The organism is Pectobacterium polonicum, assembly GCF_005497185.1.
Taxonomy (GTDB): Bacteria; Pseudomonadota; Gammaproteobacteria; order Enterobacterales; family Enterobacteriaceae; genus Pectobacterium; species Pectobacterium polonicum.
Map to the genome: position 1 here is coordinate 1 of NZ_RJTN01000019.1, position 57,671 is coordinate 57,671.

Annotated in this window: 56 protein-coding genes (1 of these 56 running past the window's edge); 22 read left to right on the forward strand and 34 right to left on the reverse strand. The window is 51.2% G+C overall.

Annotated features, from left to right (window positions below; all coding sequences use genetic code 11):
• The 5 genes from EDI29_RS16910 to EDI29_RS16935 form a co-directional block, all read left to right on the forward strand.
• Positions 1-564, forward strand: a 564-nt coding sequence (locus tag EDI29_RS16910) for an RHS repeat-associated core domain-containing protein (RefSeq protein ID WP_277751455.1), incomplete at its 5' end; no start/stop codon positions are given.
• Positions 480-857, forward strand: coding sequence for a polymorphic toxin type 30 domain-containing protein (locus EDI29_RS23250; RefSeq protein WP_167494528.1), 378 nt, complete (start codon positions 480-482; stop codon positions 855-857). The genes EDI29_RS16910 and EDI29_RS23250, both read left to right, overlap by 85 nt.
• Position 858: 1 nt before the next feature.
• Positions 859-1,233 carry a hypothetical protein gene (locus EDI29_RS16920; protein ID WP_137741820.1) on the forward strand — a complete coding sequence of 125 codons (375 nt, stop codon included), beginning with the start codon at positions 859-861 and terminating at the stop codon, positions 1,231-1,233.
• Between the two features lie 418 nt (positions 1,234-1,651).
• A complete protein-coding gene (locus EDI29_RS16930) occupies positions 1,652-2,137 on the forward strand; it encodes a hypothetical protein (protein WP_137741821.1) in 486 nt (161 codons plus the stop codon).
• A 201-nt stretch (positions 2,138-2,338) separates the two neighbouring features.
• Complete coding sequence (locus EDI29_RS16935; RefSeq protein WP_137741822.1) at positions 2,339-2,695, forward strand: hypothetical protein; 357 nt, start codon at positions 2,339-2,341, stop codon at positions 2,693-2,695.
• A 91-nt stretch (positions 2,696-2,786) separates the two neighbouring features.
• On the opposite strand, the gene dppF is transcribed toward EDI29_RS16935, so the two are convergent.
• The 5 genes from dppF to dppA all read right to left on the reverse strand — a co-directional run bounded on the left by dppF (position 2,787) and on the right by dppA (position 8,541).
• Complete coding sequence (gene dppF, locus EDI29_RS16940; RefSeq protein ID WP_137741823.1) at positions 2,787-3,797, reverse strand: dipeptide ABC transporter ATP-binding subunit DppF; 1,011 nt, start codon at positions 3,795-3,797, stop codon at positions 2,787-2,789.
• Complete coding sequence (gene dppD / locus EDI29_RS16945; protein ID WP_012821905.1) at positions 3,794-4,774, reverse strand: dipeptide ABC transporter ATP-binding protein; 981 nt, start codon at positions 4,772-4,774, stop codon at positions 3,794-3,796. Before dppD ends, dppF begins: the two co-directional genes overlap by 4 nt.
• Before the next feature lie 13 nt (positions 4,775-4,787).
• Positions 4,788-5,690 (reverse strand): dipeptide ABC transporter permease DppC, encoded by a 903-nt coding sequence (gene dppC, locus EDI29_RS16950; protein ID WP_137741824.1) that lies wholly within the window; start codon positions 5,688-5,690, stop codon positions 4,788-4,790.
• A 12-nt stretch (positions 5,691-5,702) separates the two neighbouring features.
• Entirely contained in the window at positions 5,703-6,722 is a 1,020-nt protein-coding gene (gene dppB, locus EDI29_RS16955; RefSeq protein ID WP_012772789.1) for a dipeptide ABC transporter permease DppB, read from the reverse strand.
• A gap of 211 nt (positions 6,723-6,933) precedes the next feature.
• Positions 6,934-8,541 carry a dipeptide ABC transporter periplasmic-binding protein DppA gene (dppA, locus tag EDI29_RS16960; RefSeq protein ID WP_137741825.1) on the reverse strand — a complete coding sequence of 536 codons (1,608 nt, stop codon included), beginning with the start codon at positions 8,539-8,541 and terminating at the stop codon, positions 6,934-6,936.
• 1,000 nt (positions 8,542-9,541) lie between these two features.
• Here dppA and EDI29_RS16965 point away from each other — a divergent pair.
• Together EDI29_RS16965 and EDI29_RS16970 are read left to right on the forward strand one after the other, a co-directional pair.
• Positions 9,542-10,225 (forward strand): SH3 domain-containing protein, encoded by a 684-nt coding sequence (locus EDI29_RS16965; RefSeq protein ID WP_137741826.1) that lies wholly within the window; start codon positions 9,542-9,544, stop codon positions 10,223-10,225.
• A 607-nt stretch (positions 10,226-10,832) separates the two neighbouring features.
• Positions 10,833-12,176: a 2-hydroxycarboxylate transporter family protein gene (locus tag EDI29_RS16970; RefSeq protein WP_137741827.1), complete on the forward strand. Its 1,344-nt coding sequence runs from the start codon at positions 10,833-10,835 to the stop codon at positions 12,174-12,176.
• A gap of 103 nt (positions 12,177-12,279) precedes the next feature.
• Here the strand turns inward: EDI29_RS16970 and dcuR are convergent, their stop codons facing one another.
• From dcuR to ibpA, 6 genes are all read right to left on the reverse strand, one after another.
• Complete coding sequence (dcuR, locus tag EDI29_RS16975; RefSeq protein ID WP_107168604.1) at positions 12,280-13,002, reverse strand: two-component system response regulator DcuR; 723 nt, start codon at positions 13,000-13,002, stop codon at positions 12,280-12,282.
• Complete coding sequence (locus EDI29_RS16980; RefSeq protein ID WP_137741828.1) at positions 12,995-14,623, reverse strand: sensor histidine kinase; 1,629 nt, start codon at positions 14,621-14,623, stop codon at positions 12,995-12,997. The genes dcuR and EDI29_RS16980 overlap by 8 nt, the downstream gene beginning before the upstream one ends.
• A 177-nt stretch (positions 14,624-14,800) precedes the next feature.
• Entirely contained in the window at positions 14,801-16,213 is a 1,413-nt protein-coding gene (locus EDI29_RS16985) for an anion permease (RefSeq protein WP_137741829.1), read from the reverse strand.
• 527 nt (positions 16,214-16,740) lie between these two features.
• On the reverse strand, positions 16,741-18,399 hold the full coding sequence (locus EDI29_RS16990) for a putative transporter (RefSeq protein WP_137741830.1): 1,659 nt from the start codon (positions 18,397-18,399) through the stop codon (positions 16,741-16,743).
• Between the two features lie 353 nt (positions 18,400-18,752).
• The gene (ibpB, locus tag EDI29_RS16995) at positions 18,753-19,205 is read right to left on the reverse strand and encodes a small heat shock chaperone IbpB (protein WP_137741831.1); all 453 of its coding nucleotides are present in this window, start codon (positions 19,203-19,205) and stop codon (positions 18,753-18,755) included.
• A 157-nt stretch (positions 19,206-19,362) separates the two neighbouring features.
• Entirely contained in the window at positions 19,363-19,776 is a 414-nt protein-coding gene (gene ibpA, locus EDI29_RS17000) for a small heat shock chaperone IbpA (RefSeq protein ID WP_005976748.1), read from the reverse strand.
• A 384-nt stretch (positions 19,777-20,160) separates the two neighbouring features.
• On the opposite strand from ibpA, the gene EDI29_RS17005 reads away from it, so the two are divergent.
• Positions 20,161-20,517, forward strand: coding sequence for a YceK/YidQ family lipoprotein (locus EDI29_RS17005; RefSeq protein WP_137741832.1), 357 nt, complete (start codon positions 20,161-20,163; stop codon positions 20,515-20,517).
• Positions 20,518-20,543: 26 nt separating this feature from the next.
• Here EDI29_RS17005 and EDI29_RS17010 read toward each other — a convergent pair whose 3' ends face one another.
• Entirely contained in the window at positions 20,544-21,824 is a 1,281-nt protein-coding gene (locus tag EDI29_RS17010) for a YidR family protein (protein ID WP_193555673.1), read from the reverse strand.
• Between the two features lie 236 nt (positions 21,825-22,060).
• Between EDI29_RS17010 and bhsA (EDI29_RS17015) the strand changes: the two genes are divergently transcribed.
• The gene (gene bhsA / locus EDI29_RS17015) at positions 22,061-22,318 is read left to right on the forward strand and encodes a multiple stress resistance protein BhsA (protein WP_025919939.1); all 258 of its coding nucleotides are present in this window, start codon (positions 22,061-22,063) and stop codon (positions 22,316-22,318) included.
• Positions 22,319-22,534: 216 nt separating this feature from the next.
• On the opposite strand, the gene EDI29_RS17020 is transcribed toward bhsA (EDI29_RS17015), so the two are convergent.
• From EDI29_RS17020 to EDI29_RS17030, 3 genes are read right to left on the reverse strand one after another with little or no spacing between them, the layout of a single operon-like run.
• A complete protein-coding gene (locus EDI29_RS17020; RefSeq protein WP_137741833.1) occupies positions 22,535-23,947 on the reverse strand; it encodes a glycoside hydrolase family 1 protein in 1,413 nt (470 codons plus the stop codon).
• 25 nt (positions 23,948-23,972) lie between these two features.
• A complete protein-coding gene (locus EDI29_RS17025) occupies positions 23,973-25,295 on the reverse strand; it encodes a PTS sugar transporter subunit IIC (protein WP_137741834.1) in 1,323 nt (440 codons plus the stop codon).
• A complete protein-coding gene (locus EDI29_RS17030) occupies positions 25,292-25,615 on the reverse strand; it encodes a PTS sugar transporter subunit IIB (protein ID WP_029367717.1) in 324 nt (107 codons plus the stop codon). Before EDI29_RS17030 ends, EDI29_RS17025 begins: the two co-directional genes overlap by 4 nt.
• Positions 25,616-26,032: 417 nt before the next feature.
• Here EDI29_RS17030 and EDI29_RS17040 point away from each other — a divergent pair, with 417 nt between their 5' ends.
• The 5 genes from EDI29_RS17040 to bhsA (EDI29_RS17060) all read left to right on the forward strand — a co-directional run bounded on the left by EDI29_RS17040 (position 26,033) and on the right by bhsA (EDI29_RS17060) (position 30,268).
• Positions 26,033-27,055, forward strand: a complete 1,023-nt coding sequence (locus tag EDI29_RS17040; RefSeq protein ID WP_137741835.1) for a sulfonate ABC transporter substrate-binding protein — start codon at positions 26,033-26,035, stop codon at positions 27,053-27,055.
• Positions 27,056-27,093: 38 nt separating this feature from the next.
• Entirely contained in the window at positions 27,094-28,236 is a 1,143-nt protein-coding gene (gene ssuD, locus EDI29_RS17045; protein ID WP_137741836.1) for an FMNH2-dependent alkanesulfonate monooxygenase, read from the forward strand.
• 10 nt (positions 28,237-28,246) lie between these two features.
• Entirely contained in the window at positions 28,247-29,041 is a 795-nt protein-coding gene (gene ssuC / locus EDI29_RS17050) for an aliphatic sulfonate ABC transporter permease SsuC (RefSeq protein WP_137741837.1), read from the forward strand.
• Complete coding sequence (ssuB, locus tag EDI29_RS17055; RefSeq protein ID WP_137741838.1) at positions 29,038-29,838, forward strand: aliphatic sulfonates ABC transporter ATP-binding protein; 801 nt, start codon at positions 29,038-29,040, stop codon at positions 29,836-29,838. Before ssuC ends, ssuB begins: the two co-directional genes overlap by 4 nt.
• A gap of 172 nt (positions 29,839-30,010) precedes the next feature.
• Positions 30,011-30,268: a multiple stress resistance protein BhsA gene (gene bhsA, locus EDI29_RS17060; RefSeq protein ID WP_137741839.1), complete on the forward strand. Its 258-nt coding sequence runs from the start codon at positions 30,011-30,013 to the stop codon at positions 30,266-30,268.
• Between the two features lie 200 nt (positions 30,269-30,468).
• Here bhsA (EDI29_RS17060) and EDI29_RS17065 read toward each other — a convergent pair whose 3' ends face one another.
• Positions 30,469-30,966 carry a GNAT family N-acetyltransferase gene (locus EDI29_RS17065; RefSeq protein ID WP_137741840.1) on the reverse strand — a complete coding sequence of 166 codons (498 nt, stop codon included), beginning with the start codon at positions 30,964-30,966 and terminating at the stop codon, positions 30,469-30,471.
• Positions 30,967-31,196: 230 nt separating this feature from the next.
• Here EDI29_RS17065 and EDI29_RS17070 point away from each other — a divergent pair, with 230 nt between their 5' ends.
• Together EDI29_RS17070 and EDI29_RS17075 are read left to right on the forward strand one after the other, a co-directional pair.
• Positions 31,197-31,568, forward strand: coding sequence for a type II toxin-antitoxin system RelE/ParE family toxin (locus EDI29_RS17070; protein ID WP_137741841.1), 372 nt, complete (start codon positions 31,197-31,199; stop codon positions 31,566-31,568).
• Positions 31,555-31,854 (forward strand): helix-turn-helix domain-containing protein, encoded by a 300-nt coding sequence (locus EDI29_RS17075; protein ID WP_103862387.1) that lies wholly within the window; start codon positions 31,555-31,557, stop codon positions 31,852-31,854. Before EDI29_RS17070 ends, EDI29_RS17075 begins: the two co-directional genes overlap by 14 nt.
• A gap of 37 nt (positions 31,855-31,891) precedes the next feature.
• On the opposite strand, the gene EDI29_RS17080 is transcribed toward EDI29_RS17075, so the two are convergent.
• The 7 genes from EDI29_RS17080 to EDI29_RS17110 all read right to left on the reverse strand — a co-directional run bounded on the left by EDI29_RS17080 (position 31,892) and on the right by EDI29_RS17110 (position 40,231).
• Positions 31,892-33,691: an ABC transporter ATP-binding protein gene (locus tag EDI29_RS17080; protein ID WP_137741842.1), complete on the reverse strand. Its 1,800-nt coding sequence runs from the start codon at positions 33,689-33,691 to the stop codon at positions 31,892-31,894.
• 39 nt (positions 33,692-33,730) lie between these two features.
• Positions 33,731-34,639, reverse strand: coding sequence for an ABC transporter permease (locus tag EDI29_RS17085; protein ID WP_137741843.1), 909 nt, complete (start codon positions 34,637-34,639; stop codon positions 33,731-33,733).
• On the reverse strand, positions 34,636-35,613 hold the full coding sequence (locus EDI29_RS17090) for an ABC transporter permease (protein WP_005976707.1): 978 nt from the start codon (positions 35,611-35,613) through the stop codon (positions 34,636-34,638). Before EDI29_RS17090 ends, EDI29_RS17085 begins: the two co-directional genes overlap by 4 nt.
• Positions 35,613-36,638: a nucleoside hydrolase gene (locus tag EDI29_RS17095; RefSeq protein ID WP_137741844.1), complete on the reverse strand. Its 1,026-nt coding sequence runs from the start codon at positions 36,636-36,638 to the stop codon at positions 35,613-35,615. The genes EDI29_RS17090 and EDI29_RS17095 overlap by 1 nt, the downstream gene beginning before the upstream one ends.
• A gap of 1 nt (position 36,639) precedes the next feature.
• Positions 36,640-37,593 (reverse strand): nucleoside hydrolase, encoded by a 954-nt coding sequence (locus EDI29_RS17100; RefSeq protein ID WP_137741845.1) that lies wholly within the window; start codon positions 37,591-37,593, stop codon positions 36,640-36,642.
• Between the two features lie 131 nt (positions 37,594-37,724).
• Positions 37,725-38,609, reverse strand: a complete 885-nt coding sequence (locus EDI29_RS17105; protein ID WP_137741846.1) for a dihydrodipicolinate synthase family protein — start codon at positions 38,607-38,609, stop codon at positions 37,725-37,727.
• A 71-nt stretch (positions 38,610-38,680) separates the two neighbouring features.
• Positions 38,681-40,231, reverse strand: coding sequence for an ABC transporter substrate-binding protein (locus EDI29_RS17110; RefSeq protein WP_137741847.1), 1,551 nt, complete (start codon positions 40,229-40,231; stop codon positions 38,681-38,683).
• Positions 40,232-40,373: 142 nt separating this feature from the next.
• Here EDI29_RS17110 and EDI29_RS17115 point away from each other — a divergent pair, with 142 nt between their 5' ends.
• Positions 40,374-41,270, forward strand: a complete 897-nt coding sequence (locus EDI29_RS17115) for a LysR family transcriptional regulator (protein ID WP_137741848.1) — start codon at positions 40,374-40,376, stop codon at positions 41,268-41,270.
• Between the two features lie 45 nt (positions 41,271-41,315).
• Here EDI29_RS17115 and EDI29_RS17120 read toward each other — a convergent pair whose 3' ends face one another.
• From EDI29_RS17120 to EDI29_RS17155, 8 genes are all read right to left on the reverse strand, one after another.
• The gene (locus EDI29_RS17120; RefSeq protein ID WP_137741849.1) at positions 41,316-41,738 is read right to left on the reverse strand and encodes a lysozyme inhibitor LprI family protein; all 423 of its coding nucleotides are present in this window, start codon (positions 41,736-41,738) and stop codon (positions 41,316-41,318) included.
• Entirely contained in the window at positions 41,735-42,355 is a 621-nt protein-coding gene (locus EDI29_RS17125; RefSeq protein ID WP_137741850.1) for a pesticin C-terminus-like muramidase, read from the reverse strand. Before EDI29_RS17125 ends, EDI29_RS17120 begins: the two co-directional genes overlap by 4 nt.
• Before the next feature lie 10 nt (positions 42,356-42,365).
• On the reverse strand, positions 42,366-42,833 hold the full coding sequence (locus EDI29_RS17130; RefSeq protein WP_137741851.1) for an Hcp family type VI secretion system effector: 468 nt from the start codon (positions 42,831-42,833) through the stop codon (positions 42,366-42,368).
• 253 nt (positions 42,834-43,086) lie between these two features.
• On the reverse strand, positions 43,087-43,902 hold the full coding sequence (yidA, locus tag EDI29_RS17135; RefSeq protein WP_137741852.1) for a sugar-phosphatase: 816 nt from the start codon (positions 43,900-43,902) through the stop codon (positions 43,087-43,089).
• Positions 43,903-44,057: 155 nt separating this feature from the next.
• Positions 44,058-45,500, reverse strand: coding sequence for a 6-phospho-beta-glucosidase (locus EDI29_RS17140; protein ID WP_137741853.1), 1,443 nt, complete (start codon positions 45,498-45,500; stop codon positions 44,058-44,060).
• Positions 45,501-45,534: 34 nt separating this feature from the next.
• Positions 45,535-45,876, reverse strand: coding sequence for a PTS lactose/cellobiose transporter subunit IIA (locus tag EDI29_RS17145; RefSeq protein WP_137741890.1), 342 nt, complete (start codon positions 45,874-45,876; stop codon positions 45,535-45,537).
• Positions 45,866-47,179 carry a PTS sugar transporter subunit IIC gene (locus EDI29_RS17150; protein WP_137741854.1) on the reverse strand — a complete coding sequence of 438 codons (1,314 nt, stop codon included), beginning with the start codon at positions 47,177-47,179 and terminating at the stop codon, positions 45,866-45,868. Before EDI29_RS17150 ends, EDI29_RS17145 begins: the two co-directional genes overlap by 11 nt.
• A gap of 16 nt (positions 47,180-47,195) precedes the next feature.
• Entirely contained in the window at positions 47,196-47,501 is a 306-nt protein-coding gene (locus EDI29_RS17155; RefSeq protein ID WP_107168577.1) for a PTS sugar transporter subunit IIB, read from the reverse strand.
• Between the two features lie 210 nt (positions 47,502-47,711).
• On the opposite strand from EDI29_RS17155, the gene EDI29_RS17160 reads away from it, so the two are divergent.
• A complete protein-coding gene (locus tag EDI29_RS17160) occupies positions 47,712-48,725 on the forward strand; it encodes a LacI family DNA-binding transcriptional regulator (protein WP_137741855.1) in 1,014 nt (337 codons plus the stop codon).
• A gap of 308 nt (positions 48,726-49,033) precedes the next feature.
• Positions 49,034-51,037 (forward strand): methyl-accepting chemotaxis protein, encoded by a 2,004-nt coding sequence (locus EDI29_RS17165; protein ID WP_137741856.1) that lies wholly within the window; start codon positions 49,034-49,036, stop codon positions 51,035-51,037.
• A 52-nt stretch (positions 51,038-51,089) separates the two neighbouring features.
• On the opposite strand, the gene EDI29_RS17170 is transcribed toward EDI29_RS17165, so the two are convergent.
• Positions 51,090-51,779 carry a FadR/GntR family transcriptional regulator gene (locus EDI29_RS17170; RefSeq protein WP_137741857.1) on the reverse strand — a complete coding sequence of 230 codons (690 nt, stop codon included), beginning with the start codon at positions 51,777-51,779 and terminating at the stop codon, positions 51,090-51,092.
• A 275-nt stretch (positions 51,780-52,054) separates the two neighbouring features.
• Between EDI29_RS17170 and EDI29_RS17175 the strand changes: the two genes are divergently transcribed.
• A complete protein-coding gene (locus tag EDI29_RS17175; RefSeq protein ID WP_137741858.1) occupies positions 52,055-53,362 on the forward strand; it encodes an MFS transporter in 1,308 nt (435 codons plus the stop codon).
• A 43-nt stretch (positions 53,363-53,405) separates the two neighbouring features.
• Complete coding sequence (gene uxuA, locus EDI29_RS17180; RefSeq protein ID WP_137741859.1) at positions 53,406-54,593, forward strand: mannonate dehydratase; 1,188 nt, start codon at positions 53,406-53,408, stop codon at positions 54,591-54,593.
• A gap of 136 nt (positions 54,594-54,729) precedes the next feature.
• Here the strand turns inward: uxuA and EDI29_RS17185 are convergent, their stop codons facing one another.
• Entirely contained in the window at positions 54,730-55,098 is a 369-nt protein-coding gene (locus EDI29_RS17185) for a GFA family protein (RefSeq protein WP_137741860.1), read from the reverse strand.
• A 155-nt stretch (positions 55,099-55,253) separates the two neighbouring features.
• Here EDI29_RS17185 and EDI29_RS17190 point away from each other — a divergent pair, with 155 nt between their 5' ends.
• Complete coding sequence (locus tag EDI29_RS17190) at positions 55,254-56,444, forward strand: MFS transporter (RefSeq protein ID WP_137741861.1); 1,191 nt, start codon at positions 55,254-55,256, stop codon at positions 56,442-56,444.
• A gap of 130 nt (positions 56,445-56,574) precedes the next feature.
• On the opposite strand, the gene gyrB is transcribed toward EDI29_RS17190, so the two are convergent.
• Positions 56,575-57,671: the end of a DNA topoisomerase (ATP-hydrolyzing) subunit B gene (gene gyrB / locus EDI29_RS17195; protein ID WP_137741862.1), read on the reverse strand. The gene runs 1,321 nt beyond the window's last position; 1,097 of the gene's 2,418 nt are visible here — the last part of the coding sequence; its start codon lies off the right edge, out of view — the gene reads right to left on this strand; the stop codon is at positions 56,575-56,577.

Below are 57,671 nucleotides of genomic sequence, written 5' to 3' on the forward strand. Positions count from 1 at the left end.
CATTTCCTGTGGGAAGGCTTTCGGCTGTTGCAGGCCAGACACGCTGACCGGACAGAAAGTTATGTTTATGACCCAAACGTCTGGTGGTCGCCGTTAGCGCGTATCACCCGGCAAGCGGGAGCACACGACGGCGATATCCGCTGGTTCAACACCGACCTGAACGGCGCTCCGCTGGAGATGACCGATGCAGACGGCGCCGTCCGCTGGAGCGGTGATTACGGCACCTTCGGTGCCATCAACGGACAGACGCAGGACAGCGAAGGACTGCGCCACGGCAAACCGGTGGAATCCCAGCCGCTACGCTACGCCGGGCAATATGCGGATGACGAAACGGGGTTGCACTACAACCTATTCCGCTACTATGATCCCACCGTAGGCCGGTTTACGACGCAGGACCCGATAGGGCTGGCGGGGGGAGATAACCTGTATGCGTATGCGCCGAATCTTATTAGTTGGATCGATCCGCTGGGATTGTCTACTTGTTCATTATCTGGCAATATGATAAAAAATCAGATGGTACAGACCTTATTACAATTCCTGAAACAGCGACAGTTCGTAAATTAACTCCACCTGAAGGTTATGTTGGTAACTATGGATATGAATATAAATGGATTAATTCATCGGGAAGTAAAACTACTGTTCGTATTCATGGTATAGATGCAACTGCCCCAGCCGGTTCAAATGCTAGTCAGGGATGGGTTGTTCGAATAATGTATGAAAAGAAAAGCATGGACATGCATGGTAATTATCATCCTCCTGATATTTTTAAGGGGTCTAGTCCTAGTTACAGCCCTAGCATTATAAATGATGTTCATATTCCTATCGAGCAACCTACAGTTTTTCCTTGGGTAAAATAGAATGAATGATAAAAATATTTTCATTAAAAACAAAATGAAAGAAATTTCTAGTGCTTTGATTAGTAATCAGCCTTTTTTAGATGACTTAATCGGAGAAATTAGTGATTTATTCTCATCGGCTTATAAACGGGAGTTTATTGCTGATAACGATACAATTCAAGATTTATGGTTTTTTTTATTCGATATATTTATTCGCAGCGATAGCAATAATGTCAAGTTTGATATAATTAGCACGATGTGTGACATGTATATATATCAATCAAATGTCGGTCTTGAATTAAGTCTGCATAACATAGAACAGTGGAGAAAAAAATTTCAGGCAGGAGAGTCATCTCCAGAGATAATTGACTGCATCGACGATATGTTATCGATGTAAAAGCGTCTTTGAAAAAATTAATAGCCGGAAGCGATCCCGACGATCCTTCCGGCTATTTTTATCTGCTGTTTACTCCGTGTGATGTCAGAGAGTAATCTCCGTCTCAATCACTATCTTACCTGTGACTGGTTGCACCGGGAAATCACCCGCGCTCAGGGACGACCGGCGTGAACAACGGCGGACATATGATCGTTTAGGCCGCCTGCCCAAAGCGCGGGGCCGCAGGGGGAATTTGTCGCCCGCTATGGTTATGACGCGCTGGGTAGACGCACCCGTAAAACGGTTGTCTGGGGCGAAAACGGAAAGCTGGAGGAGTACCGGTTAATGGCTGAAACTTCTGACGCTTCAAAAAGGGTGTGGAGCTAAAATGGGTGTGCTTACAGTTACAGCTTATCCATACATGTTGGGAGATTGAATTATGGATATAAAACTAAAAATAAATGAAAAACCTATTGAATTAGATGAGTTTTTAGATGAAGAAGAAATGGATTTGTCTCCATTTGGTTTTTGTCTTGTTGAACTGTCCCAATATATTAATGGTTCAATATATATATTCGTTGACGAAGAGTTAAATATCGAGCTAGATTTATTTTCTGATTTCATGGTGTGTTTTGAAGAAATTTTAGATTCTATAACATCAGCAAAACTATCAATCTATAAAAAAGGGGATATGTGGTTTTGCGAGCAAGGATCTGATTTTCACATATATTATGAGGTGAATAGAAATGCCATTACATTGTCTTATGTGAAGGGAAGAGAGATAGGGATTATCAACAGGAGTATACCTGACTTTTCAATTCAAATTGATTCATTAGAATACGTCAGGATCTGGGAGAATATTTTTAAAAAATTAATTTTTATTTTTGAAAAAAAACTTAATAAAAAAATAAACCTTCCTTTTTGATTATCAAGAATAAAATTATGAAGGATTCCATATGATAATTCACTATTTTTATCATCCGCTAAAGATTAGTCTCGTTATCAATCAAAAATCTTCCGCTTTCGAGGGTAACAGTAATCGGTATCCCAGCCATAGTCAACTCTTGGTAGTTCAGTTTATCGGGGTGCTTGCATAGGTCTATAAAAATAAGAGGTGGTGGTTAATATGAATATGAAAGAAATAGAGACTAAATATGGTATCATTTATGGGAGAAATGCTCTTATTTTATTAAGTACAGAGTTGAAATTTCATCCATTCGAATTAATTGTTAAATCATCTCTATCTTTAGCGGCGTGTAAGCCTGTAATAAGTAATGAAAAGGATGTTCCTATAATTTTTTTATTTTCTAACATAGAGAGCTTATCTATATATAAGGTCGATGATTATCTCTATGAAAAATATACTTCATCAAGTTTTGATGAAGTTGACGGGGAATATAAAAATGGTAATAGAAGGTTCGTATTAAGCACCTACGATCATGTTTTTGATGTTATTGGCAAGTGTGAAATAATATATGAATAACTATACCCGTCATACTTCGAACTGCATGTGCGTTAGTTGCGTTGACTCACCCACGCCCCGGAAAAGCAAGCGTGGGTGAGTCAAAGGCAAACTAGGCGATTGCAGTGCCCTGTTCGTCCTGATCGACGGCAAAGCAGGCAACCTGCTGTTCGCCGTAGGTTTTCAGCTGCGGTTGGAACTGGGTGCAGGTGCTGAAACAGCGCTGACAGCGGGCGTTGAACGCGCAGCCCGGCGGTGGATTCAGCGGGCTAGGCAGCTCACCGGTCAGCTTGATGCGCTCGCGGCGTAAATCCGGGTTCAGACGCGGCGTCGCGGAAAGTAACGCCTGCGTATACGGGTGACGCGGATTGTTGAAAATGGCATCTTTACTGCCCTTCTCAACACAGCGCCCCAGATACATCACCATCACTTCATCAGCAATATGCTCAACCACGGACAGATCGTGCGAGATGAAGACGTAAGACAGCCCCATATCCTGCTGCAAGTCCATCATCAGGTTCAGTACCTGCGCGCGTACCGATACGTCCAACGCCGAAACCGGCTCATCGGCAATCACTACGTCTGGGTCCAGCATCAACCCACGGGCGATTGCGATACGCTGACGCTGGCCGCCGGAGAACATATGCGGATAGCGGTCATAATGCTCCGTTTTCAGCCCGACTTTCGCCATCATCGCCAGCGCTTTTTCACGACGTTCTGCTTTCGACAGTTCGGTGTTGATCTGGAGAGGTTCTTCCAGGATCTGGCCGACTTTCTTACGCGGGTTTAGCGATCCGTAAGGATTCTGGAAAACGATCTGGATCTTCTGCCGACGCAGCTTCTGCGCTTGCGGATCGGGTTTCAGCAGATCCTGCCCCTGATAGTACAGTTCGCCATCCGATGGGATTTCGATCATCGTCAGCAGACGACCCAGCGTGGATTTTCCACAGCCGGATTCCCCCACCACCGCCAGCGTCTTACCGCGCTCCAGCGTAAAGGACACGCCGTCCAGCGCTTTCACCATCCGCTCTGGCGCAAAAAAGCCCTTTTTCACCGGATAGTGCTTTTTCAAATCGATCGCATGCAGCAAGTACGGCTGCGATGTGGCATTCAGTTCACTCATAGGGTCGGCCTCCCCGCATCATCCAGCGGTGTATGACATTTCACCTGACGACCAGGAATATCGCGCAGCCCAGGTTCTTCCTGACGGCAGCGGTCCTGTGCATAGGGGCAGCGTGGGTTTAACAGACAGCCGTTCGGGCGATCGTATTTACCCGGCACCACGCCCGGCAGCGATGCCAGACGGGCTTTATCCACCGCAAACTCTGGCAGCGCACGCAGCAACGCCTGAGTGTACGGATGACGGGGAGCACGGAAAATATCCGCCGCTTTACCCGATTCCACCACCTGCCCGGCATACATCACGATGATGTGGTGCGCCGCTTCGGCCACCAGCGCCAAATCGTGCGTAATCAGGATCAGCGCCATATTCTCGCGCTGCTGCAATTCGAGCAGCAGTTCGATAATCTGCGCCTGAATGGTCACGTCCAGTGCCGTGGTGGGTTCGTCCGCAATCAACAGCTTTGGTCGGCAGGCAATCGCCATCGCGATCATCACGCGCTGGCTCATCCCACCGGAAAGCTGGTGTGGATACACGTCAAGACGCGAAGCCGGATCGGGAATCCCAACCAGCGTCAGCAGGTCAATTGCACGCTGACGACGCGTTTTGCGGTTACCCCCCTGATGCACCTTAATGGCTTCCATGATCTGGTAACCGACGGTGTAACACGGGTTCAAGCTGGTCATCGGGTCCTGGAAAATCATCGCGACTTCCGAGCCCACCAGATTACGCCGTTCTTTCTCAGAAATTTTCGTTAAATCACGCTGGTTAAATTCCAGCTTGTCGGCCATCACTTTTCCGGGGTAATCAATCAATCCCATAATCGCCAGCGAACTGACGGATTTACCGGAACCAGACTCCCCGACGATACCGACGACCTGACCTTGTTCAACCTGGTAGCTGATACGATCGACCGCACGAAACGGCAGATCCTCATCACCAAAGTGAACCGACAGTTTATCTACATTGAGCAACGCCATCTCTCTACCTCTATTACTGCTTGAGTTTGGGGTCGAGAGCGTCACGCAAGCCGTCCCCCATCAGGTTAAACGCCAATACCGTCAGTAAGATTGCCAGACCGGGGAACGTCACCACCCACCAGGCGCTTTGCGCAAACTGCAAAACGTCCGACAGCATGGTGCCCCACTCTGGCGTTGGCGGCTGTGCGCCCATACCGAGGAAACCCAAAGCAGCCATATCGAGAATGGCGTTAGAAAAACCGAGAGAAGCCTGCACAATCAACGGTGCCAGACAGTTAGGAAGAATGTTGACGAACATCTGGCGTGCCGAGCTAGCGCCCGCCACGCGTGAAGCGGTGACGTAATCGCGGTTAACTTCCACCAGCACCGCCGCACGAGTCAAACGGACATAGTGCGGCAACGCCACGAAGGTCAACGCCAGCGAGGCATTCACAATCGAAGGCCCAAAGACAGCGACCAGAACCAGCGCCAGTAACAGGCTTGGCAGTGCCAGCATAATATCGACGATACGCATGATGAGCGCATCAACCACCCCGCCGAAATATCCCGCCAGCAGGCCGAAAATCACCCCCAACACCAGCGACAGCACAACCACCAGACAGCCGACCAATAGCGACAGGCGCGCGCCATACATCAGACGGGACAGGACATCACGTCCGACGTCATCCGTTCCCAGAATAAACTGCCAGCTTCCGCCCTCTTGCCAGACCGGCGGACGAAGCAGCGCATCGCGGAACTGCTCGGCGGGTAAGTGCGGAGCCAACACGTTGGCACCAATGGCGATCATCAGCATCAGTGCGACATACACCATGCCAACAACCGCCCCTTTGTTACGTTTAAAATAGTGCCAGAATTCCTGTAACGGGGTCATCGGCTTCGGCGCGCTGTTTACAACCGGTTCAGTGACGTGTGTCATCTTAGCCTCCCCTTATTTCTTGTGACGGATGCGTGGGTTAACCACACCGTAGAGCACATCGACCAGCAGGTTCACCAGAATGATCATGGTTGCTACTAGCAGTACGCCGCCCTGAACCACCGGATAGTCACGACGCTGTAAGGCATCGATCAACCACCGCCCCAAGCCCGGCCACGAGAAGATGGTTTCCGTCAGGATCGCCCCGGCCAGCATGGTGCCGACCTGCAAACCAATCACTGTCACCACCGGCAGCATCGCATTACGCAACGCGTGCACGACAATCACACGCAGGCGACTCAGCCCTTTGGCGCGGGCAGTACGAATGTAGTCCTCGCCCAGCACTTCCAGCATCGCGGAACGCGTCATACGCACAATCACCGCCAGCGGAATGGTGCCCAGCACGATAGCAGGCAGGATCATGTGTTCAACCGCGTCGATAAAGTCGCCTTTTTCGCCCCAGAACAGGGTATCGATCAGCATAAAGCCAGTCAGCGGCATACTGTCATCGAGGAAAATCGTATCGCTGATACGCCCCGAGACGGGCGTCAGGTTGAGTTGAACGGAGACCAGCATAATCAACATCATGCCCCACCAGAAGATAGGCATGGAGTAGCCCGTCAGCGCCAGGCCAACAGAAGTATGATCGAAAATAGAACCGCGTTTAACCGCAGCCAGCACACCAACCGGAATCCCAACCGCGATAGCAAACAGCATCGCGCAGATACCCAGTTCCAGCGTCGCTTTGAAGCGAGGAACAAATTCTTCCCACACGGGGATGCGGCTCTTGAGGGAGATCCCCAGATCGCCCTGCAACACACCGCCGATATAGTGGATGTATTGCTGCCAAAGCGGCTTATCCAGCCCCATTTCAGCCAGCAATTGCGCATGGCGCTCGGCGGAAATACCACGTTCCCCCGCCATGATCATGACCGGGTCGCCCGGAATCATGTGCACGAAGGCAAACGTCAACAGGGTGATACCAATAAACGTTGGGATAACGAGTCCCAAACGCCGGAGTATGAACTGCAACATATCCCGAACTCTCTATTCATGCCCGTTGGCTCATTGGCCATCAGGCTTATCATTGCTCACAGCCAAAAAATCGTCAGGAACGATTTTAAAACGTCGTATGCGACGGCCCGCCATAAATCGTTAACGGGCAAGAAACCCCGCCTCCACGGCTCCTCTAACGAGAAACCGCAAGGTCGGGGTTTTCAATGTCCGTGAAAAACGAGTGGCTGACTTAATCCAACGTCACGTTGTTGAAGCTATGCACGCCACGCGGCTGAACCACATAGCCTTTCACGTTTTTACGCACGGGCTCGTACACGGTGGAGTGCGCAACAATCAGCGCCGGAGCCTGATCGTGCATCACAACCTGCGCCTGCTTGTACAGCTCAATACGTTTTTCGTGATCGGAAACAGCACGCGCCGGTTGGATCAGGTCTTCAAACGGCTTGTAGCACCACTTAGAGTAGTTGGAGCCATTTTTAGCGGCGTCGCAGCTGAACAGGGTCGCGAAGAAGTTATCTGGGTCCCCATTGTCGCCAGTCCAGCCCATCAGCACGGTCTGGTGCTCGCCGTCTTTCGCACGCTTCAGATACTCACCCCACTCGTAGGTGACGATCTTGGCTTTCACACCCACTTTCGCCCAGTCGGACTGAATCATTTCCGCCATACGACGCGCGTTCGGGTTGTACGGACGCTGTACCGGCATTGCCCACAAGTCGATAGAGAAGCCGTCAGCCATACCCGCTTCTTTCAGCAGGGCTTTCGCTTTCTCAGGATCGTAGCTGTAGTCTTTAACGTCTTTGTTGTAGCCCCACATGGTCGGCGGGATCAGGTTGGTTGCTGCTTGACCAGCGCCCTGATAGACCGCATCGATGATGGCAGACTTGTTGACCGCATAGTTCAGCGCCTGGCGAATCTTGACGTTATCCAGCGGTTTTTTCTCAACGTTGTAGGCCAGATAGCCAACGTTCAGGCCTGGCTGTTCCAGCAACGTGATGTTTTTGTCTTCTTTCATACGGGCAAGATCGGCCGGGTTTGGATACGGCATGATCTGGCATTCGTCTTTTTGCAGCTTGGCGTAACGCACGGAAGCATCTGGTGTAATAGAGAAGACCAGACGATCGACGCCCGGCTTACTGCCCCAGAAGCCTTCAAAGGCTTTGTACAGAATACGGGAATCTTTCTGGTACTGCTGTAGCTGGAACGGGCCTGTACCGATTGGGTTCAGGTCAATCTTCTCCGGCGTACCGGCTTTCAGCATGTTGTCCGCATATTCCGCTGATAAGATGGAAGCGAAGTCCATCGCCAGGTTTGCCAGGAACGGCGCTTCAGGGCGACTCAACACAAAGCGGACTGTATAGTCGTCGACTTTTTCGACTTTGCTCACCAGCTCTGGCATACCCATACCTTGATAGTATTCATAGCTGCCGCCAGAAACTTTATGGTACGGGTGGTTGGCATCCTGCTGACGCATGAAGGAGAAAATGACGTCATCCGCATTGAATTCACGGGAAGGTTTGAAATCCTTACTGTCTTGCCATTTCACGCCTTTGCGCAAATGGAAGGTATAGGTTTTACCGTCTTCGCTAATATCCCATTTTTCAGCCAAACCCGGACCCGTGTCCGTGGTGCCGTCTTTAAATTCCACCAGACGGTTATAAATAGGAATAGAGCTGGCATCAAACGTCGTACCGGAGGTGAACAGCTGTGGGTTAAAACCTTCCGGGGAACCTTCTGAGCAGTAAACCAGCGTTTTTGCCTGAACACCTGCCGCGACGGACAGGGCGAGCAAACCAAGGCCGAACTTCAACACCCTTGATTTAACCAGGGATTTTTCCATTACTTATGCTCCATTGTGGATGATGTTGTGTGCTATACCCGTCCGACGCCAAGCTGCATACGCGTTAACCCTGTTGTTAGAACACAATGGTTAAAAACACGATCGTTAAAAGCGCGATCGCGAAAAACGCAGATGTTAACAACGCGGATATCCTATCCTGCATCTCGAAATCAATTGGGTATGATTGGCCAGACCTGTATTTTTATGTGCTGCGGTCTGTACCCTGTCGCCCGAAGGCAAAATTAAAATACTGGGGGAGGAATCGTGGTCACCAGAGCAAACGGCCGTCACGCTATGGGATATAGTCATAATAACTACCACCTATACCTTGAAACGTCACAACCCGCTCACGGATGCTGGATGAAGACGTAGAATCATTCAGGCAAACCGCTGCTTTCCTCCTTATATCCCTATGACGACTTCAATTTCTCAACAGATGGCGGTGACGTCAATATAAGCTGTAAGGATTTACAAAAATTCCTTACATTTTATTAATATAGAAAATACAGCTCTATCACATAATTTAAGTCGTATATTTTGTATTTTTTTTCAAAAACAGCGATAAAAACCGATACATTGTCTACTAAAAGAAATTATCACCATTAAAAAAACTATAGTCATCTGGTCTTACATGTCCAAGATCTGAGCACTATTTTTTGTTAAAAACGTTAACAGCAGGTGAAAACTCTGACAGATGATAAGAAATTCTGATATTTACCATGGTGTGATAAGCGGGTGAATGACTATCTACGCTACATAAAAAAACTTTGCTTTCCCCTCTTCGACAAACCAAAAACACACATTATTCCGCGCAACACCGATCTCTGCTTTTACCCGATCTGCCATAAACAATAGGTGTCGCCCCTTTCTCGCCGATGTCAAACACGATGCTATCTTTCATCCCTCGATGCTGTATACCAGATAAGTTTTTGATAGGATTAATTAAAACAACAATAGCTATTGTTGCATTGGTCGTATTTTTGACAAGGAAAACTGAGCGATGAAAGGAATGGTGGCCGTTTTGTCTTTATGCACCTCATTCTCCTGTTTTGCGGGGGAAGATTATGAGAGGGAGACGTGCCGTGATGGCGTATTTTCTACTTATCCAGGCCAATACTCTGTTGCTAAAATTACTGCGCCGCATGGCGATAAAGTACACTTTTACGATGATTACCTACGGGAAGGATGCCCGGACAATAAGGCAGTTTGCCAGAGTAAAACCAGCCTGAAATCAGGCGACGGCGTGCTGGTGGCACAGGAAAAAAACGGCTGGTCCTGTGTAGGGTATTTTGGCAAAAAATCCGAATACGTCGGTTGGGTGGAATCGGCGTATCTTAAAAAACAGCCCATCAAAACGGCAGACATCAATGCCTGGCTCGGCACGTGGCGTTATTATGACGCTACCATAAAGATTACCCGCGGGAAAAATAATACGCTGCATCTTAAAGGCAATACCACCTGGTATGGCGGAAGATCAAGCTATGGCGGCGAGATTATTCATTTGGGCAATACTTCAGCCACTGCCATACCAAACGGCAATCGGCTTCAATGGAATGATTCACGTGACGTGATTGAATGTAGCGGCGTGATGCAACTGATTAACGGCTATTTGATCGTGGAAGATAACGGTCAATGCGGTGGAATGAACGTCCGTTTTAATGATGTTTATCGTTTGAAAAAGTAATGTAGCAGCCCATCCGGTAGGGACGTGCTTGTCCCTTCCTGCTTCACCGGCGATCCCTTCATATACTCGCAAGAAAATGACATGGCTCAATAATAAAGCGGCTATTTTAGTTAAATAAATATTTTCACTAAAATGAAATCACGCTATTTACTTATTCTCATAAAGTGGTATTTTTCACTCAGTACGTTACCTCTCCTTCTGTTTTAATCCCCCAGACTCCCTCAATAAATAATTTTAATTACAAAAAAATGACGTAAGTTATTTAAAATGGAGTTGCTGATAACTTCACAAATACGTAATTAACGTATTATTTTTAACATTTCATCATGCTAGATTACCCTCAGAAGTCATTCATTGTTAAATAATATCCATCATTCTTTATTTTTTGTTAATGATTGATAAAAAACAAAAAAGAGTATTTTTCTGCTTTCTGATAATAAACATTCCGCCGCCAATGGTATTAGCTACGCCCGATAATTACACCGATACTGGTGATAAAAAAGGCAATAATCTACGTCGATAATGATGCACTATCAATCGTGTAACGATATGACACGGCAGGGATGTAATTTCTTTCTGTACCAACTGTCCTAGCAGGGTGAATATAATGAAAAAAACTGAAACTGATATTTTATGTGAGAACGATCTCGCTCTGGAAACACCGTCATCGTTTATCGGCGACTTCTTTAAAAAGAAAATTGGCTCCGTTCCCGTTGCACTGTTTATGGCGATTGCCGCTATTGTTGCTATTGCTGCCTATGAAGGATATTTACCTAAAAATATGATTGGCGGTTTCGCCGTCATCATGACAATGGGTTTTTTACTGGCGCACATTGGCAGCAACATTCCTGTGTTCAAAGATATCGGCGGCCCGGCAATTCTGTGCCTGATGGTGCCTTCCATTATGGTGTATTTTAATTTATTTAATGACAACACCATGAAAACCGTACACCTGTTGATGAAAGAGGCGAATTTCCTGTATTTCGTCATCGCCTGTCTGGTGGTCGGCAGTATCTTGGGTATGAACCGCAAAATCCTGATTCAGGGGATGGTGCGTATGTTCGTCCCGCTGGTCATCGGCACCGCAACAGCGTTGGCAACCGGTTTGCTGGTCGGTAAGCTGTGCGGTTACAGTTTCTATCACACCTTCTTCTTCATTATCGTGCCTATCATCGGCGGCGGTATTGGTGAAGGCATCCTGCCGTTGTCCCTCGCCTATTCAGCTATTCTGGGACAAAGCCCAGACGTTTATGTCGCTCAGTTAGCGCCCGCAGCCGTTGTCGGTAATATTTTCGCCATTCTGTGTGCTGGCGTACTGTCGCGTCTCGGTATGCGCCGCAAGGATCTGAACGGTGAAGGTCGTCTGGTTCGCAGCGATGAAGACAACGCGATGTTTGCCGTCAACGACGCGCCAAAGCCGGTCGATTTTCACCTAATGGGCGGCGGATTGCTGATGATTTGCGCTTTCTTCATCGTCGGTGGGCTGTTTGAAAAACTGGTACACATCCCAGGTCCAGTGCTGATGATTCTGATCGCCGTATTCTGCAAATACGGACGCGTGATTCCTGCCATCATGGAAACGGGTGCGCACAGCGTTTACAAGTTCGTCTCCAGCTCTCTGGTGTGGCCGCTGATGATCGGGCTGGGTATGCTGTATATCCCGCTGGAGAGCGTCGTCGCGGTATTCTCCGTGGGTTACGTCATCGTCTGTGGTTCTGTGGTGCTGTCCATGGCGCTGGTGAGCTTCCTGATTGCGCCTTATCTGAACATGTACCCGATTGAGGCTTCCATCGTGACCACCTGCCACAGCGGGCTGGGTGGTACAGGTGACGTAGCAATTCTGTCTGCCTCTAACCGTATGTCTCTGATGCCGTTCGCACAGATCGCTACCCGTATCGGCGGTGCGTCTACCGTCATCGCGGCAACGCTGCTGCTGGGCTGGGTTGCCTAACCCGACCCCAATTCCCCAATAAACGAAAACGCCACGGTCGCTATTGCCGTGGCGTTTTTATTTATTCACCGCTACTCACTTATAGCGAGCGATTCACCGCTATTTATTCACAGTATTGACGTAGCGAATCCTGCTTTTCTGGCAGCAGGCGATATAGGTACACCGGTCGCCCTGTCGAACCGTACAGAATATTGGTGGTCAGAATTCCGGTATCGGACAGGTAGATCAGGTATTTACGGCAGGATACGCGGGAGATACCAATCGCATTCGCCAGCATTTCGGTAGAAAATTCAATGCCCTGATTGCCTTCAATCCACTCGCATACGGTACGCAACGTCAGGCTGGTCAGCCCTTTCGGCAATTTCTTGCGCTCGCTGGCCGTGCTACCACTGGTGCGGCGAATCAGGCTATCAATGTCCGACTGAGCAACAAAATCACGGTGCTTGAACAAGTTTGCCTCTTCGCGATAGGCGGTCAACGCCTGCTCGAAACGCGAGAACTGGAAAGGCTTAATCAGATAATCCACCACGCCGTAGTGCAGCGCTTTTTTGATGGTATACACGTCGCTGGCAGAAGAGATGATGATGACATCCGTCTTTTCACTGAATTCACGAATAGTCGGTAAAAGATCCAGTCCATTATCCTGCTGCATGTAAATATCCAGCAGTACCAAATCGATTTCCGAGTCAGGTTGCATCAACAGGTTCCGCGCCTGCTGCAACGTGGGGACGGTCGCATAGCAGCTAAATCCAGAAACCTGGTTCAGATAAGATTTGTTAAGCTCTGCAACCATGGCATCGTCATCAACAATCAGTACATTAATCATGGTCAAACAGCCTTGCTTGATAAGGAATAGTAACGAAAAACTGGGTGTACACCTCAGGTTCTGATTCAAACTCGATAGTGCCGCCAATCTTCTCCAGACTCTGTTTGGTCAGGTACAGGCCAATACCGCGCCCGCTGCCTTTGGTAGAGAATCCCTGTTCATAAATACGCGCCTGGCTTTCCGACGAAATGCCGGGGCCGTCATCCCCCACGGTACAGTGAAGGCGGCTATTCTGATGATGGAAGCTCACGCTGATTTCACAGTTTTCCTGCTCATCAATCGCGTCCATCGCATTCTCAATCAGATTACCCAACACGGTAATCAATTCATTCGTGGCATCCACATCATCGGTATCCGGTAGCAGACTCTCCTCGCTGATGGAGAGTGTAATGCCGAGATCGCGCGCGCGATTAATTTTACCCAACAGGAAGCCAGCAATCACTGGCGACTTCACTTTACGAATAATCGAACCGATTTCCGCCTGATAATTATTGGCGGTCTTCAGGATGTAATCTTCCAACTGCGAGTAATATTTTAAGTGCAGCATTCCTAAGATGACGTGCAGCTTGTTCATAAACTCGTGCGACTGCGCCCGCAGCGCATCTGCGTAGTAGGACATCCCACTCAACCGTTGCAGCAGTTGGCTGATCTCCGTTTTATCACGGAACGTCGCAATCGCGCCGATAATATCGCCTTTCACAAAAACGGGAACGGTGTTGGTCAGCAACAGATGCCCGTTAAAGTTAATCTCTTCATCACGCCGTGGCGTACCACTTTCCAACACCTGTTTCAGATGCAGATGCTCAAGCCACTGTTCGCTGACGCGTTCAGTTGGCTTCGGAGCCGACGCTTCACTGCCCTGCGGCTTATTCTGCCGGAAAAGCCGTCGCGCCTCATCATTGATTACCGTAATCCGACCATGCTGATCGACCGCAATAACCCCTTCTTTGATATGTTTGAGCATCGCGTTGCGCTGTTCAAACAGGTTCGATATCTCAAACGGCTCGAACCCCAGCATAATACGCTTGAGTATCTTCACCAAAATCAGCGTACCGAGCCAACCCACCAGCGCCCCTGCCAATAGCGTCCAGGGAATCATCCAGCGGTTATCGCTAATCACCTTCTGCACGCTGGTTAAGGCAATCCCCAACGCGACTACGCCAACCTGCTTGTGGTTATTGTCGAAAACTGGCGTAAATACCCGCAGTGCTGGATCGAGCGTGCCTCGGTTGATCGAGGTATTTTCCATACCCAACAGCGCCGGGTAGATATCCCGACCGGCAAAATGCTCACCAATTCTTTCCGGCTCTGGGTGGCTATGGCGCACCGTATCCATATCTGTGACGGTGACAAAGAGCAGTTGATTACGCTGGCGGATCGTCTCCGCAGCAATCTGCACTTCCTCCGGCCGCCCAATCCCTTTAAGTTCATCAATAACAACAGGAGAAGCCGCAAATGTGCGAGCAATGGCAAAGGCTTTTTCTCGCAGATGATCTTCCGAAAGCTGATTAATGCGAAAAAACAGCAGGGAATAGACCACCAACAACACCGCGCCAAGTACCACTGATACCATCAAAAATACCGATGTTCCCAGCTTGAGCGGTGCCTTTTTCTTGCCCATGTCACTCTCCGAAACAAACATCATCACACCGTTATCTTATACTGTTTCGCTGCGTTTCGCGTGTCGTGATGCATACGCCCCGTCACAAGGACAGGGCGTAAGCGTAAAGAAAGGAAATCAGGCTTAACCTATTGCGGTACATTTTTTGTGTCAGGAAAGCCCGCGGTATCCACGTTTTTACCAGAAACCGAGCAGTTTCCACCACATGCTACCAACACCCAGCCAAATAGGGATGATGACCAGGCTGATGGAGAAGCCGATCTTCCACCAGGTTCCCAGCGGCATGTAGCCTGTCCCAAACAGAATCGGAGCCGGGCCGCTGGAGTAGTGGGTTGTGGACATAAACAGGTTACTGAAAATACCGAACACCAGTACGGTCAGCATCGGCGGCGCACCGGCAGCCAGTGCGATAGAGACGAAAATCGCGTACATGGCGCTGATGTGGGCAATCGCACTCGCCATCAGGTAGTGGCTGTAGTAGTACACCAGCAGCAGCAGCCCCAGCATCGGCAGCCAGTGCATCCCGCTCACCGCATTACCGGCCAATCCGCCCAGCCAGGCAATCAGCCCCATTTTGTTAAGCTGACCAGCCAGCGTCATCAGTACGGCAAACCACACCACGGTGTGCCAGGCTTCTTTCTCACCGACCACGTCATCCCAGCTCAGCGCACGGCTGAGCAACAGCACGCTCAGGCCAGCCAGTGCGGTCAGGGTCGCGTCGATATTCAGCGTGGAACCCAACACCCAGAAGGTCACCAGCCCCAGGAACACGCCCAGCACCACCCACTCATCGCGGGTCATTTTGCCCATTTCACGCAGTCTTTCGACGGCGATCGCGCGCATTTCTGAGGTTTTCTTCAGTTCAGGCGGATAGAAACGGTAGATCAGATAAGGAATCAGCGCCAAAGACAGGAAGCCCGGCAGCAGTGTCGCCAACGCCCAATCCGTCCAACTGATGTGAATACCAAACTGGGAAGCCAGCTTCGCCACCATCGGGTTACCCGCCATGGAGGTCATAAACATCGCAGACGTCACGGCGTTACACTGGAAAATGGACTGCACCAGAAACGCACCAATGCGACGCTGCGTGCCTTTTTCCGGCGTGGAGTCATAAGCTTCGGCAATCGACCGGAATAGCGGGGTGATGATCCCGCCGCAGCGTGCAGATGTAGAAGGCATCGCCGGGGCGAACAGCAGGTCGGTAAACACCAGGCCATACGCCAGACCGAGAGAGCTATTCCCCAACTTGCTGATGAACAGCAGGCCAATACGCCGGCCAAAACCAGTTTTGATAAAGCCGCGCGAGATAAAGAAGGCACAGGCGATCATCCAAATGGTGGGATCGCTAAAGCCTGCCAACACGTCTTTAATGGATAATAACCCTAATATGGCGACCGAGGTCAGGCTGAACATCGCCATTGCGCCAAGCGGGTAAGGAGAGAGAATCAGACCGACAACCGTGGCAATGAAAATCGCCATCAGATGCCAGGCATCGGGTTTAACACCATCAGGAACCGGTAATAACCATAAGCCACCGGCAATACAAAGGATAACTAGAAGCTTTATCAACCTGCTGTTATTCGCAGACATAAGAACACCACTCTTCATTAAAACGGAATGCTGTATTCACGACGGATGTCCCGTGCGGAGGAGTGGGTATTACGTTATTCTTCCTTCGTCACCCTGCTGAAACAACGCAACAGGAATCATCTGCGGAAAAAAAGACGAGAAAACAAGGGTTCAGGGTGCTTCTCTCGTCTGATCAAATCAAGTGATTAATGAAGAGATAGTATTATAATGCGCCTGCAAAATAGCGTTACTTTAGTTACTAAAGAGGTTCATTAATTTATTTAAGAAACTTCCGCGGTTTTAATTTCCAGATAAAAAACCCTTTAAATTCAATAATAATTGACATTTCACAAACATAAAATTAACGAAATTAACGACACGTCAATGATAAAAAAACCTTATACCTAATAGTGGTAATATAATTCTTTCCCAGACAGTGAGTTATCCATTCCTTATTTATTTACTCAGGTATTTCTTTATTCAAAAATAAAAAACAAAATAATCATTATTCGGCGATAAAATAGTAGTTTTTATCCAGCTGATAACATTTATAGGGTAAGAAAAAGTACGGCTAGTAGCTGCGGCGACATAATTCGCAGAAACATCGCCAGCGGATAAACCGTCGCATAAGACAGCGCCGCCGCACCGCTGGTCGGGTGAAGCCCATTGGCAAACGCCAACGCAGGCGGATCGGTCATAGAGCCCGCCAGCATGCCACACAGCGTCAGGTAGTTCATCTTACCCAGCGTGCGCGCCAGTATGCCGACCAGCAGCAGCGGCACAATGGTAATCAGCGCACCGTAGCCAATCCACCACATGCCGTCGCCATTTAATAGCGTATCAATGAAATCGCCGCCGGATTTCAGCCCCACCACCGACAGGAACAGCACAATGCCGAGTTCACGTAGCGCCAGGTTCGCACTGGGCGGCATAAACCAATGAAGCTTACCGATACTGCCGATACGCCCCAGCACCAACGCCACAACTAGCGGTCCGCCAGCCAGCCCAAGCCGCAGCGCCACAGGAAACCCAGGGATCATCAGCGGCACAGAGCCCAGCAACACACCTAGCCCAATGCCGATAAAGACGGGCAGCATCTGTACCTGCTGGAGTTTTTGCTGTGCGTTGCCCACGATATCCGCGACGGCATCGATCGCCGTTTTCCGCCCGACCAGATTCAGAATATCGCCAAATTGCAGGCTGGCCTGATTGCTGGCGACCAGCTCGACCCCCGCGCGATTCAAGCGCGAAATCACCACATCATAGTTTTGCTTCAGATTCAGCTCGCGAATCTTGCGACCTAGCACTTTCTCATTCGTCACCACCACGCGTTCAACGTGCAGATCGGTGCCGCGCGTCGAGAGCGACGTCTCCACTTCATTACCAATGACCAGACGCGCCTGCTCCAGATCGTTTTTCGCACCCACCAGATGCAGGTAATCGCCCAGTTGGATCAGCGTCTGCGGCGACGGCACCATTAGCTCATCACCGCGTTTCAGGCGGGAGCAGACGATGGTGTCACGGTTCAGAATCGGCACATCCTGAATCGCCAGCCCTTGCAAATTGGTATTCGTCACCGACACATTCATCGTGTGCAGTTGTTCATGGTACTGACCATTGCTGGCTTCAAACTGTTTTGCCTCGTTATCCACCACGACACGAAACAAGACACGCATCAGCCACATCACCAGTAAAATGCCGCAGATCCCCAGCGGATACGCCATCGCGTAGCCCGTTCCCATTTGGTTCACTAAGGTTGTACTCGAACCGAGATCGGTCAGAATCTGCTGCCCCGCGCCCAGCGAAGGCGTGTTGGTCACCGCACCGGAGAAAATACCGAGAATAATGGGCAAAGGAATATTGAGCAGTTTATGTAGTAGGACGGTCACCACACTGCCGAGAAATACCGTCAGCAAGGCGAACGCATTGAGACGCAGGCCAGATACGCGCAGAGAGGAAAAGAAGCCCGGCCCAACCTGAATGCCAATAGTGTAGACAAACAGGATCAGCCCAAATTCCTGAATGACGTGCAACATGTCATCATTCAGTTGAATCTGGTACTGGTGGGCAACATGCCCGACGATGATCCCACCGAACAGGACCCCGCCAATCCCTAAACCGACGCCATAAATCCGCCAGTTACCAATCCATAACCCCAGAACAGCAACCAGCGCTAGCATACTCACGGTAAGTGCGATATCACTCATACCCGTATCCTTTGCGGACGTTTTTATTGGGAAATACCACTGCTGCTATACTCTAAATAATTCGAGTTTCAGGCAGGCGGCAAGAGAAGGACAAATTCGTCAGGAACGAATTTGACCAGCCAACGGCTGGCCTTCGGTGAGAGACAGGACGTCTCTCATTTCATCACGATGAGCTTACTCAAGTAAGTGATTCGGGTGAGTAAACGCAGCCAACGCACATGCAACTTGAAGTATGACGAGTATATTTTGATTCTGGCAGAATGCCGGGGAAGGAAACGTGGCGGGCAACACAAAACCGCGCCCGTAACGATACGAGCGCGGGAAGTCATCAGGTTAATAACGCAGATGTCGCGTTATGACGCATCTTCGGTAGACTGCTGGTTCAATGCCGGGCGACCACCGCCGATGGCGATACGCTGCGGCTGCAAGGCTTCCGGTACGTCACGTACCAGATCGATGTGCAGCAGGCCATTTTCAAAATGCGCATCGGACACATGCAGATGCTCGGCCAGCGTAAAACTCAGCGTGAAAGGTTTAAACACCAGCCCCTGATGCAGATATTCCACCGCTTTCTCGGTGGGTGCCGGGCTACCTTTCACGGTCAGGCGTGGACCTTCGACTTCAATATCCAGATCGCTTTGCCGGAACCCCGCCAGCGCGAGCGTGATGCGGTAGTGGTTGTCGTCTTTTTTCTCGATATTATACGGAGGAAAATCAATCGGTTCCTGACTGCCCTGCATTGAGCTGGCTAATTTGTCAAAACCGATCCACTGACGCAGTAAAGGTGATAAGTCGTAGTTACGCATAATATGACTCCTTCTAAGAAGCGAGATTAATGACACCCCTGTGGGCATCGCTTATGCCAGCCACGTTTCAATAGCTGGCGTCGTCCCCATTCGGCAGACGATATGTTCATTCATGGCATTGCCGTTTCAGGCAATGCGCAATTAATTTGATATTGGTTTACTTGATTTCAATCCGACGCGGCTTCATCGCTTCCGGCACGATACGTTCGAGATCGATATACAGCAGCCCGTTTTCCAGATTGGCGCCTTTTACCTGAATATGTTCGGCCAGTTGGAATTTACGCTCGAAATTGCGCTCGGCAATGCCCTGATACAAGTAATTGCGGGCAACCTGCTCACCAGCGTGGGCACCTTTTACAATCAATAAGTTGTCGTGCGCAGTGATGTCCAGTTCCTGCTCGGCGAAACCAGCGACGGCAATCGCGATGCGGTATTGGTTCTCATCAACCAGTTCGACGTTGTAGGGAGGATAGCCGCCGTTACTCTGGGTCTGGCCGGTTTCTAACAGATTGAACAAGCGATCGAAACCAATAGCAGAACGGTACAGTGGGGAAAAATCGGGGTTACGCATAAAACAGCCTCCTAAACATGCAGCGAGGATTTATTCTTTACCTTCCCTAAGGACAGGCTCACAGCCGGGACAGATACCCTGACGGCATATCGTTTTCTTCCGGCTTACCATCAATATGGTGACCCCCCTCAGACTTTCAAGAGGCAAAAAAGAAAAATCGCTGTGTTTCATGCAATATTCACTCACACAGTGGTCGTTATCACATACACTCAAGATAGGTAGGTTTTGGCCTAGTGCCGATCGTTTAAGCATCGAGATACATGGGGCGACCACAGGGGTGAGGCGTCCCTGCGGGAACCCCCTGTGTTTCCCCTAACAACGGACTTAAGTGGCCAGTACAGGCTTCGACCCGCTCTGGCAGCAGGTTCTTAATGGATAAGTAATATGACTTTACTGAAAAGTGCGTTGTTCTCTTTCATTATTACCGGTAGCGGCGCGGTAGTAACCGGCGGCTGCTCCAGCGTCATGACGCATACCGGAAGCGATCAGGGATACTATTCCGGCACGCGCGCCAGCGTGGGTATGCTGCGTGACGACGACACCAGTTGGGCCATGATGCCGCTGGTCGCGATCGATCTTCCGTTCTCCGCGGTGGCCGACACGCTGCTACTGCCCTACGACTACTATCGCGCGGGCAGCGAAAAGAGCAAACTGTCGACGCGTGAGCGCATTTCGCAAAGCGAAGAGCAAAACCAAACTGCCAACTCACAATTTGCCACCACACCGCATAATCAGCTTTGATAGCACCGCATTCGCCGCAGTCATGATCACAAGCTGGTCACGACGAAAAGCTGATTAAAACCGTCAATTTCCCGCATATACGCAACGTGTTTCCCATCAGGAGAAAAGACCACGGCATCCGCACTCGGCGCACTGTCCGTCCTCGCCGTCATCCGAACAAGCTCACCACTTTTTGCATCACACAGCATGATGCTATTGTCACACACAAATGCCAGAGAACGTCCATCCGGGTGCCAGTTAAAAGCAGACTGCACACCGTGTTCCGTGTGCGTTACCTGTCTTGGCTCACCGCCGTTCGGGGAAAGCGTCCACAATTGCACCACACCAGCCTCATCACGCATCAAAAACGCGATCTCGCTGCCATCGGGCGAGGAACGTAGCCAATGGCGCGGCTGATTTACCAAACCAGGATAACGGCGTTGGTGCGTAAAGGTTAAACGTCGCTGATACACGCCCGCAGGCGGTGCAGGCATCGAGGTTTCCGTCCCTGCCAGCGGCGCATCACCCTCTTTGGCGTAATCTTCCAGCGCATCCGGCAAATCGACGATAAAGATCTCAGGCACCGTTGTCCCGTCCGCCGCTCGCGTATCACCGATAAATACCAGCGCCCAGCGCTGGTGCGAACCGTCCTGTCGAATATAGCCCGTGGTGCCCACCCAACCTTCTTCATAAGCGCGATTGATTTCATCACTGCCGGGTTGCGGTTGCGGTGTCGTTCTGCTGACCAGCACACAATAGTGGCTGCCGTCATATTCACGTGGATGGCATTTCTCAACGGTGACAGCCTGTAGCGGCACGCCCACCCCCACATTGCGCAAGTTTAATGCCGGATCGCGCTCATGCAGTACATGGTCGTTATAGGTAAAGCTCAGACGGCTGCCATCCGGGCTGAAGACATGGACATGCGTACCGCCGCGCAGCGCACCAGCCTGATAAGGCGGCGTAATAGAGAAGGCGTCAAGCGTGATCGCCTCATCGCGCTGGCAATCCGCCACAATCGTTCCACGGCGATGGTGAAAATCATACTGCCATTCGCTATCCGGATTTTCCGGCCCATGGATAAAGACATAACGCAGCGGTTCCTGCGGGCTACAGGTCACTACGCCCACATGCGCACCCGCCGTTGCTCGATAAACAACCTCGGTTTTGAGGTTTTTCAGGTGTATGCGCTCAATGCTCAGCCCTGTGAATGAAGATCCATAGGGTCTTATGTCATAAATCAGCCAATTTCCATCGCATGACCAGCAGTTAATATTGGTAATATGATGACCTACAGCATTAAACGTTAGTTGAGCTTCAACAAACAAGACATCACCCCAGTTATTCAATATCAGTCAATAGTTTGTAAATAAAATTCAGTTTTATGTATAACTTATTGTTTTTAATTTAAAAAAAACAAACAACAACGAATATTGTCATTCAAAAAAATAGAAAGACTTCCTCAATAACATCCGTTTTTTAATTTATTAGCATTGGCGTAACATTCTTCATATCGAAAGGGCAGCCCCCTTTCACCTATCAAATAAGAAAAGGATAAGACATCATGAAAAACGTAAAAACCATCGCTGCTGCTGTTGTTCTCGCTACCGTTGCTTTCGGTGCTTCTGCTGCTGAATACGTGTCTCCTTCACAGGCACAGAATCTGGAAAAAGCGGGCGTCGTTACTGCTACCGCTCAAGACCTAAGTTCACTGCAAGCTAAGCTCGCAGCGAAAGCAGAAAAAGCAGGTGCTAAATCTTATACCATCACGTCTGCGACCGGTAACGATCAGCTGCGTGGCTCTGCGGTAATCTTCAACTAAGTGTTGTTGAGCCTGCGTTGTTTGCCCCGATAAGTCATCGTAGATAGACCTGTATTACCCTCTTTCCGGCTTGCCTCCTCATCAGGGCAAGCCGGTTTTTTTATGCCTATGGCTCAGGTATAGAAGCGTGGGTTTTATACGTGAAAAGAACGATGGGAAAGACGGGCGAGCGGTTAATACGGTGTGGCAGAGTGCCACACCGACGTGAATAAAGCCTTACGACGTTGAACCTTGAAAGCCATTTTCGGCCGCCACCGCCGCGAACCATTGCCCGCTTTTCTTCACCGTGCGCGTCTGCGTCGCCAAATCCAACTGCACGAAACCATAGCGATTCTTATAGGCATTCGACCACGACCAGTTATCGATAAACGTCCACATATGGTAGCCGAGACAGTTGCTGCCTTCCGCGATGCCTTTGTGCACAAACTTCAGGTGTTCGCGGACAAAATCGATGCGGTAATCATCCTGAATCTGACCGTTGGCGTCGAAACGCTGTTCGTTCTCCACCCCCATGCCGTTTTCCGAAATAAAGCAGCGCGGATTGCCGTAATTCACCCGCAGATTGGTCAGAATGTCATAGATGCCCGGTTCGTAAATTTCCCAGCCGCGATAGGGATTCATTTTTCGTCCCGGCATCTCATAGCTGGAGAAGAACCACTCGGGCATAAACGGACTATCGGGGTTGACCAAACTGTCGCGGCACTGGATACGACGCGGCTGGTAATAGTTAATACCCAGTAAATCGACAACACCATCGGCCAGCAGCGCGCGATCGTCAGGTTGGCAGCTCGGCAGTTGACCATAGCGATGCAGCAGATCGACCAGTTCCTGCGGGTACTCGCCCCTCAGCGCAGGATCGAGGAAACTGCGGTTAAACATCAGATCGGCGATGTTGGCGGCTTTAACATCAGCCGGATGTTGGGAGCGCGGGTAGGAAGGCGTCAGGTTGAGGATAATGCCAATTTCCCCGCCCTGAGACTGCTCACGATAGGCTCTCACCGCCAGCGCATGCGCCAGCATCGTGTGGTACGCCACCGTCGCCGCACGCTTGAAGTCCACCACGTTCGGATAGTGGAAATCATACAGATACCCGCCTTCCACCGGCACCACCGGCTCATTGAACGTAAACCAGTGTTTTACCCTGTCGCCAAACAGACGGAAGCAGGTCGCCGCATAGCCCGCATAGGCCACCACCACCGCCCGATTTTCCCAACCGCCCAGCCGCTGCATCACCATCGGCATATCAAAATGGAACAGATTGATAAACGGCGTGATGCCCTGCGCCAACATCTCATCAATGACCTGATTATAAAACGCCACCGCCTGCGGATTCGGTTCACCCACGCCGTCGGGAATCAGCCGCGCCCAGGAGATCGACGTTCGGAACGTGTTGTGATTCAGCGTCTTCAGCAGCGCGATATCTTCACGCCAGTGCTGATAAAACGTAGAGGTATCCGCTGGCCCCACCTGCTGGTGAAAACGGCCAGGCTGCGTGGCGAACCACTCATCCCATACGGTGGCGCTTTTACCATAATTGAGACTTTCGCCTTCCGTTTGCGGTGCCGAACTGGCGCTGCCCCACCAAAAATTCGCGGGAAAGCGGAAATCGTTCTGAAGATGATCGTGCATACGTTCCTCTCTGCTTCACTCGTGTTTATGCGCTGGCGCTGGCTTCGCCCGCAGTCTGCTGTTGTTTCTCCTGCTCTTGTTTAAGCAACGTGCGCTCATAAACTTTCAGGAACGGGTAGTACATCGCGGCCGACATCACCATGCAGAGCAGACACATGATCACCGGGCTGAACGCCCAGTTCGCCGCCCACGATGCACCAATCGGTGCGGGTGTCGTCCACGGCGTCAGGGAAACTACCTGTGCGATCCAGCCGAGTTTCGTCGCCGTATAGGCAATAACCGCGTTGACCATTGGCACAAAAATAAACGGCAGGAACAGCAGCGGGTTCATGATGATCGGGGCACCAAACAGAATCGGTTCGTTGATGTTGAAAAAGCTCGGCACCACACCCATGCGGCCAATCGTGCGTAGATGAACCGCGCGGCTACGCAGTAACAAAAAGGCCAGCGGTAGCGTAGAACCGACCCCACCGATCAGCAGGTAATGATCCCAGAATCCCTGCAAATAAATATGCGGCAGCGGCGCGCCTGCCGAGAGTGCAGCCTGATTCAGCGCCAGATTGGTCATCCAGAACGGGTTCATGATTCCGGTAACGATCAGCGCGCCGTGAATCCCGGCAAACCACAGAATCTGGCAGATGAACACCGAGATCAGAATGGCGGGCAGCGAATCCGACGCCGAAATCAGCGGTGCCAACAGGTGCATAATGGCCTCCGGAATAATCATGCCGGTGGCAGACTGGATGAACAGGTTAAACGGGTGCAGCGTCGCGACGATGACCAGTACAGGGATGAGGATTTCAAACGAACGCGCCACGCCAGTCGGCACCTCTTTCGGCAGGCGAATCGTGATATTGCGCTTCTTCAGCCAGGCATACACTTCACCCGCATAAATTGACGTCAGAATCGCGGTAAAAATCCCCTCACCGGAGAAATACTGAGTGGAAATCTGCTTATCGTGATAAGGCGCGGCCACCAGCAAAAACGCCATCAGCGCCAGCAGGCCGGTCATGATCGGGTCCAGCTTGTAATGCTTGCCAAGGCTGGCCCCAATCCCCACCGAGATAAAGAAGGTCATGACTCCCATACTGAGGTAGTACGGCAGCATCAGCTGTTCGCGGTAAGCAACGGAGAAATCGAGCCACGCGCGGGCAAACCCCAGCGTGGTATCCGGCGAGAACGGTGGAAAGATGAACACCAGCATAAATGAACCGATGATCATAAAAGGCAGCGCGGCGATAAAGCCATCACGAATCGCGATGATGTGGCGCTGTTGCCCGACCACCCCCGCCAGCGGGGTAATCTTTTGTTCGATGACATTAACCATCGATTGATAGAGGCCACTCATAGCGGTTGTCCTGATTTTTCGATTAGCGAAAAGGCAAAATCCAGCACGTTGTCACCGCGCTGCATACCGTAATCCATCATGTCTATTGCGGCCACAGGCACGCCTTTTCCCTCGGCTTTCTCCTTGAATGACGCCAGCATATATTTCACCTGCGGCCCCAGCAGCACAACGTCATACTTCCCGACTTGCTCATCAAATTCATGGGCGGCATAGGCGGCAATCTCAACGTCCAGACCACGTGCGCTGGCCGCCTCCTTCATCTTTCGCATTAACAGGCTGGTAGACATCCCAGCGGAACAACAAAGCATGATCCTTTTCATTTTCAACACCCCGTCGTACGTACGTTATGAATCAAAAACGTCATCAATAAAAGCATCGTGAATAAACACGGCCAGTGGACACACAATCATTGGAAACACATTCATGGAAACACAACGGAAACCGTTTTCCATGAAAAAAAACAATATATGAGAATAGGTTCACGAAATAATAGACATTGCGGGAAACAATGTGAGGCAGGTCATGGAAAACGTGTTTCAGACATGAAGGACGGGTAAATCCCACTATCGTCGCGCTTATTACGCTAAGCGCGCTGGTTTCTGGCATTTTCTACTTTTGGCTATAAAAACGACAAATTGAGATTTAAAAAGCCCACCGTCCCCCTGTTATGGTTATCACCTGATGTTGCATTTCCTCGCTGTATTTTAATTTTTCGTTATAAGGGAGAAAGCATAAGCATGCCATTGATAATGAAACGATCGGTCACGGAAGGACGTGGGCAGCACGCACCGTTATGGAAAAACGTGACGGCGCGGTTACGCCAGATCCCAGCGATTCTTGCCGCTGGTGCCGTACTGCTTATGTCCACCGCTTATGCGCAGGACAGCGTACCGACGCAGCTACGCGTCGGCTATCAGAAAGGGTCGGTCAGCCTGGTGCTGGCAAAATCTCACCAGTTGCTGGAGAAGCAGTTCCCCAACACCAAAATCAGCTGGGTTGAATTCCCCGCTGGTCCACAGATGTTGGAAGCACTCAATGTTGGCAGCATCGATCTCGGCGGTACGGGTGATATCCCGCCTATTTTTGCGCAAGCCGCTGGCGCTGACCTGCTGTATGTCGGCGTGGAACCACCCAAACCACAAGCCGAAGTGATTCTGGTGCGGGAAGGCAGCCCGGTGAAAACCGTTGCCGATCTGAAAGGTCGCAAAGTCGCCTTCCAGAAAGGTTCCAGCGCGCACAACACGCTGCTGCGTGCGCTGCAACGCGACGGGCTAAAATTCACCGATATCAAACCAACCTACCTAACCCCCGCTGACGCCCGCGCGGCCTTCCAGCAAGGCAATGTCGATGCCTGGGCAATCTGGGACCCCTATTATTCCGCTGCGCTGCTGGAAGGCGGCGTTCGAGTGCTGGTTGACAGCAGCGGGCTCGATAAAACCGGTTCTTTCTATCTGGCAGGTCGCCCTTACGCCGAGGCACACGGCAGCTTTATTCGTCAGGTATTGGACGAACTGACCAAAGCCGATGCGTTGACAACCAGCGACCGGGCGCAAAGCGTCACGCTGTTAGCCAACGCGGTAGGACTACCGGAAAAAGTGATTGAAACGGCACTCGATCATCGCCCGCCAACCACTATCGAACCACTGGATGCCGCCACGATCAAGGCACAGCAATCCACCGCCGACCTGTTTTATGAAAACCGGCTGGTGCCAGTGAAGGTCAACATCGCGGAACGCGTCTGGCACCCCCAAACGCCGTAATTCGCTTATCACACGTTTACCGTTCAGGAGAACACACCATGAGTCTTAACGTATTCTGGTTTCTGCCCACCCACGGAGACGGTCGCTATCTTGGAAGCACCGAGGGCGCACGTCATGTTGACTACAGCTATCTACAACAGGTGGCGCAAGCCGCCGAGCGGCAAGGATTTGGCGGCGTCTTGCTGCCGACAGGTCGCTCCTGCGAGGATTCCTGGCTGGTTGCGGCATCACTCATTCCGGTGACGCAGCGGCTTAAGTTTCTCGTCGCCCTGCGTCCCGGCGTGATTTCCCCCACCATCGCCGCACGTCAGGCCGCCACGCTGGACAGGTTGTCTAACGGTCGAGCGCTGTTCAATCTGGTAACGGGCGGCGACCCGGAAGAGCTGGCTGCCGAAGGATTATTCCTCAGCCATGAAGAACGCTACGAAGCTTCAGCGGAATTCACTCACATCTGGCGCAGGCTGCTGGAAGGTGAAACGGTTGATTTTGCAGGGAAACACATTCAGGTCAAAGACGCCAAGCTGCTTTACCCACCCGTTCAACAACCACGCCCACCGCTCTATTTTGGTGGTTCGTCTGAAGCCGCACAAAATCTGGCGGCAGAGCAGGTCGATCTCTACCTGACATGGGGGGAACCACCTGAGCAGGTGAAAGAAAAGCTGGCGGAAGTCCGCGCTAAAGCCGCGGCGCAGGGGCGTGAAGTTCGCTTCGGTATTCGCCTGCACGTCATTGTACGGGAAACCACCGAAGAAGCCTGGCAGGCCGCCGATCGGCTGATTTCTCATCTGGATGAAAAAACTATTGCCGATGCACAGGCGGCGCTGGCGCGTTTCGATTCCGTCGGGCAACAGCGTATGGCCGCTCTGCACGGCGGCAAAAAGGACAAGCTGGAGATCAGCCCGAATCTGTGGGCAGGCATCGGTCTGGTACGCGGCGGCGCGGGTACGGCGCTGGTTGGCGATGGTCCAACGGTGGCCGAACGCATTCAGGAATACGCCGACCTCGGAATTGATACCTTTATTCTGTCCGGCTATCCGCATCTGGAAGAGGCTTATCGCGTGGGCGAACTGCTGTTCCCACACCTCGATCTGGCGCGGCAACCTACACCGCTGCATACGGTGAACACTGCGGGAGAGCTGATTGCTAACCGTTATGTGCCGCGCAAAGTCTCACAAAGCTGAGGAATCGATCATGGCAAGAACGCTCTCTTCGCTGGCAAAACGGCTTGCGCCTTTTCTACTCCCCGTGACACTGCTGGTTGCGTGGCAGATATCCGTCGAGTTTGGCTGGCTATCCAACCGGATTCTGCCTGCGCCCAGTTCGGTGATTACCGCCGGCTGGTCGCTCATCGCTAGCGGCGAGCTGTGGCAGCATTTGGCGATCAGCGGCTGGCGCGCCCTGATCGGGTTTGCTATCGGCGGCAGTATCGGATTGGTACTCGGCTTCATCACCGGGCTGTCACGTTGGGGCGAGCGCCTGCTGGACAGCTCAGTGCAGATGATCCGCAACGTTCCCCATCTGGCACTGATTCCGCTGGTGATTCTGTGGTTTGGTATTGATGAGGCAGCCAAGATTTTTCTGGTCGCACTGGGTACGCTGTTTCCGGTTTATCTCAACACCTATCACGGTATTAAAAACATCGATCGCGGCCTGCTGGAAATGGCGCGCAGTTACGGACTGTCCGGCATTAGCCTGTTCTATCAGGTGGTGCTGCCCGGCGCGCTACCGTCCATCATGGTCGGTATCCGCTTTGCGCTAGGCTTTATGTGGCTGACGCTGATCGTCGCGGAAACCATTTCTGCCAACTCCGGCATCGGCTATCTCGCCATGAACGCCCGCGAGTTCCTGCAAACTGACGTGGTGGTGGTCGCCATCATCCTTTACGCCCTGCTCGGCAAACTGGCCGATATCAGCGCTCAGGGGCTGGAGCGCATTTGGCTGCGCTGGAATCCGGCTTATCAAACCTCATCGGGGGACGCATCATGACCGCTTTTACCGATTCTGCAACGCAATCTCATTCACCGTCGCCGCTCACCAAGGGGACGCCGCTGGCGCTCGATGCCATCACCAAGCACTACGGCCACCGCACCGTGCTGAATGACGTGCAACTGCGCATTCCGTCCGGGCAGTTTGTTGCCATCGTTGGGCGCAGCGGCTGCGGCAAAAGCACCCTGCTGCGCTTGCTCGCCGGGCTGGAAGCGGCCAGCAGCGGCGAACTGCTGACCGGCACCGCACCGCTCAGCAGCGCGAAAGACGACACGCGGCTGATGTTTCAGGAAGCACGACTACTGCCGTGGAAGAAGGTGATCGATAATGTTGGGCTGGGGTTACGCGGCAACTGGCGTGAGAAAGCACAGGACGCGCTGGCCTCCGTCGGGCTGGCGGATCGCGCCAACGACTGGCCGGCGGCGCTGTCCGGTGGTCAGAAACAGCGCGTCGCGCTGGCACGCGCGCTCATTCACCACCCGCGTCTGCTGCTGTTGGATGAACCGCTGGGCGCGCTGGATGCCTTGACCCGTATCGAGATGCAAAGCCTGATCGAAAATCTGTGGCTCCAGCACGGGTTTACTGTACTGCTGGTGACGCACGATGTCTCCGAAGCGATTGCGCTGGCCGACCGGGTCATCCTGATTGAGGAAGGGCGCGTGGGGCTGGATATCACGGTCGATTTACCCCGACCACGGCGCCGCGGCTCGGCAAAGTTGGCGGAACTGGAAGCCCGTGTGCTAGAACGCGTGCTGGCACCCACCTCACCGCCGTTACCTCAGCAGGCGGCGATATAACCGTCATTCTGGCGATCGAGATTGCGCATCTTATCGCCAGAATTAACATCAAAAATATTGACTGATATCCTCAAAACACTCCGTTTTTCCTTCTCTCCACATCGGCGTAATATCCTCTTCATCGAAAGGAAATGCCCTTTCACTCCAAACAACATTGAACAGGATACATCACATGAAAAACGTAAAATTCTTCGCCGCTGCTGTCGTACTTTCTACTCTGTCTTTTGGTGCTTTTGCTGCCGATCAGGTTTCTTCACAACAGGCACAGCGTCTGGAAAAAGTGGGTGTCGTCACCGCAACGGCGCACAGCCTGGATTCACTGCAAGCACAACTGGCTCAGAAAGCAGAAAAAGCCGGTGCCAGCGCCTTCGCTATCACCTCTGCAACCGGTGATAACCAACTGCGCGGCGTCGCCGTTATCTACAAATAATGTCTGCTGATAAACAATCAAAAAATTAAACGGACTTTCCTCACTCAAGAGGAAAGTCCGTTTTTTTTATGGGAGAATGATGTCAAATTCGCTCTGAGACGATCCTGTAAATAATTCGGTGGGGCGACACGACGTGTCTCTATGAGTGTTTTAGCAAGTACGTAGTAGCCAGTGCAAAGAGGTCTGGGCTTACAACTTATTTAATTAATATCAAGTCTCATCAAAATTTCATCATGATATTCACCATCAATATATAGCGCTGCGCTATCCGTTGCCCATTCTCTAAACCCGAAAGAACAATAAAGGGCTCGTGCCGATTTGTTTGTTGCCGCTACTGAAAGTTTCACTGTTTTGGCCTTGCAAGATACCTGTAATGCCGCATCCAAAAGCGATCGAGACAGGCCGGTTCCTCTCATTTCAGCTCGGACATACATTCCCCAAATCATGGCGACATGACGCAGTTTCGGTGCAGTGTTAATGCTTACCCCTACGATACCCTGCAACCTGTTTTGCAGGTCATATCCGCCAAAAATCGAGTTTAGACGGAGGCGTTCAGCAAAGAATGTTTCTGGTTGCTGGCTTTCCTCTTCAAAAGACGCACCGAATGCTTCTGGATGTAGCCTAAGAGCTTCGAGCCGTACTCGCCTGAAATCGTCTAGATCGCTATTGTTTATATGACGCACCACAAACGTCGCCATTCCTACGGTCCCCCTGTCACCGTGAAAAGACCCATAATACTATTGCGTTGTGAAATAGAGCGTTAGCTTAAAATCATCATTGTCCGAACCATCCGACAGATAATATTTTTCGTTCAGACTGAGAGTAACTCCCTTAGTGACATGTCCACTATTGCTAACGAGGAACACTTGATAATATAGCTTGTAGGTTATAATTTATTAAACGCGTGTAGGACACGGAGGTTTACCGATTGGCATGGAAAATAGTCACACGGGCACTATTCGATACCTGGTTTGATGAACAAAACGAAGCGGTACAGGAAGAGGTTTTGGCACACCTCGCTATCCTCGAAGAGGATGGCCCACAGCTAGGACGGCCACAGGTTGATCAGATTAAAGGCTCAAAATACAAAAATATGAAGGAGCTTCGGGTTCAGGTTGGCGGCCACCCATTCCGGACATTCTTCGCGTTTGACCGGACACGTAAGGCGATTATTTTATGTGCCGGGGATAAGAAAGGCGAAGATGAAAAATTGTTCTACGAACGTATGATTAAGATCGCAGACGCTGAGTTTACATCGCATCTGATATCACAGGAGGTAAAAGAAGATGGCGACGCTTAAAGAAATGATGGCTAAACGTTCACCGGAGAGCCGCGCCCGCATTGAAGCGCGCACGGCTGAGATCCGTCAGGAAATCACTTTAGCGAAACTACGCGAAGAGCTAAATATGTCGCAAACTCAGCTTGCGCTAGCACTGGGCGTCAAACAGCCATCCATTGTCAAAATGGAGAAGGTCGATAATGACCCAAAACTGTCAACGCTAAAACGCTATGTAACGGCCCTAGGCGGCAAGCTTACGCTAGATGTGACCCTGCCTGACGGTAAGCGTATCGCGCTGACTTTGTAATTAAGTCGATCTGGGTTTCTCGTAAACGGGTTTCGTTTCACTCCAGTACGAAATGCCCTTCTCCGACTTGCTTATAGCGACGTTCAGGAGGATGGAAATCGGGGGCGCGTACCGGGCTGCGCAGTTCATCATTGGTGATATTACGCACCGGGCGGGTGTCTGGATCAGGCACCGGCACCGCTGAAATCAGACGTCGGGTGTAGTCATGCTGCGGGTTGTCGAAAATCGCCGAACGTGGGCCAATCTCCACAATTTCGCCGAGATACATCACCGCCACGCGGTGGCTGATACGCTCAACAACCGCCATATCGTGCGAGATAAACAAGAATGACAGCCCCAGCGTCTGCTGGAGATCCAACATCAGGTTGATCACCTGCGCCTTAACGGACACATCCAGCGCCGATACCGATTCATCGGCAATAATCACTTTCGGCTCCAGCGCCAGTGCGCGGGCAATACACACACGCTGGCGCTGCCCGCCGGAGAACTGGTGCGGGAAACGCGAGGCCATGTCACCGGATAACCCCACCTGTTCCAGCAAGTCGCTCACCCGCGCATTCACATTCTGTCGGGTCGCCAGACCGTGTAGCAGCATCGGTTCGGCAATCGCTTCCCCTATCCGCATACGCGGGTTTAGGCTCTCATACGGGTCTTGAAATACCATCTGAATCTGCCGCCGTGAATCCGTCAGTTCACGCTTATCCGCCGTCAGGATATTTTTTCCCAGCAGTTGAATCTCACCGCTGACGGCATCGTTGAGGCGAATAATCGACCGCCCCGTGGTGGATTTACCGCAGCCTGATTCCCCAACCAACGCAAGCGTTTCTCCCGGCCAGAGATCAAACGAGACATTCTCCACCGCATGAACCCGCCCAGACAGTCGCCGGAAAAAACCTGATCGGATATCAAATCGAGTGACCAGATTTTTTACCGTCAGCACCGGCTCCTCACCCGATACGGTATTCACCGCCTCCGGCACTGGCTGACGCTCGCCCGTTTTGAGGTCGACCAGCGGAAAGCGCTGCGGCCACGCGCTGCCGGACATCGAACCTAATTTGGGTACGGCGGATAACAACATGCGGGTATAAGGCTGTTGAGGATGGTGAAAAATTTCCCGCGTGACGGCGTTTTCCACCATTTCGCCCTGATACATCACCAGCGTGCGGTCTGAGACTTCAGCCACCACGCCCATGTCGTGGGTAATAAACAGCACCGACATCCCTTCTTCTTCCTGAAGGGTTTTTATCAGCGTCAGAATTTGTGCCTGAATGGTAACGTCCAGCGCCGTTGTCGGTTCGTCGGCAATCAACAGCTTCGGGTGACAGGCCAGCGCAATCGCAATCACCACGCGCTGGCGCATCCCGCCGGAGAAACTTTGCGGATATTCGTTCAGCCGTGATTTCGCCGCCGGAATACGTACCTTTTCCAGCAGACGCACCGCTTCGGCGCGCGCTTCCGCTTTACCCATGCCACGATGGCGGCGTAGCACTTCCGTAATCTGATAGCCAATCGGCAAGACCGGATTCAGGCTGGTCATCGGCTCCTGAAAAATCATACCGATGCGATTGCCGCGTACATCCTGCATCGCTTTATTAGGAAGAGACAGTAGCTCGGTGTCACCGAAATGGATCTGTCCCTCAACCCGACTTTGGCCGGGCGGCAGCAAGCGCATGATGGATTTCGCCATCACGCTTTTCCCTGAACCGGACTCCCCCACCACGGCGACCGTCTCTTTCTCGCCAATCGTAAAGGATAAATCCCGCACCACGTCCATCCATTCGCCGTTTACCTGAAAGGCGGTGGTCAGATGCGAAACAGACATAATCGGCGCTGTCATGTGTTCATTACCCCTTATTCCCACGGGCGTTCCCACTGGTTAATTCCGTGGATTGAGGATGTCGCGCAGCGCATCCCCCACCAGATTGATCGCCACAATCAGCAGCAATAGCGTCAGCCCTGGAAAGAAGCTGATCCAATAATCGCCTGACATCAGGTACTCAAAACCGTTCGAGATCAGCAGCCCCAGCGACGGTTCCGTTACGGGCAGTCCGATGCCCAGAAACGAGAGCGTGGCCTCCAGCATGATGGCGTAGGCGATGCGCATCGTAGCGACAACGATCAGCGGAGCCAGACAGTTCGGTAAAATATGGCGAAACAGAATACGGCGGTTGGACAACGCCATACTGCGCGCGGCGTCCACGTAGCTGCGGCGACGTTCCACCAGCGCCGAACCGCGAATCGTGCGCGCGTAGTACGCCCACTGAGTCACCACCAGCGCCATAATGATCTTATCGACCCCTTGCCCTAGCACCGCCAGCAGGATCAACGCAATCAGGATCGGCGGGAAGCTGAGCTGGATATCCACGATGCGCATGATCGTCGCATCCGTTTTTCCTCCGACGTAGGCGCTAATCAGCCCCAGCGAGGCACCAATCAACAGCGCGAGTACCGCACTGGAAAAGCCGACCATCAGGCTGATGCGGGTGCCGTAAAGAATGGCGCTGAACAGGTCGCGCCCCTGATCGTCCGTCCCCAGCCAGTACGTCATGCCCGCCATACTGGAGGAACCTGGCACCAGTCGGCCATCCATGATGTCGAGCTGCATGAGATCGTAGGGGTTCTGCGGCGACAGAAGCGGGGCAAATAATGCCAGCAGCACAAAAATCGCCAGCATGATCAGCCCACACAGCGCCAACCGATCGTTAACCAGCGCCATCATGACGCGCACCACCGGATGCGATGCTTTTTTCACGACCGTGGGCTGATGTATGGTATTCCCCGTCATCCCTTGTCTCCTCCCAGCCGCACGCGCGGATCGACCAACACGTACAGTAAATCCACCAGTAGGTTGATCACGCTGAACATCACGACGGTAATCATCAGGTAAGCCAGGATAACCGGACGGTCGAGCACGGCGATCGCGTCGATAATCAACTTACCCATGCCCGGCCAGGCGTAAATCGTTTCCGTGACGACGGCGAACGCGATCAGCGATCCCAGTTCCAGCCCCAGCACGGTAATCAGTGGAATCAGCGTGTTGCGCAGCACATGAACCAGCACAATGCGGGTTTCCGACAGCCCCTTCGCACGAGCAAATTGCACATAATCCTGCTGAAGGCACTCCATCACGCCCGCCCGCATCAGGCGAATGACCAGCGAGATCTTAAACAGTGCGAGATTAAACGCGGGCAAAAGCAGGTGTTCGAGACCATCGCGGGTGAGAAAGCTGAATGGGATACCGAACAGATCGTGAGTATCCCCTCGACCCGATGAGGGCAGCCAGCCGAGCTTCACGCTGAACAACATGATCATCACCAACCCGATCCAGAACGTGGGCAGACTAAAGCCCAGAATGGAGAAGGTCATGATGGATTTGGACACCGCGCTGTCCGGCTTTAGACCCGCGTAAATCCCCAGCGGGATACCGACAACCAACGCCATCACGAATGCTACCATCGCCAGTTCGAGCGTGGCAGGCATGCGCTGAAAAATCAGCGTCAGCGCGGGTTGGTTAAAGATAAAAGACTTGCCCATGTCGCCCTGAAAAGCGTTCCAGACAAACAGTCCGTACTGTTCCCAGACGGGCTTATCCAGACCGAAGGACTGAATCACCGCCAGCCGTTCCGCTGGCGTGGCTGTCGCGCCCAACAGCATATCGACCGGATTACCGACCAGATAGACACCCACAAACACCAGCACCGACATCACAGCCAGCGTCAGCAGCGTTTGTCCGATGCGGCTTAGCAGGTAGGCTATCATTAGCGCTCCTCAGAACCGTTTAGTGCTTCAGGGCTCGTTATTGCTTCTGAACCCATTATTGTTTCAGAACCCATTATTGTTTCAGAACCATAGCGGCGCAGGCGATCGGCAATCAGGCCGAGAAACCCTTGTTCGTCGATTTCCCGCATGACCAGCGCATTATCCGGCTCATCCAGTTTGTGATAAAAATCGGCAAACACGTAGCCCGCCGTTTTGCCGGTGACTTCCACGCCCACACGCGCAGACGCCGATTGGAACAGCTCGGGTTTTAGCAGCCATGAAATGACGGTCGCATCATGAATCGGACCACCTTCACGACCAAAACGTGCCACTTCATTACGATCGAACGTGCGCAATAGCGCCGCCATCGCCTTGCCCGGTTCACCGCCGCTGCGCTCAATCTCATCAACCTGTTCAGCCTGAATCAGCGCCTGAAACGTCATATCCAACGGCATGATGACAAGGGGAACACCGGAGGAAAAGACGATATCCGCCGCATGGGGATCGGCATAAACATTAAAATCGGCCCATGGCACACGATTGCCCAACGCGGTAAAGGCACAGCTCATGGACACAATCTGTTTGATGCCGCGCGCCACATCAGGATGAAAACGCAGCGCCAATGCCACATTCGTCATCGGCCCTATCGAACACAGCGTGATCGGATTATTGTCAGCTGCGGCCTGGCGCGTCGTTCGCACCAGAAAATCGACGGCGTGTTCCTGCTCCGGCAACAGTGTGCTATCTGGCACCCACTCAGGGGAAAATGCACCGATATGCGCATATTTACCAAACACCTGCTCACGGATCAGCGGGTGCGATGCACCCGCAAAAATCGGCACATCGGTTCGACCCGTCAGGCCAACGACTTTGCAGGCATTCGCCAGCGTCGCTTCAAGCGGGACATTACCCGCCACGGCGGTGATACCGAGCACGTCCAGTTCAGGTGAAGCCAAGGCCAGCCAAATGGCTATAGCATCGTCAACACCGGGATCGGTATCAATAATAATGCGTTCTCGCACCATATCAGGCCCCCTTCCCATAGCGGCTCAGTAGGTCAGCAAACAGTTCAACCACCTGTTTGGCATCCACTCCCGTCACCACATCCACATTCGGCTGACGCGCGGTTTTTCCGTACCAGTCAGCAACGGTTTGCCCCATACACAGCTCGCTATCCTGCTCAATATAGACGCTGGCTTTTTCCGTCGTGAAACAGTGTGGCGCCAGAACCCAGGCGATCACCAACGGATCGTGTAACGGGCCACCGCGTGAGCCATAGCGACGAATATCGTTGCGATCCCAAAACGCCATCATTTCGCCCAGCGGGCCGGAAATACGCCCAGAGAGCGCAATGAAACGCGCGACCAATTCCGGCGTCAAAATCACCCGATGCGTGACATCCAGCGGGAGTGCGACAATGGAAATCGACGAATCAAATACCACTTTTGCCGCCTGTGGATCGGCGATCATATTAAATTCAGACGTCAGGCTGCGGTTACCCGCTTCCCGATACGCGCCGCCCATCATCACGATGCGTTCAATACCGCTGGCAATCGCAGGCACCATACGCAACGCTGTCGCCACATTGGTTAATGGCCCGAGCGTACACAGCGTAATGGGCTTGCCATTGGCAATCGCCTGCTGGCACTGTTCGATAATAAAATTCACCGCGTGCTGCGATTCTGCCTGCTTTTGCGGCACGGGCAGCACGGTCTGACCTAATCCACTTTCACCATGAAACTGGCCGTGGATCGGTTCACGTAACAGCGGGCGGTGACACCCGGCGAAGACCGGAATATCCGTTCGCTGGCCCAGTTCAACAATTTGCAGTGCATTACGCACCGTCTTTTCCACTGGCTGGTTGCCACACACCGCGCAAATACCGCGAATATCCAGCTCAGGAGCCACAAATGCACTTAATAACGCAATCGCGTCATCGATCCCCGGATCGCAATCAATAATAATAGGTAGGGCGCTCATCCTATGGTTATCCCTTTTCTCTTTTTTAATCGGTACTGACAGATTTCAAAGTGCAGAAAGCCCGCACGGCTATCGCGTTAAAAATAACAACATCCATACTCTAAGTAATTCAAGTGTCAGGACAAAACGTGTTAAAGGGCACCGACAGACGCCAGAACGTCTGCAATCTCCTTACGTGCTTTTTCATCCAATGGCTGCTGAGGCAGCAACGGATCGCCCACCGCAAATCCCTGCAATTGCAGCGCCGCTTTAATACAACCAGCAATGGAATAACGAGCAAAGATTTCATTGATGCGCCACAGCGGACGCTGAAGCTCCATTGCTCTGTTCCAGTCTCCCGCATGGGCAGCTTCATACAAAGCAAGACTCTGTTTGGGGACGATACATGCAGGACCCGCCATCCAACCGACACCGCCAATCAGCATCACACAGGCAGGAATATGCGCGGACGCAGAAAACACCTCCATCCGGCCACGAGTACGTTCAATGATGGATAGCAAACGCCCGGTATTGGTCGACGCATCTTTGATATAGAGGATATTACTGACATAGCTGAGGCGTTCGATGACGGGCAAACTCAAATCGGAGCGTTGGAACTGAGGATTAGTATAAAGCACCACCGGTTTGCCCTGTGCAGCCTCGGCAATGGCACGGAAATACTGTTCGACGCCGTCATCGTTCAACGGGAAATAGGCTTCCAGCACCGCGAGAATGCCATCGGCACCCAATTCAACGTAGCGTTTCGTTTGCTCAACGGCATCCTGAATGGTTGTTGACGCCACTCCCGCGATAACCGGCACCCGGCCAGCCGTCGTCTCGATCACCGTTTTAACCACATCGAGACGCTGAGCCGCAGAGAGATAGGCAAATTCACCGGTACTGCCCAATGGCACCACGCCATGTACGCCACACTGAATCAGATGCTCGGTGAGCTGTGCCAGCACAGGTTTATCGACCTGACCATCAGGCTTGACGGGGGACACCAGATAGGGAAAAACACCGCTAAATGTATTCACTCCGTTCTCCTTGTTACGGATAGATAAGGGGTGAATGCTCACCCCTTATTTGAATCATAAATGAAAGGTGACTATTTCGCGGAACGGACAAAGTACGGCAGCGTGTAGGCATCGGAACGGCCTACGTAGGTATACTGCTTTTTCATCGCCCAGGTGTTGGACAAGAACATCACCGGAATCACCCCCAGATCGTTCATGCCGATGTTCATTGCCTCAGCCAGCAGCGCATCTCGCTTGGTATCATCCAACGTGGCACGCGCTTCGTTCAGCGTTTTATCAAAGACAGGATTGGAATAGCGACCACGATTCCCCTGTCCTGCATTGGGGCCAAAGGTTTCTAGCAATGGCCCCAATACACCAGAAGCTTCCCCGGTTTCAATCGCGGCTCCGCCCATAATCAAACTGAATTCTTGGCGAGAGGCGCGTGAGAAGTACACACTGCCGGGCATCGTAACCACTTCGGTTTTGATGCCGACGCGTGTGAACATTTGGCCAATGGCCTGAGCAATTTTAGAATCATTAGGATAACGATCGTTCGACGCGTGGAAGGTCAGCGTGAAGCCGTCGGGGTAACCCGCCGCCGCCAGTTCCTGTTTGGCTTTCTCCGGACTGTAAACCGGCGCAGGAATGGAAGCGGAATACCCGAGATACCCCTTCGGTACAAGCTGAGAGGCAACAACAGCCTGCCCCTCCATCACACGGTCAACGATTGCCTGGCGATTAAGTGCTAAAGACATCGCCTGACGTACTTCTTTTTTTAGTAATGGGTTTTTACCATCAGGACCTTTGGCGAACGGTGATTCTTCTCGCTGCTGGTCCATGTGAAGGTAAATAACACGATTCCCTGGTGTTGAAATCGTTTTTAACTGCTGATTTTTTTCAATATTACTGCTGTCGGCTGTTGGAACGTTTTCAATCATGTCCACATCACCGGATAATACGGCTGCTACACGTGCACTACTGTTTTTAAATACACGGACAGTTACGTTGTCCCACTCTGCTTTTCCTCCCCAGTAATCATCATTACGACTAAGGACTACCCGGTCGTCCGGCACCCAAGAAACAAATTTGAATGGCCCTGTACCAATCACATCTTTTCCTGAATTCAACGTTTCCGTCGGGACGTTCTCAAGTCGGGCGGGCAAAATGGAAACCCGACTTAAATTATTCAGCAGCAGCGGCGAAGCCTCTTTTGTCTTTATCCGCACCGTTAATGGATTCACTTCTATTACTTCAGCAATGTCGCTGACGTAAGGTGCGTAAGAACTTGGGCTGTTTTTTGATGCCAGCGCAACACGCTTAATGCTGGCAATCACATCTTTAGCCGTAAAATCACTGCCGTCGTGAAACTTAACGCCAGAACGCAAGGTAAATTCCCACGTCTTGTCGTCAATCACTTTCCAACTGGTTGCCAGGGCAGGTGCAATCTGCTGTTTTTCATCCTGTACAACCAAACCGTCAAAAATATTGCGCGCCATTGCGCTATTCGCTCCACCCACATAAAACTGCGGGTCCATTGATGTGGTGGAGGAAGCCAAACCGATATTCAGGTCCGCGCTATAAACCAAAGATGAAGATGAAAATAAAACGGTAAACAATAACGCCAGCGTTGATTTCTTCATTCACTAACCCTCTATTCCATGATTGAGTACTAATGAAGTGTATTAAATCTTATGATTGTGAGTCTATGCGTCAGATTGGATAATGAAAAATTGCATTTTGTGTTAAATTGATAACTAAATGTTATGTTTTAAGGTGACTAGCATGCGTATCAATCCCCGTCAGGTTGAAGCCTTCCATAAAGTCATCCTCACCGGAGGCATCACCGCTGCCGCCAACATGATGTACATCACCCAGCCCGCCGTCAGCCGACTCATTAAGGACTTTGAAGACGCACTGAATCTGAAGCTGTTTGATAGAGACGGACGCGGCCTGATCCCACGCGCCGAGGCAATGAAGCTGTATCGGGAAGTTGAACGTCTTTATTTGGGGTTGGATCACATCGGGCTAATTGCCGATGAAATTCGCCACGCTAAAGGCAGCGTCCTGCGCATCGCCGCCGTTCAGGCGCTCTCGTTTCTTTGCTCAGACCAGGTTCTCCCTACCTTACTCAAGAAATACCCCGATCTTTCCCTGTTTTTAGACATCGAAAGCAGCAGCCGAATTACGGACGCGATTGCTGAAAATCACTATGACGTTGGGTTTATTTTTGGCCAGACGGGTATCAAAGGGCTGGAAGCTGAACCACTGGCGGATGCCAGTGCTGTCGCGGTGTTAGCGGTGGATCACCCCCTCGCCACGGCCGATGAAGTTACGCTGGCCGATCTGGCCAACACCCGCGCTATTTTGCCCGGCAGAACCACACCGCTGCGGGCGCAAATCGATATTTCAGCCAGAAAAGAGCAAATCTATCTGCACAACCCTATCGAAACCTCGATGGTTAGCTGCTGCGTGCTGGCATCAAGAAATGTCGGCATCGGCGTGGTGGATTTTATTACCGCGCTGAACAGCCCTTCGCCCGTTATCGTAAAACCATTCAACCCCGATATAAAAATGGCGTATTGCGCGGTATATCCCCCCCAAATTCCTCGCAGCCAAGTGGTGAATCACATCACTCAGGTGATGAAAGAAAAACTCGCGGCGAGTTTGGCGTTGAAATAGTTATTGGCCGTACCATGCTGGAAACTTGAAAATTTAAAATGCCCATTATGGAAACCCAGGTTCATCTTCCAACGTCTCGATTCTTCGGTAGTTTTCCGTTGCATTACAGAGAGCTAAATTAAATTGATACGCCATGCTATCTTTTTCAGTTCCTGATGTTACGTATGCACATCTGTCCTTTTTATATTTCTCCCATGAACGTTGATGCTTCTTGAATGCCTTGATGATGTCGTTGTCATTTATTTTAACTAATTCTAAAGTTCTTTCTGACAATCTTTTATTGAGTTTTTTATCAGAATCTTTCACCATTAAATAAGCACATTCATACACGCTAATTTCTCCCTCCTCTATCATTTTTTTGCATATTCCCATTTTACTCTCGTTCAGATAATCGTCAGTCGTTTTTGCATTTAAAAAAAATGGAAATAGAAGAAAAAAAATGAAAAATATTTTTTTTATAATCATCATCTAGTCCTGCTTTCGTTTAGATACTTCACCCTATTCCTGCTATTTTCATCCCTTCTAAGCTCAGATGAGTTCATTATTAAAGAAATGATATCATCTATGTTATTCGTTGTTGCTGCCAACATTATTGTATCCCCCCTATAGCCTTGGTATACGACATCAATCAAGATATCCCTTATCGCAGGCTGAAGCTCTTCCCAGTCAGGCTTTTCCCGCATATCTTTTGTCTTTTGATTGTATGCCGATCTCGCTCTTATTACATAACTTCTATACGTGTATTTAAATAAAGAAATCTGCTGTTGCTCTGTTATTTCTCCAACTTTATCCTTATTCACCCTAACAAATTCTTTAGCTTGAGATCCTATCAGTCTTGCTGAATGAGATATTGTAGTGGCTTTTTCCTGAGAAATTCCAGCCATCGTTAAATCCGAATAAATTTCTTGTCGTGTTCTTTTCCCCATATCGTATCCTCGGCCAATGGTCACACCCGACAACCCACCTCTTTCTGGATAGTGAATAACCCTACTATAATATTTTGAGCCTTTTACATTATTTCCTTCAGAGTTAAATGTTAATTTACCATCCGTTATTAGTGATGTTTCATCAGTTATATCGCTCATAATCAGCTCTCTAATTCCAAATGCTATAGCCCGATGTGCCTGCTATTTTATGCGACCAAGATATACTGGCATACTTCAGCATGACTTCCTCATAAGGAATAGAATCATTATTATTTATTGAGTTAGGATATGATGAGGAAACAGATACAATTCGCGCATCAGTCAATATTAACTCGTAGAATACTTCTAATTGCCCTGCCATATTGGTTCGATAGAAGAAAAAATTTGCCGTTAGTTTTTCATTTGATGTCACTGACACGCCGAGTAATGGAGACGACTTATCTATAGGTTTAATGAGTTGTATAGGATGATGCGATATATTCTCTTCCCTCGTTATTGTATGGTTTAACCCTAAGACTTGAATTTGATTCTCATGCCCAGATTGATAACGGTTGCCAATAGAATTAACCGTCGAACATCCAGAGGAAATTAACCCCTGCTGATCACCTTCTAAGGTGAGATAAATGAGGTGTGACATATACACTATCCTTGTTAGTTTAGATTAAATTATTTTTCTAAAGGAAATCATACACCACATAAATAGCAAGAGAAAATGATAAAACAGCTCAATCTAAAATTGAAATTAATACCATATTTGATTTTATTAAACAGTATTTAATTTTAGTGTTTTTTGACTGGCTACCATTAAAAACCATGACATAAAATATCGTGAGAATAATTAGTCATGAAATAGCCATCATTGATGGCTATTCGGTTTTATCTATCCCTAATCAGGCATTAAGAACGAATTTCTCAATCGCGTAGGCGACGCCATCTTCCATGTTAGTTTTGGTGACAAACTGGCTGGCTTCTTTCACTTCATCGATGGCGTTCCCCATCGCGACGCCGATGCCCGCATAGCGAATCATGGCCAGATCGTTCTGCTGGTCGCCCAGCGTCATAACGCTTTCGCGTGGAATACCGAGGTGTTCCGCTAGCATCTTCACGCCTTCACCTTTGTTGACGCGCTTATCCAGAATTTCCAGATAGTATTCGGCGCTCTTCATGATGGTATAGCGTTCAAAGGCTTCCGCTGGCAACTGGCTGATGGCGCGATCCAGAATCTCTGGTTCATCAATCATCATCACTTTCGGGAACGTCAGGCTGCGATCCATTTCTTCTACCGCACGATACTTCAACGGCATCCCGGTCAGGTGAGATTCGTGAATGGTGTAAGGGCTGATGTCTTTATTGGCGGTATAGACGAAATTGAAGTCCAGCGCGTGAAAATGGACGCCCAGTTTGCAGGCTAGCGCTTCGAAATAGCGATAATCGTCGAAGCTCAATGCGGTTTGCGCCACACACTCACCGTTGACCGTGCGCTGCACCAGTGCACCGTTGTTGGTGATGCAGTAACAGCCTTCCTGCTGTAAATCTAACTCCATCAGGTAGCGCTCGACGCCGATGTAAGGGCGACCGGTAGCCAGCACAACCTGCACGCCTTTCTCTCTGGCAGCAGCAATCGCGGCTTTTACCGCAGGTGAAATTTGATTTTGGGGCGTCAGTAACGTCCCGTCCATATCGATAGCGATCAGTTTTACAGACATAATTTTTCCAGCATCAAGTTATCTGTTTTCATGCTAACGCGATTCAGCGATGAAGTCGTTAGTGAAATACGGCAGGGTGACAGGCGTATGACATGCAACGTAAAAAGCCGTGCGGTTAAGCACGGCCCTGTGACCAACGTTTCCTGCAATCGCTGTTATAGCTCGGCGCCGTTGCTGGCGATCACTTTCTTATACCAGTCAAAGCTCTTTTTCTTCGAGCGCTTGAAGGTGCCAGTGCCATCATCGTGTTTATCTACGTAGATGAAACCGTAACGTTTACTGTACTGACCGGTGGTGAACGACACACAGTCGATGCAACCCCATGGGGTATAACCCATCAGTTCCACACCGTCTTCTACGACGGCTTTCTTCATCTGATCGATATGCGCTTTGAGGTACTCGATACGGTAATCATCATTAATGCTACCGTCGGCTTCCACCTTATCTACCGCACCAAAGCCGTTTTCGACGATGAACATCGGTTTCTGATAACGCTCGTAAAAACTGTTCAGCGTATAGCGCAGGCCGACCGGGTCGATCTGCCAGCCCCATTCCGACGCTTTCACATGCGGGTTTTTCACGCCGCCGTCAAAACCAGCAATCGCGTCTTCCGTTTTCCGACCTTTCGCCGCCAGCTGCACCGCGTTACTCATGTAGTAGCTAAAGCCCAGATAGTCCGTGCAGCCATCGCGCAGTGTCTGTTCGTCTTCCGGCTGCATATCAATCTGATAGCCTTTACGCGCCCACTCTTTCAGGATGTAAGACGGATAATAACCACGCAGCTGTACGTCACCGAACAGGTGGCGCTCACGCATCGCTTCCTGCGCAAACATCACGTCATCCGGGTGGCATGACCACGGATAGAGTGGCACCAGCGCCAGCATGCAGCCAATTTTGAAATCCGGGTTAATCTCATGACCCAGCTTCACCACTTTCGCACTGGCGACAAACTGGTGGTGCAGCGTTTGGTACATCGCCTGCTCCGGCTTATCGTGATCGGTAAAAATCACACCGGAACAGCAGTAGCCAAACAGCGGATACTGCCAGTTACGCTGGTTGTTGATCTCATTGAAGGTCATCCAGTATTTCACTTTGGACTGGTAACGCTTCATGACCACTTCGCTGTAGCGCACAAAAAAATCGACTACTTTGCGGTTCAGCCAGCCGCCGTACTGTTTGACCAGGTGATGTGGCATCTCAAAGTGAGACAGCGTAATCACGGGTTCAATGTTGTACTTCAGCAGTTCATCGAACAGGTCGTCATAAAATTGCAGACCCGCTTCATTCGGCTCCAGCTCATCGCCATTGGGGAAAATACGCGTCCAGGCAATCGAGGTGCGGAAGCATTTAAAGCCCATCTCGGCGAACAGGGCGATATCCTGCTTATAGTGTGAATAGAATTCCACTGCCTGATGGTTTGGATAACTGACACCAGGCTGTACACCATCGGTAATCACACGGTCAACGCCGTGCGCCCCACCGGACAAAACATCGCAAATGCTGACGCCTTTGCCACTTTGATCCCAACCACCTTCAACTTGATGCGCCGCTACCGCGCCGCCCCACAGAAAGTCTTTCGGTAATTGTTCAATAGACATCTTATTTCCTTCTCATTTCAGGTTTACACGTTATTCATTTACACGCAGTTTCATGGATAGATTGTTTCAGAGCAGAGATTTCCCGATGAAGCTGAATCAGTTCCTCCACCAGTTCACGGCATAGCATCGCGTTCATCAGGTGATCTTGCGCGTGAACCAGAATCAGGTTGACCGGGATCTTTCCGCTGCCCTCATCGGCGCCAATCAAGGCCGTCTGAATTTGATGGGCTTTGCGTGCCGCAACGGAAGCCATATTCAGCAGTTCTTCAGCCTTGTCCCAATCGTATTTTCTGGCGGCGCTCAGCGCTTCCATCGAACTGGAGCGCGCCTCTCCCGCATAGATAATCAGTTCCATCACTGTCGTTTCATCGAGCATCACTCACGACCTCCTCTGCTGTACCCACTTCCTGTGCGATCAGTTGGCGTTCATACATTTTGAAGAAGGGGTAATAAATTAAGGACGACACGATAATCAGTACCCCCACCAGCACCACCGCGCGCCAGTCCCACCCCGTAGACCAGGCTGCGCCAATCGGGCCCGGCGTTGTCCAGGGGGCGAGAGAAATCACGCGGTGCACCAAATCGGTTTTTAACGCGATATAGGCGATTGTGGCGTTCACCAACGGTGCGGTAATAAACGGGATAAACAGCAGCGGGTTCATGACAACGGGTGAACCAAAAATCACCGGCTCGTTGATGTTGAACATACTCGGCACCACGGCCAGCTTGCCGATAGAACGCAGGTGGGCAGAGCGGCTGCGCAGATAGAGAAAGACCAGCCCCATGGTCGCTCCCGAGCCGCCCACCGTAATGAAGAACTGCCAGAAGGGTTCAATAAAAATTTTGGTGATCGGTGCGCCCGCGTTAAACGCTTCCTGATTGATCCCTAAGTTGGTCAGCCAGAACGCCTGCAAAATACCGCCGACAATAACGGCACCGTGAATCCCGGCAAACCACAGCAGGTGGCAGAGCAGTACCGCGATCAGGATCGCGGGAAGCGAGTCTGATGCCGAGATAATCGGTGCAAAGATCGCCATAATCGCCTGCGGTAACAACATACCGAACTGGTTCTGCATAAACAGGCTAAGCGGGAAAAGCGTCAGGAAGATGGCAAGAATCGGGATCAGCAGATCGAAAGACTGACGGATTTTCGGCGGCACCTGTTCCGGCAGGCGAATACCAATATTGCGCTTCTGCAAAAAGTGCATCAGCTCCGTCGAGTAGATTGCCACGATAATCGCGGTGAAAATTCCCTCGCCGCCCAACGACCCAACGGGCAGGCTTTTATCGATTTGTGGAGCCGCCACCACCATAAACGACATCAGCGCCAGACTGGCGGCCATAAAACCGTTCATTTTATAGCTCTGTGCCAGGTTATAAGCGATGGCACTGGTGATATACACCGCCATAATGCCCATCGTCATATTGTAAGGCATCATGATTTGTTCGCTGTGGCGTTCCACCATTCCCAGCCACCACTGCGCAAAAGCCCATTCACTATTCGGGCTAAAAGGCGGATGGGCGAATAACATCATAAAAGAACCGACAATTAAAAAAGGCATGGAGGCAATGAAGCCATCCTTAATGGCTACAACATGGCGCTGACTAGAGAGTTTTGCCGCAATGGGGCTAATACGGTTTTCGATAACGCTGAATAATGACTCGCTTAATTTACTCATTATTCCTCCCGCTATGCTATGCAATCATCGCCAAGGCATCGTTGAGGACTTTTTCCCCATTCATCATGCCGTAATCAACCATATTAATTACCGCGATTGGTTTCTCTTTTTCATCGGCTATCGCCTTGAATTCAGGCAGTTTATATTTGATTTGCGGCCCCAAAAGGCAGCAGTCATATTCATCAATCAATTCATTAAACTCTTCAAAACCCACGGCTTTTATCTCAACAGCGATCGCTTTTTGCTCGGCGACCTTTTCCATTCGCTGTACCAGCATGCTGGTAGACATTCCTGCTGCGCAACAGAGTAAAATTTTATTCATACTGCACCTCACCGTCCGTTTTTTTATTATTCAAGCAAGACATAAAATAATATGCAACCGGTTTCATATTGTTTTTACTATTTTTTGAAGGCGATCATAAATAGCGCAACCGAGGCATATTTTTATCCCTATACTTGTTATTGGTGATAAAAAAGGAGAGTTTTCCCTATAATGGCGACATAAGTCAGTACAGGAGAACGGGAAAGTACGATGGTAACCATGCTCGATGTCGCGAAAAAAGCCGGTGTATCCAAGGCAACCGTATCACGCGTGCTGACAGGGAATAACTATGTCAGTAAAACCACGCGAGATCGGGTATTTCAGGCCATTGAAGAGATTGGCTACCGACCCAACCTGCTAGCGCGCCAGCTCGCTACAAGCAAATCGCAAATTATTGGTTTGGTTGTGACCAACACGCTGTACAGCGGCCCCTATTTCAGCGAATTACTGTTCCAGACGGCAACCATGACGGAAAAATATGGCCGCCAACTCATCATGGCAGATGGCAAACACAGCGCGGAAGAAGAACGGGAAGCGATCCAGTTCCTGCTCGATTTACGCTGCGATGCCGTCATTATTTACCCACGTTTTCTTTCTATCGACGCGTTGGAAAGTATTATCAAACAGCATGAACAGCCGATCATGGTCGTGAACCGCACACTGCATCAACACAGTGATAACGGTATCTGCACCGATCACCAGCAACACAGCTATGATGCTGTCAATTACCTAATCGCAGAGGGTCACCGTGATATCGCGTTTATCTGCGGATCGTCAAACTCCCCCACCGGCACAAGCCGACTGGCAGGCTATCGACAGGCGTTAGTGGACAACGGGATTCCCTATAATGACAGGCTGGTTGCGCCAGGCGACTGGACCCATGACAGCGGCTATACGGCAGCAAAAGCACTGCTTCAAAGAGCGGCCTCCTTCAGTGCGCTGGTCGCCAGCAATGACGACATGGCGATTGGCGCGGCAAAAGCGCTGCGTGAACACGGCCTTGCGATTCCGCAGGATGTCTCGCTGCTGGGGTTCGATGATTTACCGATGGCATCCTGGTTCTATCCGCCGCTGACTACCGTGCATGTGCCCGTCGCCGAGATGATCAACTACACCCTTGAGAAGCTGCTGTGTCGGCTAGAGGGGGAAACCGCTGTGCCAGCTCCTGCCTTCAAAGGCACATTAATCATCCGCGATTCCGTTAGCAAAGGCCCTGCGGCCTGATCCCCCACTTATGCGGTGTAGTGTAATCAGCCCTCACCGCTTTATGACGTTTTCATGATCCCCCTAAAGAGATGTGGTTTCTCGCCGATAATTTAATTGTGACTTGCATCACAAAAAATGACGAGTCACGCAAGAGAATGACCATAAAACAGACAGGAAGATAATCGATTGATTTTTTTATGAAAAAATCACCTATGTACCCTAAATAATTCGGGTTGCAGGACAAAAACGTTAGCGTTTTGAACGATACACATGCAGCTTGAAGTATGACGGGTATCAGCGCTTATATCTCAGGGGATATTACGCATATGTCTACAACATTGTTACCGGTTCGCCACAGCAATCTACCCATTCATTCTTCACCAACCGCGCCACAAAAAAAGCTCAGCACACGAACGTTAATGTTACTCGCCGGCGTCACCACTATCGCACTCGGTTTTATTCTCACTATCGGTCTGTTGATCTGGCAATCCGGCCAGCAGCAAAAAGCCATCGCCCAGCAGTATCTTGAGCAAACCGCATATACCAACAGCTATCTCATTCAGCAGAAGCTGGATGTCGCGCTCCATGCGGCACGTAATTTGGTGCAGAGCGTTGTCAGCCTGCAAGAAGCGGGTAACGCCGATCGGAAAACCGCAGAGACACTACTGAAGAATGCGCTAAAGAACCACCCCGATTTCCTGTCCATGTCGCTGGCATGGGAGCCTGATGCGTTTGACGGCAAAGATCGGGAGTACGTCGGTCAACCGGATCAAGACCCACAAGGTCGCTTTGTTCGTTATGTCGATCGCGATACCGCAGGCAACGTAGCTCTGCATAATCTGGTGGACTATGAAACACCGGGCAGCGGCGATTACTATCTGCTACCAAAGAAACTCCAGAAAGAAGTGATTCTGGAACCGTATAGCTACCCCTACAACGGCGTCGATGTCCTGCTGACCTCCATTGCCGTGCCCATCATCATCAACAATAAATTTTACGGTTCCGTCACGGCGGATTTTTCGCTGGATACGCTGCAACAGCTCACCAACAATATAAAACCCTATCAAGGAACAGGCTACGCACAGCTGTTGTCTCACACCGGTGCCTACATTTCTCATCCTGACAAAGTCCGGATAACCAAGAAAATTGAAAACGACCCAACGCTGCTTGAGCATATCACCACTGGTCAGCCTTATCAGATCGAACGTGACAATGTCGTGCGGAACACACCCGCGTTTACCGTATATATGCCGGTCAAGATCGGCAATACCGATACGCCTTGGATGCTCGGTCTATCCGCCCCCGTCAATGTGGTGATGGCGGAAACCGCACAGCAGCGCAACATGGCGCTACTGCTTATGGTGCTGAGTATCGTAGTGGTTTCCGGTGTGTTGGGTATCATCTTTCACCGCAAGGTCGCCCGCCCTATTGGTGGCGAGCCTGCTCAGGCAGCGCAAATTGCACTGTCCGTCGCGCAGGGAGATTTAACGCAGGCCATCCCCGTGTTGCCGAAAGACGACAGCAGTATTTTCTACGCGATGAACGCCATGCAAACGCAGTTAAGAGATATTGCCGAACAGTTGATTAACACCAGCGAATCCGTCAGCCATGGTGCGACAGAGATTGCAGCAGGTAATATCGATCTGGCTTCTCGTACCGAACAGCAGGCGGCGGCGCTGGAAGAAACCGCCGCCAGCATGGAGCAGATTACGGCGACGGTGAAACAGAATGCGGATAACGCCCATAACGCGACAACACTGGCGCAGAATGCCGCGTACATCGCTCAGAAAGGCGACAAGATAGTCGGTCAGGTTGTCCACATCATGAGTGAGATCGACGACAGTTCGAAGAAAATAGCCGACATTACCAGCATCATCAGCAGCATCGCGTTCCAGACCAATATTCTGGCGCTCAACGCGGCGGTAGAAGCCGCCAGAGCAGGCGAACAAGGGCGTGGTTTCGCGGTTGTTGCCAACGAGGTACGTAACCTCGCGCAGCGCAGCGCCAGTGCGGTAAAAGATATCACCGCGCTGATTACGGAGTCCGCCAGCCGTGTCGACAGCGGCGTCACGCTGGTTCAGAGTGCAGGCTCAACCATGCAGGACATGCTGCATGCCGTCACCTCGGTAAAAGACATCATGGATGAGATCGTCTCCGCATCGGACGAACAATCGCGTGGTATCAGTCAGGTCACGCAGGCCGTTCACGAGATGGACGGCGTTACCCAGCAAAACGCCGCGCTGGTGCAGGAAGCGACTGCCGCTGCCGCGTCGCTGGAAGAACAGGCCAGACAGCTCGCGCAAACCGTGCTGGTATTTAAACTCTCTTAACCCTTTCCGCCTCAAAACCGACCGTCCCATTCGGCGCGGTCGGTTTCATGGTTTATGGGTTGCTAAACAGCCGATCGTAAACATGCTGTAGATGACGCTCCATGCAAGCACGGGCGCGCACGGGATCACGCGCCGCAATCGCCATAGCGATATCATGATGGTCTTGCTGTAACGCCACAGGAAAATCCTCCTGCGCGTAGTGGCTCTCTAGCCGGACAAAGCGTGAACTTGTACGTTTGTTCCACAAGTTTTCCATCATGTCACGTAGCACTTCATTACCACTCATTTCACCAATCAGCAGATGAAAGCGCTTATCTTCACTCAGAAATTTTTCATCGTTAGCATTGAGCTGCGTGAGATCCTGCATGATATCTATCAGCTCGGTTCGCTGATCTTCGCTACCGTTGCGCGCCGCCATTTCAGCCAATAATCCTTCAAAAGCCTGACGCGCCAGAATCAGCGATTTCAGGCTGAATTCTTCCTCAGGTTGCGACTGCGCAGCCTGAGGCAATGGATTGCTGACAAATACACCGTTTCCGGTGCGAATTTCGACCCACCCGGTAATTTCCAGTGCAATCAATGCTTCACGGATCGACGAACGGCTTACACTGAGTTGTTTAGCCAAATCCCGCTCTGAGGGCAGCATATCTCCTGGTAAAAACTGCCCATTCTGAATGCAGTTAATCAGCAGATTTGATATTTGACGGTACAAACGCTCCACTTTGAGCGCGGGTAAATCCATAACTCCTCCAACCTACTTCAGGCTTGCGTGAGCGGTACAATACTGAGGCGAAGCTTACCATATGCGGAGAATTCACTCGCCTCTTTCATCTACGGTGGCCTTTACCCGCAAGAAAAGATAATGAGAAGTACATCACAGTAATGAACGTCATCTTGCGGAATACTTCTTTCGGTCTGGTGGCCTGACCACCAGACCCTTAGTCCAATCCCAATAATATTGCTCCATGAATATTCCAGGGTTCTACAAGATTCTGATTGCTGTTGAGGATAAAAATAATGTCTACCACCTCATTGGATCACTCGCCGACAGCGCAGCGTACTGAACGGCTTAAACGTATCCAGACTGTTTCTTTGCTTTTACTGTTTCTTGCAGGGATCATCAATTTTCTCGATCGCGGTTCGTTGTCAATTGCAAACGAAGCCATTCGTGCCGATCTGGGACTCTCTGCCACGGAATTTGGCGTGCTCCTCTCCGCTTTTTCACTCTCCTATGGTATTTCGCAGCTACCTAGCGGATTGTTACTCGATCGCTTTGGCCCGCGCGTTGTACTGGGTGCCGGTTTACTGTTCTGGTCAAGCATGCAGGCGATGGCCGGAATGGTGAATAATTTTTCACATTTCATCATGTTACGTATTGGTTTGGGGATCGGTGAAGCGCCCTTTATGCCCAGTGGCGTAAAAGTGATCACCGATTGGTTCACAGCGAAAGAACGCGGCCTGCCAATGGGGATCTTCAATTCATCGACCACTATCGGCCAGGCTTTTGCACCACCGATCCTGGTCGCGCTGATGCTGGCATTTGGCTGGCGTATGATGTTTGTCATCATTGGTATCGCAGGGATCGCCATCGCATTGTGCTGGTATGCCTGGTATCGCAACCGTGACAAATTTGTGCTGACTCAGGAAGAGAAAGACTACCTGAATGCTGGCACCAAACCCGCATCGCAAACACGCGTTACGCTAAAAGAATGGGGCGCGTTGTTTAAACGCCGCACCGTCTGGGGGATGATCCTTGGCTTTAGCGGTGTTAACTACACTGGCTGGCTGTACCTCTCCTGGCTACCGGGCTACCTTCAGGCAGAACGCGGGCTGAGCCTGGCAAACACCGGATGGGTTGCTGCCATTCCCTTCCTTTTTGGCTCTATCGGTATGCTTATCAATGGCACCGTCGCGGATCGCCTGGCACGCAGAGGCTACTCCCTCGCCAAAAGCCGTAAGTCACTCATCTGTCTGGGTCTGGTATGTTCTGCGGCATGTACGCTGCTGGTTGTTCAATCAACATCAACCACAATGGCCGTCGCGTTTATCAGTCTGGCGCTATTTTTTGTCCACTTCGCGGGAACATCAGCGTGGGGGTTGGTACAGGTAATGGCTCCCTCACGTATGGTCGCTTCGGTCAGCAGCATCCAGAATTTCGGTAGCTTCATTTTCGCGTCCTTTGCCCCTATCGTTACCGGCTGGGTCGTGGACAAAACGCACTCATTTAATTTGGCACTCGTGGTGTGCTCTTGTGTGACGTTTGCAGGGGCGCTGGCTTACTTCTTTATCGTGAAAGATCCTATAGAAGAAGCCCCAGAAGCATAACATCGCCACCTATTTTCGATATTCAGTAGCAAGGAGTAACATTATGGAACATACATGGCGCTGGTACGGCCCTAACGACCCCGTATCATTAGATGATGCACGTCAGGCAGGCGCGACGGGTATTGTCACCGCACTGCATCATATCCCGAATGGCGAAGTATGGCCGGTAGAGGAAATCCAAAAACGGCAGGCGCAACTGGCAGAAAAAGGTCTGGTCTGGTCTGTGGTTGAAAGCATTCCCGTACACGAAGAAATCAAGACGCATACGGGGCGCTATCAGGAATACATTGCCAACTACCAACAATCCCTGCGTAATCTCGGAAGCTGTGGTATTGACACGGTCTGCTATAACTTCATGCCGATACTGGACTGGACGCGTACCGATCTGGCATACCCAATGCCAGATGGTTCACGCGCCCTGCGGTTTGATCACATTGCATTCGCCGCATTCGAACTGCATATCCTCAAACGGCCCGGCGCAGAGCAGGACTACAATGACGATGAACGTGCAGAGGCAAGCGCCTATTTTGCAGCAATGAGCCAGCAGGATATTGATACGCTGACCCGCAATATCATTGCAGGCCTGCCTGGAGCGGAAGAAGGCTATACGCTCGATCAATTTCAGGTGCAATTAGACCGCTATCAAGGTATCGATCGTGCCCAACTGCGGGAAAATATGGCTTACTTCCTGAAGGCCATCGTCCCTGTGGCCGAAGGGGCTGGTATTGTGCTGGCAGTGCATCCAGACGATCCACCGCGCCCAATTTTAGGGCTACCGCGCATTGTCTCAACCATTGAAGACATGCAGTGGCTGAAAGAAACCGTCGATAGTATCCACAATGGTTTTACGCTGTGTACCGGTTCATACGGTGTACGTGCGGATAACGATCTGGTGAAAATGACGGAAACCTACGCTGACCGCATTCACTTTATGCATCTGCGTGCCACTAAACGTGAAGCGAATCCAAACAGTTTCCATGAAGCCGACCATCTGGATGGCGATGTCGATATGGTTGGTGTGGTAAAAGCCGTGCTTGCGGAAGAACAAAAACGCCGCCGTCAGGGAAACCAACGCGCCATTCCGATGCGTCCCGACCACGGTCACCAAATGCTCGATGACCTGAAGAAAAAGACCAATCCAGGCTATTCAGCGATTGGTCGCCTGCGTGGTCTTGCAGAGGTGCGTGGCGTTGAAGTAGCACTGAAGAAGACATTTTTCGCACAAGACTAAGCGTTAACGTCTTCCCCCAGTCGCATGGATGAGTTCGTCTCAGCATCGGAAGAACAGGCCAGACAGTTTGTGCAAACGGTGCTGATATTTCCCTTCTTCACCAACTCCCCCGCACAGGTCGGAAACGGCCTGTGCGTTATTCCCAGCGCGGGCAACAATCCTCGAACGAGTGCGACGTTGGCTTCAGCTCTGGGCTGTTTTTCTCATCAAAATTCCCAATCGTTAGTGCAACGGTCGGTTCATCATCAATCGCCCCCAACGTACTGCCGCAGCGTGGGCAAAAAGCCCGACTGGAGTAATCAGACGAACGATAACGCGCGGGCTCGCCGCCTTCACCAACCCACTCAACCGCCGCTTTGGGGAACTCAGCCCACAGCAGCGTTGGCGCACCGGAGTGTCGCTGGCAATGAGTACAAGAGCAGGCATGGGGATTTCCCGGCTCACCCGTGGCCCGGAAACGAATCTGGCCACATAAACATCCACCCAAATATGATTTCATCGTCATTCCACGCTCTCCCTATCCTGCCAGTATCAATATTCGCCATAGATGATATAAGTAATATGTTAACCTTATGATCCATTTACCAGGGAGTGACGCCCTGTTCCTGCGCCGGCTCTCACGATAATAAAATCTACAGACCTGTAAACTGCAAAAACAACATGAAACTCATAAAACTACCGTTACTGGCGCAAATCTCATCCGCTCATCTGGTGAGTCACCTCCATATGATGGTGCTGCCTGCACTCATTCCGTTGCTATCAACCCAACGCGATATCAGCTTTGTTGAACTCGGGTTTGCACTCAGCGTATTCAACATAGTCTCCGCCTGCGTGCAGACGCCAATTGGTTTTATGGTGGATCGCATCGGCGCACGTCGCACGTTAACCGCAGGTTTAGCGCTCGGAAGCCTTTGTTTTCTTTCGCTAGGATTTTCAGAAAGCTACACCTGGTTAGTCGCCGCAATGGGGCTCGCAGGGGTGGCGAATGCGGTTTATCATCCGGCAGACTATGCCTTACTCTCGCGCGGAATTGATGAAAAACGCATGGGTCGCGCCTTCTCGGTGCATACGTTCTCTGGCTTTCTGGGCACGGCCATTGCCCCTGGGATTTTGCTGTCCGTTGCCGCCTTTTCTGGCATCAATAGCGCATTCATCGTTTCTGGCATCATTGGCTTGCTAACGATCCCACTACTTATGACAGACCGTGATGAACCTAGCCGGGTGAAACCCACGGCGGCAACGAGCACCCAGCCAGGCAAATCGCGCGCGCCTGTTTTCACGTTGCCGATTTTAGCGCTGCTGATTTTGTTCCTGTTGCTGAATTTAAGTACGGGATCGATCCAAAACTTCTCGGTTACGGCGTTAGTCACAGGCTACGATTTGTCGCTTTCACAGGCTAACGTGGCGCTGACCGCATTCCTGTTCGCCAGCGCCTTTGGCGTACTGGCTGGCGGTTCATTGGCGGATAAAACCAAACGCCATGGGCTGGTGGCGACAGCGGCGCTGGCTCTCACCGCCGTACTGGTCAGTATCGTTGCGATGTATTCCTTACCCACCATCGCGCTCGTACCGTTGTTGGCTGCTGCGGGTTTCCTCTCCGGGATGATCGCACCGTCTCGGGATATGCTGGTGCGCGCCGCCTCACCACCGGGAGCGGAAGGACGGGTGTTTGGTATTGTATCCACTGGCTTTAATCTGGGCGGGGCCGCAGGGCCAGTGCTGTTCGGCTGGATGCTGGATCACGGTCACCCTCACGCGATTTTCTGGTCTGCCGTTATCTTTATGCTGATCACCGCGTTCATCACGCTGCTACAGGAAATGCGCAGCGCCAAACGCCGTGCATTAGCCTGATAAAAAACATAAGGAAACGTTTTTCAACGTCGCTGGCGGCGGCTCCAAGGGCGGCGAGCAGGAAGCTCGCCATAAAAAAAGCCAGCTCCGCAGGGGGCTGGCTCAGATAACGATAACAACGTAGACCGAATCAGATATCGATGTTCATCGCTTTCAGGGCGTTCTCTTCGATAAAGGCACGACGCGGTTCAACGGCATCCCCCATCAGAGTCGTAAACAGCTCATCAGCGGCAATCGCGTCTTTCACCGTCACGCGCAGCATGCGGCGGCTGGTTGGGTCCATCGTGGTTTCCCACAGCTGATCCGGGTTCATTTCACCCAGGCCTTTATAACGCTGCACGCTCAGACCACGGCGGGACTCTTTCACCAGCCATTCCAGCGCCTGTTCAAAGCTAGCCACTGGCTGACGACGCTCGCCACGTTCGATGTACGCATCTTCTTCAATCAAGCCACGCAGTTTTTCGCCCAGTTGATTCAGCTTGCGGTATTCGCTACCGGCAACAAAGCCTGCGCCCAGCGGGTAATCGGTATCCACACCGTGCGTACGTACGCGCAGCGCCGGTTCAAATACGCCGCGCTCTTCATCGTGATTAATGACAAAGCTGTATGTGCTGCCGTGCACTTCGTTGGCGTTCAAGCCACTAACCAGTGATTCCGCCCACGCCTGTACTTTCTCGCGCTCGCCTAAATCAGCTTCGGACAGCGTCGGTTGATAAATCAGACGGTTCAAAAACGCCCGCGGGAAACGACGTTCCATACGGCCAATCATCTTCTGTACAGCGTAATGTTCAGAAACCAGTTTCTCCAGCGGTTCACCCGCCAGCGCTGGTGCCTGTGCATTGGTGTGCAGCGTCGCGCCGTCCAGTGCCAGTGCGATCTGGTACTGATCCATCGCTTCATCATCTTTGATGTACTGTTCCTGCTTGCCTTTTTTCACCTTGTACAGCGGCGGCTGCGCGATATAAACGTGGCCACGCTCAACGATTTCAGGCAGTTGACGATAGAAGAAGGTCAACAGCAGAGTACGGATGTGCGAACCATCGACGTCAGCATCGGTCATGATGATGATGTTGTGATAGCGCAATTTGTCTGGGTTGTACTCATCACGGCCAATGCCACAGCCCAGCGCGGTGATCAGCGTCGCCACTTCCTGCGAGGAAAGCATTTTGTCAAAACGCGCCTTCTCAACGTTCAGGATTTTACCCTTCAGCGGCAGGATCGCCTGGT

Bases quoted from the DNA above. Each gene is read 5' to 3' on its own strand.
- EDI29_RS16920 (WP_137741820.1), top strand. From the start codon at position 859: ATGAATGATAAAAATATTTTCATTAAAAACAAAATGAAAGAAATTTCT.
- EDI29_RS16930 (WP_137741821.1), top strand. From the start codon at position 1,652: ATGGATATAAAACTAAAAATAAATGAAAAACCTATTGAATTAGATGAG.
- EDI29_RS16935 (WP_137741822.1), top strand. From the start codon at position 2,339: ATGAATATGAAAGAAATAGAGACTAAATATGGTATCATTTATGGGAGA.
- dppF (WP_137741823.1), bottom strand. From the start codon at position 3,797: ATGAGTGAACTGAATGCCACATCGCAGCCGTACTTGCTGCATGCGATC.
- dppD (WP_012821905.1), bottom strand. From the start codon at position 4,774: ATGGCGTTGCTCAATGTAGATAAACTGTCGGTTCACTTTGGTGATGAG.
- dppC (WP_137741824.1), bottom strand. From the start codon at position 5,690: ATGACACACGTCACTGAACCGGTTGTAAACAGCGCGCCGAAGCCGATG.
- dppB (WP_012772789.1), bottom strand. From the start codon at position 6,722: ATGTTGCAGTTCATACTCCGGCGTTTGGGACTCGTTATCCCAACGTTT.
- dppA (WP_137741825.1), bottom strand. From the start codon at position 8,541: ATGGAAAAATCCCTGGTTAAATCAAGGGTGTTGAAGTTCGGCCTTGGT.
- EDI29_RS16965 (WP_137741826.1), top strand. From the start codon at position 9,542: ATGAAAGGAATGGTGGCCGTTTTGTCTTTATGCACCTCATTCTCCTGT.
- EDI29_RS16970 (WP_137741827.1), top strand. From the start codon at position 10,833: ATGAAAAAAACTGAAACTGATATTTTATGTGAGAACGATCTCGCTCTG.
- dcuR (WP_107168604.1), bottom strand. From the start codon at position 13,002: ATGATTAATGTACTGATTGTTGATGACGATGCCATGGTTGCAGAGCTT.
- EDI29_RS16980 (WP_137741828.1), bottom strand. From the start codon at position 14,623: ATGGGCAAGAAAAAGGCACCGCTCAAGCTGGGAACATCGGTATTTTTG.
- EDI29_RS16985 (WP_137741829.1), bottom strand. From the start codon at position 16,213: ATGTCTGCGAATAACAGCAGGTTGATAAAGCTTCTAGTTATCCTTTGT.
- EDI29_RS16990 (WP_137741830.1), bottom strand. From the start codon at position 18,399: ATGAGTGATATCGCACTTACCGTGAGTATGCTAGCGCTGGTTGCTGTT.
- ibpB (WP_137741831.1), bottom strand. From the start codon at position 19,205: ATGCGTAACTACGACTTATCACCTTTACTGCGTCAGTGGATCGGTTTT.
- ibpA (WP_005976748.1), bottom strand. From the start codon at position 19,776: ATGCGTAACCCCGATTTTTCCCCACTGTACCGTTCTGCTATTGGTTTC.
- EDI29_RS17005 (WP_137741832.1), top strand. From the start codon at position 20,161: ATGACTTTACTGAAAAGTGCGTTGTTCTCTTTCATTATTACCGGTAGC.
- bhsA (WP_025919939.1), top strand. From the start codon at position 22,061: ATGAAAAACGTAAAAACCATCGCTGCTGCTGTTGTTCTCGCTACCGTT.
- EDI29_RS17020 (WP_137741833.1), bottom strand. From the start codon at position 23,947: ATGCACGATCATCTTCAGAACGATTTCCGCTTTCCCGCGAATTTTTGG.
- EDI29_RS17025 (WP_137741834.1), bottom strand. From the start codon at position 25,295: ATGAGTGGCCTCTATCAATCGATGGTTAATGTCATCGAACAAAAGATT.
- EDI29_RS17030 (WP_029367717.1), bottom strand. From the start codon at position 25,615: ATGAAAAGGATCATGCTTTGTTGTTCCGCTGGGATGTCTACCAGCCTG.
- EDI29_RS17040 (WP_137741835.1), top strand. From the start codon at position 26,033: ATGCCATTGATAATGAAACGATCGGTCACGGAAGGACGTGGGCAGCAC.
- ssuD (WP_137741836.1), top strand. From the start codon at position 27,094: ATGAGTCTTAACGTATTCTGGTTTCTGCCCACCCACGGAGACGGTCGC.
- ssuC (WP_137741837.1), top strand. From the start codon at position 28,247: ATGGCAAGAACGCTCTCTTCGCTGGCAAAACGGCTTGCGCCTTTTCTA.
- ssuB (WP_137741838.1), top strand. From the start codon at position 29,038: ATGACCGCTTTTACCGATTCTGCAACGCAATCTCATTCACCGTCGCCG.
- bhsA (WP_137741839.1), top strand. From the start codon at position 30,011: ATGAAAAACGTAAAATTCTTCGCCGCTGCTGTCGTACTTTCTACTCTG.
- EDI29_RS17065 (WP_137741840.1), bottom strand. From the start codon at position 30,966: ATGGCGACGTTTGTGGTGCGTCATATAAACAATAGCGATCTAGACGAT.
- EDI29_RS17075 (WP_103862387.1), top strand. From the start codon at position 31,555: ATGGCGACGCTTAAAGAAATGATGGCTAAACGTTCACCGGAGAGCCGC.
- EDI29_RS17080 (WP_137741842.1), bottom strand. From the start codon at position 33,691: ATGACAGCGCCGATTATGTCTGTTTCGCATCTGACCACCGCCTTTCAG.
- EDI29_RS17085 (WP_137741843.1), bottom strand. From the start codon at position 34,639: ATGACGGGGAATACCATACATCAGCCCACGGTCGTGAAAAAAGCATCG.
- EDI29_RS17090 (WP_005976707.1), bottom strand. From the start codon at position 35,613: ATGATAGCCTACCTGCTAAGCCGCATCGGACAAACGCTGCTGACGCTG.
- EDI29_RS17095 (WP_137741844.1), bottom strand. From the start codon at position 36,638: ATGGTGCGAGAACGCATTATTATTGATACCGATCCCGGTGTTGACGAT.
- EDI29_RS17100 (WP_137741845.1), bottom strand. From the start codon at position 37,593: ATGAGCGCCCTACCTATTATTATTGATTGCGATCCGGGGATCGATGAC.
- EDI29_RS17110 (WP_137741847.1), bottom strand. From the start codon at position 40,231: ATGAAGAAATCAACGCTGGCGTTATTGTTTACCGTTTTATTTTCATCT.
- EDI29_RS17115 (WP_137741848.1), top strand. From the start codon at position 40,374: ATGCGTATCAATCCCCGTCAGGTTGAAGCCTTCCATAAAGTCATCCTC.
- EDI29_RS17120 (WP_137741849.1), bottom strand. From the start codon at position 41,738: ATGATGATTATAAAAAAAATATTTTTCATTTTTTTTCTTCTATTTCCA.
- EDI29_RS17125 (WP_137741850.1), bottom strand. From the start codon at position 42,355: ATGAGCGATATAACTGATGAAACATCACTAATAACGGATGGTAAATTA.
- EDI29_RS17130 (WP_137741851.1), bottom strand. From the start codon at position 42,833: ATGTCACACCTCATTTATCTCACCTTAGAAGGTGATCAGCAGGGGTTA.
- yidA (WP_137741852.1), bottom strand. From the start codon at position 43,902: ATGTCTGTAAAACTGATCGCTATCGATATGGACGGGACGTTACTGACG.
- EDI29_RS17140 (WP_137741853.1), bottom strand. From the start codon at position 45,500: ATGTCTATTGAACAATTACCGAAAGACTTTCTGTGGGGCGGCGCGGTA.
- EDI29_RS17145 (WP_137741890.1), bottom strand. From the start codon at position 45,876: ATGCTCGATGAAACGACAGTGATGGAACTGATTATCTATGCGGGAGAG.
- EDI29_RS17150 (WP_137741854.1), bottom strand. From the start codon at position 47,179: ATGAGTAAATTAAGCGAGTCATTATTCAGCGTTATCGAAAACCGTATT.
- EDI29_RS17155 (WP_107168577.1), bottom strand. From the start codon at position 47,501: ATGAATAAAATTTTACTCTGTTGCGCAGCAGGAATGTCTACCAGCATG.
- EDI29_RS17160 (WP_137741855.1), top strand. From the start codon at position 47,712: ATGGTAACCATGCTCGATGTCGCGAAAAAAGCCGGTGTATCCAAGGCA.
- EDI29_RS17165 (WP_137741856.1), top strand. From the start codon at position 49,034: ATGTCTACAACATTGTTACCGGTTCGCCACAGCAATCTACCCATTCAT.
- EDI29_RS17170 (WP_137741857.1), bottom strand. From the start codon at position 51,779: ATGGATTTACCCGCGCTCAAAGTGGAGCGTTTGTACCGTCAAATATCA.
- EDI29_RS17175 (WP_137741858.1), top strand. From the start codon at position 52,055: ATGTCTACCACCTCATTGGATCACTCGCCGACAGCGCAGCGTACTGAA.
- uxuA (WP_137741859.1), top strand. From the start codon at position 53,406: ATGGAACATACATGGCGCTGGTACGGCCCTAACGACCCCGTATCATTA.
- EDI29_RS17185 (WP_137741860.1), bottom strand. From the start codon at position 55,098: ATGACGATGAAATCATATTTGGGTGGATGTTTATGTGGCCAGATTCGT.
- EDI29_RS17190 (WP_137741861.1), top strand. From the start codon at position 55,254: ATGAAACTCATAAAACTACCGTTACTGGCGCAAATCTCATCCGCTCAT.